Here is a 57,671-nt window from a genome sequence, read left to right as displayed (position 1 = left end):
AAATCTGTAAATAAAGGCAGCTTTCCATCAATAGGTCTAGTTGGATGGCAAGCCGCGCAATTTCCTTTGTCTTTAGCCTCAAAAAGCTGTAATCCACGTTCCTCTTGTTCTGATAATTTCACCGCACCAGCCAAGTAATAGTCATACTTAGAAGTGAAAGGGCTAAGAATGGCACTACGTTCGAAACTTGCTAACGCAGAAGCAACATAATCATAGGCTTTGTCAACATCATCTAGTACGTTCTGCCCAAAAACTAGCTTAAATTCGGCAGCATACGAAGCATTTCTAATTTTTTGAATTACGCTGGCTTTGTCTGGATTATTCATCTCATCCGGATTAAGAAAAGGTTTTTTTGCTTGTTCTTCTAAAGTAGTTTCGCGCCCATCTAAAAACTGCCCCCCAATAAACAAACTCTCTTCAGGATCAAAATGAAAAGCGGGGATAAACGCTGTGTACATTACAATCGGTGCATTAATAGTGCCTGTCTTCCCTTCTACTGCCCCTCTTGAAACAGGCAAATCTAAATCAGGATCTGAAAAAGCTGTTTTAGGATCGTGACAGCTAGAACATGCCTGTCCTGGTGGATTCGATAAATTGGTATCGAAGAATATTTTCTGCCCTAGCGATTGCATAATCGGCAAATTTCTAATTTGTTCAATACTTAGTTTAGATTGATCTGCAAACACGTGCGTCATAAATAGTACAGTCATGCAGCTCAATATAGATGTTGTAACAAGAAATCGAAAATACATTGCAATCATTCCGCATTAGTAGTAGTCATTACAAGTCCAATACGAATGGTAATGGTTATCAATTATACTTATGACATATGAAAAGATTATGTCATAAAACTGTGTTGAGCCATGTCACAAACCCCACCCTATGTTCAAGAGTGAACTTAGCAAGTAATAATTTTTTAGCCAGTAAAAATCATTGGATTACAAACGGATGAATCAAGTGCTTGATTATTAGCTTTAGTTAATAAATTAATAATTTTTATTCATATCTGAGAAATTACTGATTTATTAACACCTGCGATCATGATTGCCTGCAGAATTTGGACGAAAAAACCAGCGTATGGCAAGTTTGTGAGGACAAGATAAAGCAGTTTATTAAGGAAGATTGTGCTCCCTATAAAATTCAATCCATAAAGAAAGCAAAACGCCCAACGTTAGTTAGACCGAGGGCGTTTTGAAGGGTGGTGCTTTTATTTTAAAGAATAAATAACTTGTAACTAAAAGCTCTTGTTGGCGGGCACTTCATTCCCGCAATTCCGCCGCAGGCTTATGGCTCAGATGGTTTGCATTCACCCACATAATCAATGGAGACACCTTCTGATGCTGCGTGGCAAGCATTACCATAGGTTATTCCATCGCAACCACAGACTGGTTCATACTGTTCTGTACAAATTGTAGGTTTGTCCTTGCAGGTACCCTCTCCGTCGGCAATCTTGCAATGACCGATACCGAAATCACAGTATTGTTGAGTGCTTGCACATTGTTTCCCTTGGATTCCGCCACAACTTTGTGGTTGGCTTACATCAATAGGCTCACAAGCTTTAGTTAATTCTACGTTATAGAAAGTACCAGATGGAGGATGAATAGAGCTTAGCTTATGTATAAAATTATTGAATTTTTCTGTCGTTGCACTAAAACTCGCCTCTGCACATAAAGACAAGCCACCTTCTATAAAAATAGGCCCTCCTGCTCTAGGACTATATACATACAGAGTATCGACAGCTCCATCCGTAAACGCATGCCCGATAACCTTGCGAACTTTGTGTTCAGAGGCAGAATCAACAGCGCCTCCAGTACCCCCAATGCTAACATTAACGGCACGATGTTCCGCAAAGGCGGATACTGTATTGAGCAAGAGCGTTCCAACTATAAAAACATATGCTAGTCCCTTCAATTTTCTACTACTTATTAAAACACAGGAACTCATTAACCAAGTTATGAGCGTATTCATAGTTATTACCTCGTAGATTGAAAAAGAATCTATTTAATTGTAAATTCAATTGTAAATTTCTAAACGATGAAATATTGATGCATAACTCTATAATTCAAAATCTGGACAACTATTCCGATTAGCAATTATTGCTACATGGCGGAACGACTTGGGGGCAAATTTGCTACTGCAACAGAACCCTATATTATTCAGATACTGCCTTCTGGATTATTGCAGTCAGTGAATTTGAAAATTTGATGGGCCCAGCGAGTGCATATTGATGAGCCCGGATGGATATTTTGTTCCAAATTTTGCGAATGATGGTAAACCCGCGCAATCGCATCTCAAGATGCGTTGGGCGAAACAATGACTTTCTCGATCAGCAATTTGACAATTCGTGTCTGCTCGGCCGGAAATCTCAGCCGGTGACTACCAGGTTCTGCCATCCTCCGGGTGGCACGACGCGCTGATCGACCTCTGCCGGTCCCCAGGTCCCCGGCTCGTATTCGTACACCGGCGTGGTCGCCTTCAGGACGGGGTCAACGATGCGCCACGCCTCTTCCACATAGTCCTCGCGCGCAAATAACGTGGCATCGCCCTGCATGGCGTCGTCGAGCAGTCGTTCGTAGGCATCTACTTGCTCGACGCTGGGGTAACGACTCGCCAGCAACTCGATTTGCTGACCGACCATCTTCTCTTTCGGGTCGTTCACCGTCACGCCGAAGGCGCCGGTGATGTCGGGACTGACACGGAAACGGAAGTAGTTTCCCTCTGGATTACAGGTCGGAAAGACTGTCGGCGGTCGGCGCAAGCGCACCAGGACCTCCGTGCACGTCACGGGCAACGACTTGCCCGCGCGGATGTAGAACGGCACTCCTTGCCAGCGCCACGAATTGACCTCAAGACGCAACGCTGCGAACGTCTCGACCTGCGAGTCCTGCGCCACGCCGGCCTCCGTCCGGTACCCACGGAACTGCCCGCGAACCAGGTTCGTCGCTTCAATCGGCGGAATGGCCTTCAACACCTTCACCTTCTCGTCGCGCATCGACTCGCTGTCAGTGCGCACCGGCGGTTCCATCGCCAGATTAGTCAACACCTGGAAGAGGTGATTTTGCACCACATCGCGGATAGTGCCGACCTGGTCGTAGAATGCGCCTCGGCCCTGGACCCCGAAGCTCTCTGCCAAGGTGATCTGCACGCTCTCGACGTGGGTCCGGTTCCAGAACGCCTCTAACAGCGCGTTCGTGAATCGGAAGAACACCATGTTGTGCACTGGCCGCTTGCCCAGGTAGTGGTCGATGCGGAAGATCGTTTCTTCGGTAAATGTCTTTCGCAGAATGTGGTTGAGCTCCTGTGCGGACGGCAGGTCTCTCCCAAACGGTTTCTCCACGATGACGCGCGCCCCATTGGTGCAGCCGGCCCTGGCGAGTTGTTCGACTACTGTTCCGAAGAGCGCAGGCGGTATGGCGAGGTAGTGCACCGGTCGTAGTGCCTCCCCCAGTTCTTTGCGGATGGCCTGGTAGGTGGCCGCATCGTTGTAGTCGCCGTCTACGTAGCGCAACAACCCCGACAGCGTGTCGAAAGCTGCAGCATCGAGACCGACGTGCTTCTCGATACTCTCCCGAGCACGCGCACGCAGCTGCTCAAGCGTCCACCCGGACTTAGCCACGCCAATCACCGGCACGTTCAAGTTGCCGCGCTTCACCATAGCTTGCAATGATGGGAAAATCTTCTTGTAGGCCAAGTCGCCCGTTGCACCGAAGAAGACCAGCGCGTCGGAATGGAGGCCGTTCATGACTAGTGCCTCACTTCCCTGGTTTCTCTAGGTGACCGCCGAATTGGAGGCGCATCGCCGAGAGTAATCTGTCCTGATAATCCGCCTCGCCACGCGAACTGAAGCGTTGATAGAGTGCAGTAGAGAGCACCGGCACCGGCACAGCTTCGTCAATCGCCGCCTTGATCGTCCAGCGCCCTTCGCCGGAATCGGACACCCGCCCGGCGAACTGCTTCAGATCGGCATCTTCGACCAGCGCTGCTGCTGTCAGGTCGAGCAACCACGAAGCAATAACGCTGCCGCGCCGCCACACTTCGGCAATATCACGCAGATTAAAGTCATATTGATAATACTCGGGGTCGCGCAGTGGCGTCGTCTCGGCATCAACCACGTGCTCGTGTTTGCCGATGTTGGCGTGGCGCAGTATTCCCAGCCCTTCGGCATACGCAGCCATTAGGCCGTACTCGATACCGTTGTGCACCATCTTGACGAAGTGCCCGCCCCCGTTCGGTCCGCAGTGCAGGTATCCCTGTTCCGCCGTACCACCGATCTTCTCGCGACCGGGCGTGCGCGGGATGTCGTTTCCTCGGCCGGGCGCCAAGCAGGCAAAGATCGGATCAAGGTGCTTGACCACCTTGGACTCGCCGCCGATCATCATGCAGTACCCGCGCTCCAGGCCCCAAACCCCACCACTCGTACCCACATCCACGTAGTGGATGCGTTTGGCGGCGAGTTCTTTTGCGCGGCGGATATCATCGACGTAGTGTGAATTGCCGCCGTCGATCAGGATATCGTCCGGATCCAGCGACGGCAGCAGGTCTGCGATCGTCTTATCTACCACTGCCGCAGGGACCATCAGCCACACCGCCCGCGGTTTCGCGAGCTTCTTCACAAGATCGGCCATTGACGTGGCGCCAATGGCTTTCTCCTTCACCAGTTCCTTCACCGCTTCCGGCGATACGTCGAATACCACGCACTCGTGACCGCCATTGATCAGGCGCCGCACCATATTGGCACCCATTCGTCCAAGACCGATCATACCTAGTTGCATTATCGTCTCTCCTCTTAAGCGTTACTGCTTGTTTCAAAGCGGACGAGCCTTCTCGAAGATGCCAACAAATTCTTCATGCCGGCGCGCAGCTTACAGGAAAAAATAAACACTATTTTCCATTAGAAATGAAAGTATTAGAAATTTGGCAGCAACAAGCGTTGTTAGTTCCGGTTCCTTTGTTGCCGTTCAATCGCAGGGTACGCAAGGAAGGGGAAAGGCAAAGCCAACCAGGAAGAGCGTGATCGAGGGTGACTTTGGTCCACGTTTCCCACAAGAAAGGCGATTGTTCGGGAAATAGCAATATAACCTAAATCACAGCATCTGCTATGGAAGAAGATTCACCTTATCAGATCAGATAATCAAATAATCAATTTAAGAACCTGCAAATTTGCTACTGCAACAGAACCCTTTTTATTCAGATACTGCCTTCTGGATTATCGCAGCCAGTGAATCTGAAAATTTGATGTGTCCAGCGAGTGCATATTGATGAGCCCGAACAGACATCTTGTTCCAAATTTTGCGAATAATAGTAAGCCACTTCTGTTCGTCGTATTCAGGGTGTCTACCAGCGAAGTCAAGCAGGTAGTGTTCGAAGAAAACCAGCCCGGCAACATCTTCCAGTAGCTGGGTATCTGGATTGGTCTTAAGCAATTTCTTCCCAACGGCCTGTGTTACACGAGCGATAAATTCATTTTCATATCCAGCCTTTGCAAGCAAATCGGCAATGGTGTCGGCATGAAGTTTGTATAGCCCAGCACGCCATTGATGATAACCTTTACGATTCATCGGATAATCGCTGCGTGGCGATTTCCAGCGTTGGATATGTTGAGCACTCACCGCCAGTTTCATGGCATCATCGGCATCGGGTGCATAGCGTTCGAGCATGTCTGACATGCGATGCGAGTAAAGCAGTTCTTTCGGCCAATCTTTTCCTTCGCTGATTTCCCTGTTCGGGTCTTCACTATTTGCCACATCTATCAGCTTTTTTGCTCTGTCGAAGCATTGCTTTGTCATATAGATAACTTGCCGATCTGGTATTTGTTAAGCGATGAAAGATGAATACATATTTCCAGCAGGTTGCTAAAAAGCGATAATGTATTAGCAATTGAAGCTAAAGCGAATTTGAATAAATTATAATTGAAACAATTGATTATTCCGTACCTCAACTATCAAAATTTGTGTTTGTAGGTCACTATTATGATTTTCAGTAGTAATAAACAAACGTAACAAATAAACTCATGCTGATAAGAGCCACAAAAGTCAGTTCACCAATACCCTTGTTGATTTGGATAAGATTTCATGAAACGACGCACTTTATTACAAACGCTCGCCCTGGCAGCCGTGTTTCCGCTGATTCCCGCATGCTTTCGTGCACAAGTGGTTGGAGAAGCAATCAACCCTATTACGCCCCTCAATAAAACACATGAGGAATGGCGCGAATTACTCTCATCCAGGGCTTATCAAATACTGTTTGAAGAAGAGACCGAACGCCCAGAATCCAGTAATCTGGTTTATGAGGACCGTGAAGGCACTTTTATTTGCGCCGCCTGTTATCTACCATTGTTTGAAAGCGCAAATAAATACGAAAGCTGGACAGGCTGGCCAAGCTTTACCCAGCCTATTGCCGGGCACGTAGCGACTAAAATCGACTTCAAGATGATCTGGCCACGCACGGAATATCACTGCGTGCGCTGTGGAGGGCATCAAGGCCATGTATTCAGTGATGGCCCGCCTCCACGTGGAGAACGCTGGTGTAATAACGGTATTGCTCTAAAGTTTGTGCCAAAAGATGAGCAACTGCCAGCGCTTAGAGGCTGATCAGAATGGTTACCGCAAACTCATCTGCTTCCTTCTCAATACCAGCTTCTTCTGCATCCCACTCCACCCTATCCGCGTCACTGCACTCAAATTCGTCATGTATTTTACGGTGCAATATGTAATATCCTAACTCATGCGTCTGTGCCACATCAAAAGTACCAAAACCAAATCAGGAACCCGTAAAGTTACGCTTCAACCCCAAGCGAGAGAAACCCTACTTAGCCAGCAAACCTACACTGGCAAACTAAACGACGTCGTATTCCATGACTCACACACCAATTCATCCTGGAAAAACGATCAAGCCTTTAGAAAAGTAATCTGGACACCTGCGCTCAAACGCGCAAACATCCCTACCGCAACCCCTACCAAACCCGCCATACTTTTGCATCAACACTCCTTTCAAGAGGAAAAAACCCTCTCTGGATAGCCCAGCAAATGGGTCATAAGGATTGGGGGCAAATTCGTAAAGTATATGGTAGATGGATAAAGCCGACGGAATATGACGGAATATATCTGAAGCTCACGTTATCCTAATGAATTGTTTCTTAGAATTGCCAAAAAATGATAGCACCACTGAGTGAGATTCACTCAACGGTTACTGGATGAGTTGTTCCTCAAAATTGTCTCAAATTGAGAGACAAACTAACTTGTTCTGAATTCTTTAAGCACTACCATGGTTGTTCATCAAAATCGCCTAAAATTGAGAGACAAACTAACTTGTTCTGAATTCTTTAAGCACTACCCAATTTGTTGATCACAATTTTATATTTATTGATGTCTATTCGTTTTGTCGATAATATTATAATAATTATTCATCTCTAAACCACGGATATCAAACCATGGAGCTTAATTTAGATACCGCTGTTAACTACCATTACGACAAATTTCCGCCAAGTAATCTGGATTTAAGAAAGCTCTTACCCTCATTACTAAAAGCTACAGATGCAGTGGCTCGCTATGATCAAATGCTAAAAAACATGCACAATAGCGAAATACTATTAGCACCTTTACGGAACCAAGAGGCTGTCATTTCTTCAAGAATAGAAGGTACAGTTAGTACCATGGATGAAATTCTTAAATATGAGGCAGACCATGATGATGGTACGGGAAATGTGGCAAACGTAAGATCAGAAATCATAGAAACTGTGCTCTATCAGAGAGCGTTACGTGCTGCCCAACAAGCTATGTTGAGTGGTTACCCATTTTCACAATCACTTATTAAGACCATTCATCAACGATTACTTTCTATAGGTCGCGGGGCTTCAAAATCGCCAGGTGAATTTAAAAAGGAGCAAAACTATTTAGCAGATAAGCTGAAAAGGAATATTTTGTTTATTCCCATTAGCCCAGAAAGACTTCAAGAAGGTCTCGATAAGCTGTTTCAGTATATTGAGCAAAGTAATGATCCAATATTAATTAAAACCGCGCTGACTCATATCGAGTTTGAAGCGCTGCATCCATTTAAGGATGGTAATGGACGCATCGGGCGTATACTGATTACATTAATGCTTTGGTCCTCAGGAACAATATCTGCTCCTCATTTCTATATAAGTGGCTATTTGGAAGACAATAAAGACATGTATATAGACACAATGCGGAATGTATCCAAAAACGGAGACTGGGAAAGCTGGTGTGTTTTTTTTCTTGAGGCTGTTGAGAATCAGGCAATTAGAAACCTTGATATTGCTGAAAATATTCGATCATTGTACGAAAAAATGAAGGTAACCTTTGCCGATGTTTTATCTTCAAAATGGAGTGTAAATGCGCTAGACTTTGTTTTTACAAACCCAGTATTTAGGAATAATAAATTTACTACAAATAGCGGTATACCCGCTGCAAGCGCTGCAAGATTTACTAGAGAACTCTTGGAGAATGGTTTAATTATTACACTAGAAGAAGCTTCGGGAAGAAGGCCAGCATTATATTCATTTGAACCATTAATGGAACTTGTTAGAGTTTAGCAATCTAACTAAAAGAAATTAAGGATATTTTATTGTGTGATGAAATTGCTTTCCAAGTTTGTAAGAATATCAAAATTGCCACAAAAATAGCGCAGGAATACAATATATAATTGATTTATCAGAAATAACGGAAGGTTCAATTCCCGCCGCCTCCACCATTAACAAACACTAACCACTTATCTTTTCGGTTTCTTTATACCTACTCCCGAATATCTGCGCTGGTTCTTAAGGATTCTTGCGGACTTCAATGTTTCAAGAAATCCCACAAATTCGCTCACTTTTTCCCTCTTTGTCCCATTTTTCTTTCTAGCGTCGCTACCAAGAAACGCATGAAGTCCGCAAAGGTTGTAAAATAATATTATTACAGACCAATAGTTTACAAGCTTACTAATCAGCTAGTTTTTTCTTAGCATCGGTAGACGAAGGAAACAAGCTTACATTTGGAAAATGGAGAAAGCTTGAAATGGTTTAAGCTTGAATTAATTTTATTAACGCTTGATCAAGCTAATAAATTAATAATTTTTATCATTACGTTAGAAATTATTGATTTATTAACACCTGAGCGCAACTAGGCGCTCTAAGTATGGAAATTGCGCTACTTTTTGGTCTTATTATTCTTAACGGCATTTTTGCCATGTCGGAAATTGCGCTTGTCATGGCTCGCAAGGCTCGCCTGCAAAAGCTCATCAATGCAGGCGATGGCGCTGCCAAGGCCGCTTTGGAACTAGGCAACGACCCTAACAAATTTCTCTCTACCGTGCAAATCGGTATCACCTCGATTGGCGTCATGAATGGCATTATCGGTGAAGCAGCATTAGCCGGACCTTTGAATGCCTGGCTCACTACGCTAGGCATACCCTCGCCCCATGCCGGCTATCTGGCCACCGGACTCGTGGTCGTGACCATCACCTACTTTTCTATCGTGCTGGGCGAACTCGTTCCTAAGCGTTTAGGGCAAATTAACCCCGAACCGCTTGCGCGGTTGGTGGCTCGTCCCATGATGTTACTTGCTACCCTAGCGAAGCCCTTTGTATTTCTACTCTCGGCTTCAACGCAACTCTTATTGCGTCTATTCGGTATTAAAGATACTGGTCGACAAGCGCTGACGGCGGAAGAACTGCATCTGATGCTGGAGGAAGGCTCGGAAACTGGCATTATCGAGCGGCAAGAGCACCAAATGGTAAAAAACGTATTCCGCCTGGATGATCGCCAGATCGCATCGTTCATGGTGCCGCGCAGTGAAGTCATCTATTTCGATGTCGATGAAAGCCTGGAAGAAAATTTGCAACGCTTTGAGATGAGTCCGCATTCCCGCTTTCCGGTAGTGCGCGGTAACTGGAGCGATATCTTGGGGATAGCCAACGCGCGCCAAATGCTGGCGCAGACCTTACGTGGCGAGCAACCTAATTTGACCGAAGGCTTGCAGCCTGCCGTCTTCGTTCCCGAATCACTCACCGGTATGGAGTTGCTGGAGGAATTCAAGAATTCTGGCGTGCAGATGACTATTGTCGTGGACGAATACGGTGAAGTACAGGGTATCGTGACATTGCAAGATGTATTGGAAGCGATTACCGGTGAATTCAAGCCACACAAAATTGAAGAATCGTGGGCAATAGCCCGCGATGATGGCTCGTGGCTACTCGATGGCCTGATTCCGATTCCTGAGCTTAAAGATCGGCTCAAGATGAATGCAGTGCCGGAAGAAGAGCGTGGTCGCTACCATACATTAAGTGGCATGATCATGCTGCTTTTGGGAAAAATACCACAAACTGGGGATCGGTGTGAGTGGGAAAACTGGACCTTTGAGATCGTCGATCTCGATGGTTTGCGCATCGATAAAGTCCTGGCGATGCCTAAAGCTGCTCTTGATGAAAAAAGTGTTGCGGACAAGGCGGAGCACCTTGAATTGTAATCCAATTTTTACAACTCACGTACCCTCGCACTATAGAAAAACGATCAAGCCATTCGCAAGGTAATCTGGACAAGCGCACTCGAACGCGCCAATATCCTTTACCGCGCAATCTACCAAACTTGCCACACTTTCGCTTCCACGCTCCTTTCAAGAGGCGAAACCCTTAAGCTTCTGCCCGCAACAGAATGACAAATCACAGCGAGCATGGCGCGTAAAAAATAACTCACGTTAAAAATAGAGTGCTTTGGCTAAATTTTGTTATTCAATCATGCCTACCCACACCCTCCAGCAGCCTGCGATAGCCCGCGACGGTAGCGTCGACTGAAAATTCGGCAGCACGTGCTCGCAGGCGTGCCGTGTCTGGCGGAGCAGCCAAGGTCGCAAGTATCGCATCCGCCATCGCTTCAGGATTCCCGATCGGCACCAGCGCGCCGTATGCACCATCCTGCAGGATCTCACGCGGGCCGTTCGGGCAATCGGTACTGATCACGGGGCAACCACTTGCCAACGCTTCGAGCAGCACGAGCGCAAACCCTTCCCATGCCGACGACAAGACGAATAGCGAGGCGTGACTCATCCAGGCGAAAGGATTGTCGACGAAGCCAGGCATGAGGACGTCGCCCTGCATGCCAAGCTGATGGCATAGTGTTTCAAGCATTTTGCGCTCGCTGCCCTCGCCCACAATGACCAGCCGCAGATCGCGTTCCTTGCGCGCAATGGCAAAGGCACGGATAAGTGTGGGGAAATCCTTCTGGCGGTGCAAGCGCCCCACACCGAGAATGAACGGACGCGAGCGGTCAGTAAGCCAGGGATGCTCGACTGGCATCTGACCGGCGCGAGCGACCGCTTCGGCATCGACAGGGTTATAGACCAGTGTGATCAGTTCCTCAGGAAGGTGCGCTGTCTGCGCCAAGTCCCGCGCGACCCCGCGAGATACAGCGGCGATTGCGTCGGCTCCCGGGTAGAAGCGTCGAATGAGTCCAGGGTAGGCCCGCCGGAAGAGACCGTGGCCGTGATGTGCCACAATTGACAGCGTATTGTGCTCGCTGACCACCAGTCGAGCAGGAATACCAGCGGCAGCGCGCGCGATGATTGCCGCAAGATTGGACTGGGTTCCTGCCGCTAGAATAGCATCGGGTTTCGCGGTACGCAGATGCTCGATAAGCGCGGGCAGGCGCCAGAATATGTCTGGCTTCAGGGGGGTCAGAAGTGGCAACAGCTGAAGTGCGTCACGAGGACGAGCCTTGAGCAATGCAAGACTGCTGGTGAGTGCATTGCTGCGGAGCAGACATCGAATACTCACGCCTGGCGGTAGTTTGAATGCTGCTCCAACGCCATGGCCCGTTACGACCTCCACCTGGATGCCGCTCTTCGCAAAGGCCTCGGCCAGCAACAAAACGATGCGCTGCATTCCACCACCCTCCAGTGTGCGCACGATCAGTGCGAGCGAACGAATCGGTAGGGTCGCCATGATCGTCAACCTCCAGGGTCAACAGATGGAACTTTAGCAGCAGCGCCTCGGCGCAGAGAAGATATAGACACCCCTTCTCCCCAAGAATTGGGAGTTACCCTTGCTGCTGCCTGTCTCAGGGTGACGGTATAAGTTCTCACGTTTAAATCAAAGAGTCATTAAAAGGAGACTTCTCTAGAACAAACTATACTCCGGGTGGATCCAGATGTCGATGATACGCAGCACCATGGTTCAGCATTGAACAAAGCGGTCGATCAGCTTGTCCGAATGGGTGTTTTTTGATTAATGCGACAGAGACGGCATCTTTGCCGCGAGTCACGTGCCTCCTTTCTCGGCACGACGGAATCGGCGCCAGAGCAGGTATAGCGGTGTTCCAGCTAAGACGGTCGCGATTCCAACACCACCTTCTAACGGTCGTTCATAGAGCACGCTCCCAACGATGACAATTGACACAACCAGATAGAATACCGGAATAAACGGATAAAGAGGAGTACGATAAGGGCGGGGTAAGTCCGGTTCCCGTCGACGCAGAATCAGTACTGCTCCCACTGCGAGTGCGCTGAAGATCATCAGCGCGAAGCCGCTATAAATCACGAGCTGCTCAAAGCTCCCCGATAGAATCAGGGCTGAGGCCCAGAGGCTTTGTAGCAGAATGGCGTTGAGCGGGGCGCGTTGCCTGCCAGAGATGTTCGCAAAGACGGAGGGAATCAACTCGTCTTGTGCCATGGCATAGTAGACGCGTGATCCGACCCATACCATGGCGCTCACGGCTCCTGCGATCGAAAGGCACAGGATAGCAGTCACGAACCGGCCGGCTTCGAGGCCCAGCATGGCTCGCGCAACTTTATCCGCAACGGGCAAGAGCGGCGGCGTGGCTAGCTCCGTCACTGACAGAGCATAGAAATAGAATCCATTTAGCAAGAGATAAAGCAGAGCAACGAAGAGCGTGCCGCCGATCATCGTCCGGGGAATAGTGCGGGCAGGATCAGTGATCTCTCCCGCCAGATACGCCGCAGCATTCCAGCCAGAGTAGGCATAGAGGACAAAGATCAACGACATGGCGTAGGATCCAATGTTGGGAGCAGGCTGAGTATTTGTGGGAGCAAGATGAGCCCAGTCGCCTGTCCCGAACATCAACCCCGCTATTATGAATAAGAGAATAGCGCCCACCTTCAGCACCGTCAGGCTTCGCTGGAGAGCGCCTCCTGCCCCACCACCAGCCAGGTGGAAACCTGTGATAGACCAGAGAAGGGCTAAGGCTAAGGCCGTAGATAGCAGACCTCTCTCATCATCAAGCGGAAGGAGTTGGAGGAAGTAGACGGCAAAGCTTACTGCGCCTGCTGCAATAGCGGCGCTGAAACCGATGGTGAAGGAGGTCCACCCACTGAGAAACCCGACGAACGGCCCATAGGCTCGGCGAAGATACGTATATTCTCCGCCGGCGACCGGAAAGGCCGCACCCAGCTCACTATATGAGAGGGCTCCTGCGAGTGCGATCACCCCTCCTACCAGCCAAACTGAGAGGATCAAACCCGGATGGCCAAGGTCGCGGGCCATGAAGCCGGTAGTGGTAAAGATACCGGTGCCGACAACGCTGCTGACAAGGACGCAACTGGCCGTAAACCAGCCGATGTGACGGGGAAGTGTGGACGGATCTCGCCCGGATCTCTCCATCTGCATGGTCTACTCTTGTTGTTTCTCGCGCACCAGCGGGACAAACCGCACGAGCGTGATAATTTTGCGCTCATAACCTTTTGCAGTTCGGCGATGGAGCTCCAAGGTTTGGTAATTACGGCCAACCGGTAGAATCAATCGCCCTCCAACGGCGAGTTGATCAAGCAGCGGTTGCGGTACATGATCGGATGCAGCGGTCACGATAATGGCGTCGAAAGGAGCTTCTTCCGGCCAGCCTCGATAGCCGTCACCAACGCGCGTGTGGATGTTGCGGTAACCTAATTCTGCCAGTGTGTGCGCGGCCTTTGTCGCCAAGGGTTCGATGATTTCTATGGTAAAGACATCAGATACAATCTCAGCCAGAACCGCAGCCTGGTACCCTGAGCCGGTTCCTACTTCGAGCACCTTCTCGGGCACCTTCTTGGCTCCTTCTAATGCGAGTGCTTCGGTCATGAGCGCAACGAGAGAGGGTTGCGAGATAGTCTGGCCACGGTCAATCGGGAGAGGAATGTCATTATAGGCCATGGCAGAGTAGCGGGAGGGAACGAACTTATGGCGGGGAACACGGCGCATCGCGGCGAGGACCTTTGGATCCTTGATGCCATGGGAAATGATCTGTTCATCCACCATCTTGTCGCGTTCGGCTTGGCGCGTTGGATCTTTTAACAGCGAGCCGCCACGAGAAACCCCGCTGCACCCGGTAATAACAGCCAGGCAGAGGGTGAGTATGACGCTGGTCAGCCATAACGATGTCAACGCACGAACTGGAGAATTCATAAGAAATACAGAGTCCAGGTAATGAAATCTGACAGAATAAACAAGCCTGTGTCTAGAAAAATAAAAATCATTTTCTATTAAAGCAAAATATAAATAAAGCCAAATATGTAGGCACGCATTCTGTTAAACGATTCCAAAAAATCCTCTCTTTTCCGCTTTAAGCAGCATAAAAAAATCGGGTTATGGCTTCGAGGCAAATGAGCTCAATATCCTTTGCGGGAGATTGCGATGGTATATCATCATTCTCTTCTGATAGGATAGCTTTCTTTTTTTCTGACTGACGTAGTCAATCTGACTGGCAGTTGGCATTCGATCCCGTTCTCCATGCTCTTCATGAAAGCACTGGCCGCATGGCCGCTGATGTCGATCCTCTGCATGCGGTTTTCTAGCGACAAGCCGAAACCGCCCCGTTCCTTTTCCGTGCCGTTGTGGGTGCATTGCAGTTTGAGCAAGTATGCCAATCCTGTGCAGATGTAATGGTGATAGTGTTTAGCGCGCTTATCGCTTGAGGCGGATGCCAATGCGTAGGCGTCGTTGAGGCCTTCCAGGGCGCAGGCTATCTCCACCGATACCTGCTGGGTCGGATGGTGCTCGATGTTCTCGTAGAAGTCCTGTTGAATTATCTGGTCGTGCATGCGGCAGACGTAGTCTGTGATGTCCTGCTTGATTTCGGCGCTCTGAGTGCATTCGAACAAGAGACGGCAGGCTTGGGATTGCCAGTTGGCAAAGAAAACAAGTATATTCTCTGCAACGCGAGCATGCTGGAAGTACTGCCTATCATAATAGGAGAAGGCGCATTCCACGCTTTGCAAGTAGCGAGTATCCTTCAACTGCCGGTAGGTTTCCAGAAGGGCGAGCATGGCTTCGCCGGCGTACAGCTCTTCTCCCTCATCTGGCAGATCGTGGAAGTACACCTTATACGAGCCATCTGACCTCTGCTGCCGCAGTATCCCCTGAGCAAGAGCGGAGATCTGCTGAGTCCTGCGGGGTGGCGGGGCATGCAGCAGAGCCAGAATCATAAAGGCGCTATGGGCAATGGAAGAAGGCTCTTCTAAACGACGGGGATCAAGAATCAGGTATCCTTCGCGTTCCACGAGATAATCACCATAGTACCGTAACGAGTTCTCGATCAATGGCCGAAGCTCATATCTGCTCAGGAAATCACTGAGTACTTCCGCATCCCACACAGAAGCGATGTCCCGGATGGGGGATTTCTCATGGACGAAAGTATCGGTCTGGGGGAAGTAGAGGTACTCAAACATCCTGCTATCCGGATTGACCATACCTCTATACCACCGATACACGAGCTGCAAACGTTCCCTCAATAACTCTGCTGTTTTCATGGTTTGTCTCCTTAGTCATCTAACCCGAATATTGCATTAGAGTTGGAGGAGATCTTCTGTTCCCTTTCTTGCTCTAGATTTCTTATATAGGCCTATATGGATATGAATTTCATCATCATATGGAATGATATGACCCCAATCTTTAGCGAATTTCTCCGGATTACCAGCGCAGTCCAAGAGCTCGAATAGCTGATAGACCCAGCCCTGCTCAAAACCGAATCGATAGACATCGTCGATAGAATCGAAGATCATACGTTTGCGGATTTCGATAGAATCGGCTTCCTTAAATCCTAAATCAGTCAGCTTACTCCTCAATTCTTCTGAACTCTTAGGTATGTAGTGCTTAGCAGAACCGGGACTTAATCCCAGTGACATTCCGAGTTTTTGTCCTTTAGGCCAGGAGCTGAGAAGAGACGACGCTATTGAGATATACCCATCCGGCTTAAGCAGCTGTGAGACCAGCGGCAGAAGCTTATCTATGGATACATATGACAAGAGAAAATGAATAAAAACTAAATCAACTTTATGATGTATGAAATTCGACATACTCAGTGCGCTGGCCTGGACAGTCTGCATTGGAGGATACTTTTCTTTGGCAATTTCCAGCATCTTACGGGAAATATCGATTCCATATACTTCATCCAAGGATCCAAAAAAATTTTTTGCCAGCAGAATATTCTCACCCGTGCCAGTCCCTACATCGACAATCGAAGGAGAACTCAAAGACAACTGTGAGAATTGAATTTCAATCTCATATTTAACGCGCTTAAAAATCCTACCGTAATCATTGTCATAACCCGCCGCTATCTGGTCGTAGATTTGGCTGCTCGCCGTTTCGTCTTCCTTTCTCTGGTATATACTGCTCGTCGCAATCTTAGCGAGATTCGTGATCGTACTGGGCTTAACTCTCATTATGAATTCCCTTTCGACAATCAAGAAACGGAAAGCCGCTCCCAAGAGCAGGAGAACGCTACGAAATCAGGAGTGACAACAACTCAGCAGCGCTCCTTTTAGCCTTCAATATCTTTCCGATGGCTTCCTTGATCTTACCTTTGATTACTTTGCCTAGATTTTTTTGATCCTTTTATAGGATCTTTGTTCAGAAAATCGCCTGATTATTAATTTAGTCATGACCAGAGGGTGAAATAATGTTTTTCATCGACAAATTGAATTATCACGCTTAAACTAAATTTGGCCAGCGTTGCAACGAATGGCTATGTATTAACTCTACGCAACTACTATTTCTCTTTGATCTAAAGAAACGTCTAACCTTTAACATTGAAGTCAAAGTCTCCGTCTAAAGTTGTAGTTTTTACTTTTTGAGAGAAATAAACTGATTGAGAGACAATTTATCCGTTATTCAGAAATCCCAGATTGGCGGGACGGATATGTCATAAAAAATGAATATCCAACGAACTCCAAAGGACTAGCTTAATTCATCCGCGAATCTCTGGAACGATTCGTATGCGCATGGTATCAGAGAGAGGAAATAGCTTTTTCAGCAAACTGATAAAAAACATTTTATTTGTACTCATACCCTGAAAAAACAAAGGAGCCTATTGGCTCCTTGTATTTTTTTCTGTGAACGGGGAAATTACTTGGCCCGGCTGCGGTATTCCAGCGTACGGGTATCAATTTCGATCTTGTCGCCGATTTCGCAGAATAACGGTACCGGCAATTCAAAGCCGGTGGCGATTTTAGCAGGCTTCATTACCTTGCCGGAGGTATCGCCCTTGACGGCGGGTTCGGTATAGGTGATTTCGCGTACTACCGAGTTGGGTAGTTCGACCGAAATGGCCTTATCATTGTAGAACACCACTTCGCAAGGCATGCCATCTTCCAGGAAATTGAGCGCATCGCTCATGGTTTCCGCTTCAACTTCATACTGGTTGTATTCAGCATCCATGAATACATACATGGGCTCGGCAAAGTAGGAATAGGTAACCTCCTTCTTATCCAGCACGACTATGTCGAATTTATCATCTGCTTTGTACACTGCCTCACTGGGTGATTCGGTAAGCAGATTCTTGAATTTCATTTTTACCACGGAAGAGTTGCGGCCGGATTTGGTAAATTCTGTTTTCAGAACGACCATAGGGCTATTGCCAACCATAAACACGTTACCTACACGAAGTTCCTGGGCTGTTTTCATCTAATAATTCTAGGAGTGAAAAATTACCACATTATACTCTAAGCACTTTTAAAAATTCAATTCTCATTACTGGACGAACAATGCTCATAAAGAATTATTTCACACATATCAAATACATATCACACAAAAATTTTTCGTTCACATCTTATCCGGCTTAAAAATTTGAATTTTTAGAGGATATTTGATTCTTGCAAAAACTTACCAAGTTAGACGCGAGATCAGTGATTTTAGCAAGCTGCTCGGCCCAAGCCATAGCATGGTCTTGCAACACCGTGCGATGCTGCCAGAAATCATCCCAATCCAAGCGCCTACCGCTGTTCCAGTTATAGTAAAAAGTGCGCAATGCGGCAGCGGCCTCTTCTGCTAATCCCTGGCAATAGCGGTCAAGAAAAGCATTGAGCTTGACCTGGTGCACGTTGTCCTGTTGCGGGTAGATTTGCCAGATTAATGGTCGTGCTGCCCACTGCGCTCGGACGAAGGAATCCTCGCCGCGCACGAAATTGCAGTCGCACGCCCATAGCAAGCGATCATAATCTTCCTGCGGCATAAAAGGGATGACGTGCAAGACCAAATTGCCACGCTGCACGCTATCGCCTACTGCCAGGCTTGTTCGTCCAGCCCAGCTCGCTATCTGTTCTAATGCTTTGCCCTCTGGCAACAGGCAGCGTACCGCTGTGGTTGAAACCGCCCAAGCATCCAGCAGGTTACCTATCGGCGCACTGTCATAACAAAACAGCGAAACGATGGTTTCGGGGGAAAGAGGAAAAGGTAGGCCAAATCGATCCCACAACTCTGCCAGATTGTGTTCCGATACATTCCGTTGCGCCAACAGTCCTTTCTCTCGGAGCAACCCACCAGTAGCTGGAGTGAAGCCGGGGAAGAAGAAATATTTGGTCATCGGTAAGCGCGGATGTGGCGAAGGCAGGCCATGACAACCTTCCACCCATTGCTCCGCCGATAAGTATTCGAGATTGATCCATACCCGCTTTACTTCCTCTCCCCGTGTAGGAGAAGGTCTACCCCACACGTGGTTTGCGGACTGAAGTATGGAGGGGGCCATCGCCGCCATATAATTCTCCGGCAACTCGCAACCAAATGCCTCAATCACCACTTCAGCCGGCACCAAGTCAGGAAATGGCTCAATCCAGCGCCACACTTCTACTCCTCGACAATTTTGCACTTCCAGGGTGGCATCGACATCCGGGCAAATGCGCTTCAGGCTAGCTACATCATCTACCCACAGCCGCACTGCTATGCCATGCTCTGCTGCTAATTGCCGCGCCAATCGCCAGCACACACCGATGTCGCCATAGTTATCTATGACACGACAAAAAATATCCCAGCGTACCATCAACTTTGTGTTTGATATGGGGCCTGCAACACCTTGTATTTTTCTACTCCTTCTGTTGTTTTTAGGTTGAAACAGTACCTTTCACCTTTTTTCATCAGTACGTGCACCCGCAGTAAGATCAAGCTGATGCAGCCTTTGGATAAATCCAATTTACCTTGGTTGAAGATGCGATAAAGATGGGCATGTTTGGTATAGCGGTGAAATAAACATCTTTTTCAACAACATGAATTTATCAATAACTTTATATGCTATCAAATACACCAATGAATGGCTCAAAAAAGTAACTTTTCTAATAAGATAGCGGAATATTCGAACGATTTTGCTATGCAGCAACCTTTATTCAAACAATAAATTGCTGTGAAATACCCTTGGAGATGCTGAGCCCAAATACCTCTAAAATACAGTACCAGAGTCATTTCAACAGCGGACTTGGCATCAAGAGTTATGTGATTTTTTTATTTAAATGCAAACCCAATGAGCAAAGAAGAACATCATGAACGACACCTACGTTATAAGAAGGATGAGCAGAAAAGAGTTCGATTTCGCGATTGAATTAGCCGCATCTGAAGGCTGGAATCCTGGTTTGAATGATGGCGATTGTTTTTACGCAGCCGATAACAGCGGTTTTTTCTTAGGCTTACTTGACAATGAACCTATTGCCTGTTTGTCTGCAGTTAAATACAGCGATTCCTTTGGTTTTATTGGGCTTTATATTGTTAAAAAGTCGTATCGTGGCAAGGGTTATGGCAGCAAGATCATGAATGCTGGACTTGATTATCTTAAAGGTTGCAATATCGGGTTGGATGGTGTGCTTGCACAGCTGGATAATTATAAAAAATACGGTTTTCAGCAGGCATATCGCAATATTCGTTATCAAGGGCTAACAGGTGGTAAAGTTCCAAATAATTCAGGAATAATTAAACTTACAGATATTCCTTTTGAGCAGATTAATTTATACGATTCAGTATTTTTTCCCACTGATAGAGCTACATTTCTAAAATTGTGGCTTGCTCAACCAGATAGCGTAGCACTTGGCATTATTCAAGAAGACAAGCTGGTTGCCTGCGGAGTAATTCGCGCTTGCCGCGAGGGCTATAAAATTGGTCCACTGTTCGCAAATAGCCCAGAATTCGCTGAAACTTTATTTTTAGCACTCAATACAAATGTAAAAGCAGGGCAGCCCGTTTTTCTGGATATTATGGAAAAAAATCCCAATGCGCTTGCACTTGTTCAGCGCTATAAGATGCAACCAATTTTTGAGACGGCAAGAATGTACACCCAGCAAACTCCTGCCTTAGATTCTGAGCGATTATACGGTGTAACCAGTTTCGAACTAGGTTAGCTTGCGTTATCCTAAAAACAGCAGTTGGATGGGGTGGAGCGTCATACGATGCACCCCGTAGCGGCTTCCCATTCTGGTGAATGGTAAAATTCCGAGAATGCCTCTATATGTCATGGATTTAACTCTCCAATCAAGCGGTCAGCGGCGGTTTTTAGGGTTATATGCCATCTAAGCGAGCTAACCTTTGACGTGATATACTTTGCTAGGGTAATTCAGTCAAGTAGTTTTTTCAGTTTCGCTTATTCAATTTTCACCTGGATTCCAGTAATTCAGAGTTATGTATGTAAATAATGTTTGCTGTACCACAAAGCAAAGTAATGGAGCTCACCTTTTCTGGTCTCATTTCCTCTTTGGTTAAAAATCAGGAGTAGTGATTTATTCAGAGCTGCTTCATGACTTTTGGTTACTGTTTAGTTGTTCAAGTTTAGCAGAGAATCCGGCCAATGCAGCCCCTAGCCTTCGTTGATCTTGAAACCACTGGCACCACCGCCTCTGTCGACCGGATCACCGAAGTCGGCATCATCTTGGTTGATGGTTCGGACATTCAGGAATGGAGTTGTCTGATCAATCCGGAGACTCGAATCTCTGCATTTATCGAGAGGTTGACCGGAATTACGAACGAAATGGTAGCAGATGCCCCAACTTTTGCGGAAATTGCCCATCAAATATTCTGCATGCTGGAGGGTCGTCTTTTCGTTGCGCACAACGCCAGATTTGATTACGGATTTCTGAAACAATCATTTAAACGCGAAGGTTATGATTTCCAGGTAACGACGATCTGTACTGTTAAACTTTCCAGACGGCTATTCCCGGGCTACCCTAAGCACAATCTGGATTGTCTGATTGAACGGCATGGCTTAAAGGTAAACGGTCGTCACCGGGCACTGGCAGATGCGCAACTCATTCATCAGTTTTGGCAAAAGATTCAGCAACAACTCCCTGCCAACCAAGTTACGGCTGCGATCAAAGCCTTATCTGGGCGCCCAAGCATACCGATCTATTTGAACGAACAGATACTGGATAGCCTGCCTAAAGGTCCTGGGGTCTATCTATTCTACGGAGAGAATGAGCTACCACTCTATGTTGGCAAGTCAAAGAACCTTCGCCAACGGATTCTTTCCCATTTCACCGGCGACGTTTCGTCAGCAAAAGAAATGAGCCTTTCGCAACAGGTACGGCGAATTGACTATATCGAGACAGCGGGCGAGATCGGTGCACTGCTCAAGGAGGTCGAGCTGGTGAAAAAGCTTCAACCGATGCATAACCGCAAGCTTCGGCGCAATAACGAACTCTGTTCGATCTCGCTCAAGGAAACTGAAGCAGGATTGAATGTCAGCATAGCTTATGCGCATGATTTAGATTTTGGTCGGCAATCAAATCTTTATGGTCTATTCAAAAACCTACAAGCGGCCAACAAGGCACTGGCCGAACTGGCAGACGAACATGGACTTTGTAAGGCAATCATTGGACTGGAGAAGATTAAGGCTGGCAATCCCTGCTTCGCTCGGCAACTCAAAAAATGCCATGGTGCGTGTGTTGGAGAAGAACCGTTAGTTATGCATGCACTGCGCCTGATGGAAGCCCTGTCCAAACTACGCCTCCATGCCTGGCCATTCACCGGCCCCGCCTATCTCAAGGAAAATGATGATCTGATCGTAATAGATAACTGGGCTTATCTTGGCACTGCCAAAACAGAGGAAGAACTCTGGCAACTGCTGGACTCACCAAAACCTCAATTCGACAAAGACTCCTATCGAATATTACAGAAAGCCATAAGGTTATTGCAGCCTATTTATGATCCAGCCAAGTAAAGTTTCAGTTATAAGAGCCGTTATAAATTACTCAAGAGTCAATAGTTTCCTTACACTCCTTATAAAATTCGAAGCCCCACTGGATTGCTGTGGATCTGGTGGGGTTTTCTTATTGGAGCAACTTTCCAGAACTAAAAGAATCGCTGACCAAAATTCGCATTAACCTGTTTACCACTAGCATATGCTCACTTTTAAAGTGCTTAGAAAGAATCAGTCAGAAGAGCAGTGCCATTAGTTGCATCAACTCAGGAATACTGGCAGTAACTCGCAAGTTAACAATAACGAACAAAATGAAATTTATGCATGAGCCAGCTTTCTCAAAGATCATGTCTTGAGAAGAATTGCAGACTCATTTCCCTTAATGATTATTACCTTTACTGGTATTGGCAGTCATACTACTATCTTCTTTGCTCTGCTGGTTAACCGTATCTGGACGCTCAGGACGTGTACGACCAGACTTTATGAGAAGTTGCTGATTGATGCCTGCACTACCACTCGCATCTACAGCAGCACCAGTATCAGTACCAAGAGATTGCGATTTGACATCATGATTGGGAAAAGAAACAGAGTCGAGCAAATCGTTATTTGTTTGCTGGGGCGCTGTTAGATTGCTATTTTGAGAAAATAGGATGCCAAGCGCCATACCGGTTATGCCAAGTACAAACAAATAATTAATACCTTTCTGCAACTGCTGCTTTGATTTACGACTGTTCAGATTATTAACTGATAGCATCTTCAACAGACTAACTACTATGACCAGTACCAATCCGGTCAATATCCAAATATTATCCAGATATTTCCAGAAATTAGAAGCTTCCATCTGTTGCCCTCTTTACTTCCATCGCCTAATTTTGCCTGATTGAGGCACAATTACGATAAAGCAAAATAATTAACTATTTTTTAAAAATATTCTCATCTTAGGCTGAACGATAATTCCCGCCTTCAGAAAAATTACCCACTCCGAAGAACGGTCATTTCTTGTTATATTTGATAAAACTTAAGAGGAAAAGTTTGACAAAACTTTGTGCTTAGTGGTTTAGCTCAGCGATCAGCTGGCTATTTTATTGGTTCGGATAAATTAAGGTGCCAGTAGCAATACTGCCTCTACTGTAATCAGTAGAGGCAGCGTAACATGCGTTTAGGAGCTACAAATCTAGAATCAGACTATCAAGTTTCTTTCAGGTCAGGTATTGATTTTAAAGCCAATTTTCAATCTGCTTGCCTTCTTAGGAACGCGGGAATATCCATCGGATCGACACCTGATTGCTGCATTGCCGCTACCGTGGCACTGCTTCTCCTGCCGGTACGCATCACAGCCGGCTCCTCAATGTGCATAGTGGAGGTTCTGTCGTCTGTTCCAGTACGAGTATGGATGACGGTAAGAGGTCGGGTTTGGGTTTGAGTAACGCTTCCCAATCCAGTGGCGACGAGCGTTACACGCAAGTCATCGTTCATTCCTTCATCGATTACTGTTCCGACAATAACGGTCGCATCTTCAGCCGTCAGCTCTTTAACCGTATTCATTACTTCATGCACTTCACGCATTTTCATGCCTGAGTTGGCGGTGATATTTACCAATACCCCGCGCGCCCCTGATAGCGTTATTTCCTCCAGTAGCGGACTAGCGACTGCCTGCTCTGCTGCCATGCGTGCACGGTCGACTCCACTTGCCACAGCTGACCCCATCATGGCCATACCCATTTCCGACATGACGGTTTTAACGTCAGCAAAATCGACATTGACAAGCCCAGGGCAATTAATCACTTCAGCAATGCCCGCTACCGCACCGTACAGCACGTCATTGGCTGCCTTGAACGCGTCCAGCATACTGATATCGTTACCCAGCACCATCATCAGCTTATCATTGGGAATGACAATCAAAGAATCAACATGCTGTGCCAGGGCTTCCATGCCAGCTTGGGCTGTTTTCAGGCGTTTCCCTTCAAATGAGAAAGGTTTACTGACCACGGCAACGGTAAGGATACCCATTTCCTTGGCTATTTGTGCTACCACCGGTGCAGCCCCCGTTCCGGTACCACCACCCATGCCGGCTGTTATAAATAGCATATCGGCACCTTGAATCAATTCCGCAATGCGGTCTCGATCTTCCAAAGCAGCTTCACGCCCGACTTCCGGATTGGCGCCCGCTCCCAATCCTCTGGTAATACCTGCACCGAGCTGAAGCAAAGTTGGGGCACGACTTCCTTTGAGCGCCTGCGCATCAGTATTAATGCAAATGAATTCAACCCCTTTTGTTTCATTCTGGATCATATGATCGACTGCATTACCACCACAACCTCCCACACCGATCACTTTAATGACTGCTTCCTGACTATCGGTATTCATGATTTCAAACATGATACTTCTCCTTTAGCATGTTAAATTTTGGACAACTTCGTTTTAATGCGCTGTTGACAACGCTATGCTCAAAAATTTTTCTGAAACCAACTTTTCATTCTTGCGAAGACCTGCTTAGCTGACCCCCCTTGTAAATGATTGTGATGATGGAGCCTATGCTCCTCCATACCAGCCATAATTAAACCAATACCTGTGGAAAATCTGGGGGTTCGAACAACTTCCTCCAGGCTTCCTTTATAATGGGGTATCCCCAAGCGTACAGGCATATGAAATATTTCTTCACCCAGTTCTACCATTCCCTGCAAAGAGCTACTACCACCGGTAATGACAATTCCCGACGATAACAGCTGTTCAAAACCGCTACGGCGTAATTCAGCTTGTATCAACAAATAAAGCTCTTCTACGCGTGGCTCAATAACTTCTGCGAGTGTTTGCCTGGAAAGCTGGCGTGCTCCTCGATTACCTACGTCCGGCACTTCCACCACCTCACGCACATCAGCTAGCGTGCGTAAGGCACATCCATAACGACATTTAATATCTTCGGCATCTTTGGTCGGTGTCCGTAGCGCCATAGCAATATCATTCGTGATTTGATCGCCGGCAATTGGAATGACTGCAGTATGGCGAATAGCCCCATTGGTAAATACTGCGATATCAGTTGTCCCTCCCCCGATATCCACCAGGCACACACCTAAATCCTTTTCATCCTCAGTTAAAACGGCAATAGCCGAAGCAAGTGGTTGCAAAATCAAATCGCGTACTTCCAACCCACAACGATGAACGCATTTAATGATGTTTTGTGCAGCTGATACTGCGCCAGTTACTATATGCACCTTTACTTCAAGCCGTATCCCACTCATGCCAATAGGTTCTCGCACATCTTCCTGCCCATCGACAATAAATTCCTGATTAAGGATGTGCAGAATCTGCTGATCAGCTGGGATATTGACTGCTTTGGCAGTTTCCATCACTTTCTCCACATCCAGCGCCGATACTTCTTTATCCTTGATCGCGACCATACCGTGTGAATTGAACCCCCGAATATGACTGCCTGCAATTCCGGTATAAACCCCACTAACCTTACAGTCTGCCATCAATTCAACTTCTTCGAGTGCGCGCTGGATTGCAGTGACCGTTGTTTCAATGTTGACCACAACCCCTTTCTTCAATCCACGTGATAGATGACTCCCTAAGCCAATAATTTCAAAACCACCCTCAGGTTTTACTTCAGCAACAATGGCCACTATCTTTGAAGTGCCTATATCCAGACCAACAATCAGGTCTCTGCCTTCTTTGGCTTTATTCATTTAACATACCTCCCTGAGTTCACAACTTCTTCCCGGTACCGGTCTTACGCGGAACCTGTGGTATTGCTTCGGACAGTCGTATAGCAAATCCATTTGGATAACGCAAATCCACATAATCCAGAGGAATTGACTGATTCATGTTCACAATACTTTGGCTATAGACTGAAACATAACGCTTCAGTCGAGTTTCAATTTTTTCACGACCCAGTTTTAACAATGTTCCATTTCCCAGACGAACAAGCCAAGCATGCCGTGGTGATAACGTAATCTCTGCAACACTTTGCTTGATTGGCTCTAATAATTTGTTGAAAATCTCATATTGATCAATAATCACGAATACGCTTTCTTCGCTAGGACCGATAAAAACTGGCAATATTTGGTCAGTCGGGGCGCGAAATATTTCTCCTTGCCTATTCACTAACGCAGTATCACCCCAGTACGCAAACGCGCTATGTTCTTCAAGCATCACTTTCAGTCCTGATGGCCAGGTGCGCTGAATCTTTGCTGCCCGCACCCATGGCAAATTTTTAAACGCCTCGCGTAATGCATCCAAATTAACTGTAAAAAAATTTCCTTTCACTTCATTTTGAACAATACTTTCAATCTCTTGGCGAGTGATATACCGCAGTTTAGTACTTTCCAATTGATTGGCACTCATTCCTTCCACACTAATTTCCTTTAATGTAAACAGGGGTAATTTTATCACCCTTGAACCAAGGACATAAATTGCAGCCAATATCACGCCTGTAAACATCATGTTGGCAAATAAATTCAGCATCCGATGATTATTCCACATAGGACAATGCCAAGATTTTTACGACCAAATCTTCAAACGAAATACCTGCAACTTTCGCGGCCATCGGCACAAGGCTATGATCAGTCATGCCTGGGGAAGTATTTGCTTCAAGAAAGAAAGGTTGATCATTTTTATCCAAGATTAAATCCACCCTGCCCCATCCTGCGCATCCCAAAATTCTGTGTGCCTGCAAAGCCTGCTCCTGTAGCTGATGACTTAGCTCATCTGGTAAGCCGCTTGGGCAAAAATAACGGGTATCATTAGCAAGATACTTGGCGTGGTAATCGTACAATTCTCCAGCTACTTCTATGCGGACCAGTGGCAACGGCGTCTCACCCAGAATTGCGGCGGTTAATTCCTTACCCTCAATAAACTGCTCTGCCAATACAATCGAGTCGTGCTGTGCTGCTAACTGATAAGCATTTGAAAAATCTTTCTTTGCCTTAATCTTGCTAAGACCTATCGTTGAACCTTCGCGTGCAGGCTTAATGATTAAAGGCAAATCAAGATAAGCTGCAACTTCATCAAAATCACTTTGAGCATCGATTATGAGGTAACGGGGCGTGCTGATTCCCACAGCCTGCCAGATCAATTTAGTGCGCCATTTATCCATTGCCAGTGCGCTCGCAAGAATACCACTGCCTGTATAAGGCAACCCCATCAGTTCCAATGCTCCCTGAACCGAGCCATCCTCTCCGTAACGACCATGCAATGCGATGAATGCCCGATTGAATCCTTGTTGCTGCAGTGCCTCCATAGGCAGATGAGCCGGATCGAAAGGATGCGCATCCACTCCTTTACTCAGCAGCGCCTTAAGTACTGCCGCGCCACTTTTAAGCGAAATTTCACGCTCTGCTGAACGCCCACCTAGCAGTACTGCAATTTTTCCAAAATCAGGCACACTCATTATCTATCATTCCCGACATCACCAATAATCCTAACTTCCTGAATCAATTCAATTCCTGTTTTTTTCTTCACGGTGTCGCGTATCATGTTAATAACCGCCTCGATATCCGTAGCAGTAGCGCCCCCATCATTGATGATAAAATTGGCATGCTTGCTTGAAACCATTGCTCCACCAACACGATAACCCTTGAGACCGGATACTTCGATCAGGCGTGCTGCATAATCACCAGTCGGGTTACGAAAGACCGAACCTGCATTAGGAAAATTTAAAGGTTGACTGCTCATTCGTGCTGCTAGTAATGCTTTAATTTTTTGCCGAGAGTTGTCATGATCACCTTGTTGTAATCTGAACCAGCCACCGACAAACCATTCTTCATCGTTGACGCTATCGAATTCTTGTTGTAAAGCGATATGTCGATACCCGATAAGATAATCTTCTGGGTTCCGTTCATGTAGCTTACCTGCTCGATTGATCGTTTTGACCTTCTCAACAATTTGCCAAGTTTCTGCACCATAACATCCCGCATTCATTGCTAAGGCTCCCCCCACCGTCCCCGGAATTCCAGCTAGAAATTCCGCACCAGACAGGTGATATAAAGCTGCAAAACGTGCCAGCTTGGCGCAAGGCACTCCCGCCTCGGCATAAATTAAGTCACCTTCTTCATCTTGCTTGATCAGAAGCAAATCATTGAGCCGGGCATGCAATGCCACGACTACACCGCGAAGCCCCTCATCACGAACCAGCAAATTGCTTCCCAACCCAATCATATGAACCCGCTCGGCTCTGGGTAAATGGCGTAAAAATACGACAAGATCTTGCAGATCAGCCGGTAAGTAAAAATAATCTGCCACACCTCCAGCGCGCCAAGAAACGTGCTTTCTCATCGGTTCACGCACACGCAGCTCACCCCGTAGCAAACGGGTATCGATCACACCAATAAAATTATCCTGCTCTGAAATATTCATAGCTATCACACTCGGCCGAGATGTTGATCGACTAAATTTTGTATGGCGCGATATCAGAGTGTTCATTGATTCATTCACCGATGACAGCAAATTTTTTCATAGCTTGCTTCACGCGGACAGCCACTTTCCCTATCGAGCCAGCACCCATGATCAATACGACATCCCCATCTGACACAACCCCATGGATCATTGCAGGAAGTTCATCCACGTTCTCGGTATAAATGGGTTCCAATTTTCCCAGTACTCTAATGGCACGGGCTAGTGATTTACTATCTGCAGCAACGATAGGATCCTCTCCTGCCGCATATACCTCGGTCAGCAGCAATAGATCAGCGCTGGATAATACTCTGACGAAATCTTCAAACACATCACGCGTACGAGTATATCGGTGGGGTTGAAAAACCAACACTAAGCGGCGCCCAGGGAATGCACCGCGCGCTGCCGCCATGGTTGCAGCAATCTCTACCGGATGGTGACCATAATCATCTATCAAGGTAAAACTACTTTGCCCAGCCAATTTAATCTCACCATAACGCTGGAAACGGCGCTCGACACCACCGAACGTCGCCAGGGCGCGAACGATAGCAGCATCAGAGACACTGAGCTCATTACAAACTGCTATAGCTGCAAGCGCATTCTGGACGTTATGGATGCCTGGCAGATTGAGCGTGATATTAATCTTACGTGACGCACCATTTACACCTATACGTGCACAAAAATGCATTCTGCCGCTATCGTGACGAATATCAGACGCACTGATATGTGCACTCTCTGACAAGCCATAGGTTGTCACTGGCTTGGTAGTAGCCGACGTGATGTCGCGCACATTTTTATCATCGATACACAATACTGCCATGCCGTAAAAAGGTAAGTGCTCGATAAATTCGACAAATGTCTGTTTGAGCTTAGTGAAATCATGACCATAAGTAGCCATATGATCAGCATCGATATTAGTCACTACTGCCAGAATAGGCTTTAAATAAAGAAAAGAAGCATCAGACTCATCTGCTTCTACAACGATAAATTCCCCACTACCGAGTTTGGCATGGCTGCCCGCTGCTTCGAGCTTGCCACCAATCACGAAAGTCGGATCAAGTCCTGCTTCTGCCAGAATACTTGCAATCAGGCTGGTTGTAGTCGTTTTACCGTGGGTACCCGCTACAGCTATTCCTTGCCGTAAGCGTAATAACTCTGCCAGCATCATGGCACGGGGGACCACCGGAATACGACGTTCACGTGCGGCTGCAACTTCAGGATTGTCCGGCCTTACCGCGGTTGAAGTCACCACAACGTCAGCAGATGCCACATTCTCCTTGGCATGGCCGATATGAACTATGGCACCCAGCTTCTGCAAACGCTCAGTTGTCAGATTTTTGCTCAGATCTGAACCGCTTACCTGGTAGCCCTGATTAATCATGACTTCAGCGATCCCCCCCATCCCTGAGCCACCAATCCCAACAAAATGCATATGCCTAACCTTATGTTTCATCTAGCAGACGCTCCTATTCCCAGACAAGCTTCTGCGACCATTCTGGTTGCATCCGGTTTTGCCAGACTGCGTGCAAGTGTTGCCATTTCCAGCAATCTTTCACGAGTAAACTTCCTGATCAAATCTGCCAGAACCTCTGGATTCAATTTGTCTTGAGGCAGTAACAATGCAGCATTATGCTTGCTCAAAAATTGAGCATTAGCAGTTTGATGATCATCCACTGCAAAAGGATAGGGAATAAGAATACTGGCGACACCCACCACTGCTAGCTCAGATATGGTCAACGCACCAGCCCGACAGATGACCAGATCACATTCAGCATAACTTGCAGCCATATCTTCGATAAAAGATACCAAATTGCCCTCTACCCCACATTCAGCGTAATTCCTTTGTAATTCATCCAAATTATTTTTTCCTGCCTGATGCGTGATCCAAGGACGTTCATTTTCTGGAATTAACTTTAATGTCTTTGGTATGATTGTATTGAGTATGCGGGCTCCCAAACTGCCCCCGATCACTAATAACTTGAGTTTTCCGCTACGACCAGCAAAACGTTGTTCAGGTACCGGCAGTCGCAAAATGTCATCTCGCACTGGATTTCCAGTCACCTGTACTTTCTCGCTTTTGCCTTTTATAGAAGCAGGAAAACCCAGCAAAATTTTGTCAGCAATTTTTGCGAGAATTCTGTTCGTAAGACCAGGAATTGCATTCTGTTCATGGATCAAGAGTGGTTTATTTAACAATGAAGCCATGATACCGCCCGGAAAAGCAGGATAGCCGCCCATCCCTAATACCACATCGGGTTGAGTGCGGATAATTATTCTGGCGCTCTGCCAGAAAGCCATTAACAAGCGCCATGGTAACCATAGCCGATTCATCACTTTTTTCCCGCGCAAACCAGAAAATTCAATAAGTTCAATGTGATATCCATGCCGTGGTACCAGCGCTGCCTCCATCCCATTATGCGTGCCCAACCAGACGATATTCCAATCTAATGTTGTCATATGATCAGCCACCGCCAATCCTGGGAAAACATGACCACCTGTTCCACCAGCCATAATCATGATTGTTCGCGCCACTTTCACATCACTAGAATAGTTGCCCAAGTAATCACACGCTTAATCCTTTTATTTTTTGTCTGTTCTCCCAATCTACCCGCAGTAAAACAGCAAGTGCGATACAAGTAACGACGATACTACTTCCACCAAAACTCATAAGTGGTAGTGTCAATCCCTTAGTCGGTAACATCCCCATATTCACTCCCATATTGATAAAAGCTTGGAACCCCAGCCAGACTCCAATACCTTGTGCTACCAGGGCTGAGAAATAGTTTTCCAACATAGTTGCTGTGCGGCCGATAATAAATGCGCGCACAAGTATACAGGCAAACATCACCATCACCGTTGCCACACCCACAAACCCTAATTCTTCAGCAAGCACAGCAAACATAAAATCAGTATGTGCTTCCGGCAAATAAAACAACTTTTCTACACTTCCACCCAACCCTACTCCAAGCCATTCACCTCGCCCAAACGCAATCAATGCATGGCTTAACTGATAACCCTTACCATAAGGATCAGCCCACGGATCCAGGAAGCCATCAATACGGCTACTACGATAACTTACTGATATAATTAATAAACTCAAGCAAGCGACGAGCAGTCCTGTCACTCCGACAAACAGCTTAAGACTCATACCACCCATGAACATAATTGCAACCGCAATGCCAGTCACGACTACAAATGAGCCGTAATCGGGTTCCCGTAGTAACAAAAAACCTACTGCGGATATCAAAGCCAGGATAGGCAAAACACCTTTACGCCAGTTATCGAGGTAAGCTAATTTACGAACTACATAATCCGAAACATAGATCACCATCAAAAGCTTCATCAGCTCAGATGGCTGAAAATTGACTATTCCCAGTGAAATCCAACGCTGACTGCCATTAATTTCACGGCCAATTCCTGGAATCAATACCAGAATTAATAATATAGTCCCCACTAAAAACAGATGGGGGCAATATTCCCGCCATGCACGCATAGGAAATTGGAAAGCAAAAAATCCGATCACTAGACCCAGAAACAAATAAATGCTATGGCGTATCAAATAATAGTACGAGCCACTTTCACCATATTCCGACTCAGCGATTGCGATTGATGCAGAATAAACCATGACCAACCCAAGGCTTAACAATACCAGTGCCGACCAAATCAGATAGTAGTCAAAATCGGTTGTTATTTCCTGGCGATTAACAGCGGGCTGGTCAATCATGGATCAATGACTCTCCTGATCAGAAAAAATAAATTTCTCCTCAATTTCTTTGACAGCAGCAATAAAAACCTCCGCCCGATGGATGTAATTTCTAAACATATCCAGACTGGCACAAGCTGGGGACAGCATTACCACATCACCTGGTTGTGCCAATAAAAAACTTATCCGTACTGCCTCGTCCATCGTTGCAGCATAATGAATTGAAGGTTGGCAATCACTGATCACTTCAGCGATCTTTTTGGCATCACGACCAAGCAATACCACTGCACGAGCAGAGTTAGCCACAGGTTGCTTTAAAGGAGAAAAATCTTGCCCCTTCCCATCACCCCCCGCAATTAGCACCACGTTTTTTTGCATCCCATTCAACGCTGCAATAGCAGATCCCACATTAGTACTTTTGGAGTCATCATAAAAAGTAACATTATTGATCACAGCAATTTTTTGCATGCGATGAGGCAATCCCTTAAACTCACGCAAAGTTTTCAATAAGGGCTCATAGGGTAATGTGATAGCGCGACATAACGCCATCGCTGCCAACGCATTGGCAATGTTATGCATACCCGGAATCATCATCTCATTAGCTTTTAGTAAGTACATTCCTCCCTGAACCAGCCATAGATCTGCGCCACTTTGTAACAAGCCAAAATCCATATTTGAGATGGGTTCATCCAGACCAAAAGTCATTTGTTTTCTGCCAGGTAATGCCATGGCACACACAGTTTCATCATCCCGATTCAGAATTTGGACACTTTTCTTATCTCCGATAAACAGTCTTGCTTTGGCTGCTGCGTAGTCATGCATGCCAGCATAGCGATCGAAGTGATCTTCACTTAAATTGAGTACCGCTGCTGCATCAGCACCAAGATTTTGTGTTGTCTCCAATTGAAAACTGGAAAGCTCCAGCACCCAATACTGTGGCAATTTACCCAAATCCATGCGGCGCATCAGTGATTCCAATACTGCCGGACCAATGTTACCCGCCACTTCAACATCCCATCCTGCATTTCTGACCATCTCACCCACCATCGTCGTGACAGTAGTCTTTCCATTCGAACCGGTAATGGCCAGAATTCTGGGTCTTGGTTGCTCAAGCTCTTCTAGTGCTTGGGCAAACAATTCAATATCTCCTACCACGGGAATGTCGCGCTTCACAGCTTGTTGTACCAGCGGCTCAGCCAATGACACACCTGGGCTGATCGCAATGATCTCAATATCATCAAATACTTCTGCTCTGAATGGTCCACTGTATATTTTTTCAACAGGAATCAACTGTTCCAGTGCTGCACGATTGGGAGGGGAGGTACGATTATCAGCAGCACGCACCTCTGCGCCTTGGCGAGTCAACCATTTCACCATAGATAGACCTGTTTCACCCATTCCCAAAACCAGCACTTTTTTATTACGCAAATTCATCGTAACTTCAATGTTGATAATCCTACTAACACTAAAACGATCGTCAGAATCCAGAATCTGACGACCACCTGATTCTCTTTCCATCCTTTCAATTCAAAATGATGATGAAGGGGTGCCATACGGAAGATACGCTTACCAAATAGCTTAAATGAAGCTACCTGTAACATCACAGACAAAGCTTCCATCACAAACACCCCCCCCATGATGACCAGCACGATTTCCTGGCGAATAATCACGGTTATCACACCTAATGCTGCACCCAGTGCAAGCGCACCGACATCGCCCATAAATACTTCTGCCGGATAAGTGTTAAACCATAGAAATGCCAAGCCAGCACCCGCAAGAGCACCACAAAAAACAGCCAGTTCACCTGCGTTAGGGATATAAGGAATACCCAGATATTTTGCAAAAACAACATGACCGGCTACATAGGCAAATATCGCCAGAGCACCACTAATCATGACTGTCGGCATAATGGCAAGGCCATCCAGCCCATCTGTCAAATTTACTGCATTGCTCGTTCCCACAATGACGAGATAAGTCAGCAACACAAAGCCAAAGATACCTAATGGAATCGCTACCTCTTTAAAAAATGGCACAATCATAGTAGTCTGTTCAGGAAGTTCAGCTATCGTGACGAGATACCATGCCACACAACACGCTATGACTGATTGCCAGAAAAACTTGGCTGAAGCAGACAGGCCTTTGGAATTACGATGGACTACTTTACGATAATCATCTACCCAGCCAATGACACCAAATCCCAAAGTAGTCAATAAAACGATCCAAATATACCGATTAGTCAGGTCTGCCCATAATAGCGTTGTAATAATAATCGAGACGAGTATCAGCGCTCCCCCCATTGTTGGCGTGCCCGCCTTAACAAGATGAGTTTGCGGACCGTCATCACGTACGGATTGGCCGATTTTATACGCCGTTAACTTGCGTATCATGGTTGGACCGACGATAAATGAAATTACCAAGGCGGTAAGTGCAGCCAACATCGTGCGTAAGGTAATATAATTAAAAACATTAAATGCACGAATATCCTGGGCAATCCATTGAGTGATTACTAATAGCATTTTTATCCTTAGAACAATACTGGTTGCTGATATTGCATTAACTACTTACTGCTATTTACCTTCTTATCAAGAAACCATATAACATCAAGCCTCTAACTGTCTTATCACGCGTTCCATCTGCATGAAACGCGAGCCTTTTACCAGCATGCTAACGTTGATGTCCAATAACTTTTCCGCTTCTACCAGTAAGGCATCCATACTTGAAAAATGACGGGCACATCTACCAAATCCAACTGCAGCATGCTTGCTTAGATTACCCAAAGTAAGCAATTCATCTATTCCGACATGACTCGCTTCCACACCAATCTGGTGATGAAAATCCGCCGCATTCGGACCTAATTCTCCCATATCGCCAAGTATCAGCACTTTTTTTCCAGGTTCATTAGCGAGTACCGCAAGTGCCGCTCTCATTGACTCCGGGTTGGCATTATATGTGTCATCAATCAAAGTTGCTTTGTGCAAGCCAAGTTTCTTTTGCAGACGCCCCTGCACGCCACGAAACGCTTGTAATCCTGCTGCAATCGTCTGTTTATCAATACCGACAGCAACCGCCGTCGCTGCAGCTGCCAGGGCATTGTAAATATTATGCTGACCGGGTACTTGTAATCGTATCTCCTCACTTCCGTCAGGAAGTTTCAGCACCCACCTACTTTTGGAAGAATCAGATTGGTAAAAAGCAGTTACTTGTGCAGAGCCATTCAAACCGAAATCAATGATATGCCTGTTTTCTGCTAGTCTGCGCCATAGTGAAGCATGATCATCATCTACATTGATAATGGCCACACCCCTATCACTCAATCCCTCAAAGATTTCACCCTTGGCCCGCGCAACCGCTTCTACCGAACCAAGTCCTTCAATATGAGCTGCACCAGCATTCGTAATAACTGCTACAGTTGGTTTAGCCAACCGGGTTAAATAAGCGATCTCCCCAGCGTGATTCATACCCATTTCAATCACGGCATATGCATGTTGCTCGCGCAACCTTAACAGCATTTGTGGCACACCAATATCATTGTTGAGGTTACCGATAGTTGCCAGCACTTTATCTGAAGTCGAATTGATTTCATCGGTCTCAGCCATAATTGCCTTACGAAAAATGGAGGCAATCATTTCCTTGACAGTTGTCTTACCATTACTTCCAGTAACTGCCACGAGTGGCAATGAAAAACGCGTGCGCCAATAAGCAGATAATTGCCCCAAACTTAATCGAGTATCAGAGACTTGTATCCAACCAAATCCTGATAGAGATCTTCCAATATCAGTCTTTTTTCCTACTAAGACAGCAACTGCTCCTTGATCTATTGCGCTGGCAATAAATTGATGACCATCGAATCTTTCGCCGGATAATGCCACAAATAGGTCACCATGCTTGATAGTTCGACTATCGGTGCTCACACCTGTGAATAAAACATTTTCACCATTCCACCCTGCGGCTAGGGCGCACGCAGCTTCTTGTACTGTCAACATCTCTGCGCCTGCAATTTCAGGTCGGCCAGGTCATGTAGTACTTGTTGCGCAATTTCACGATCATCAAACGGAAATTTTTGTCCATCGATTTCCTGATATGCTTCAGATCCTTTGCCAGCAATCAGCACTACATCACCTTTGCGCGCATTATGTATAGCCTGATAAATCGCTGATGTACGATCTTCTTCAATTGAGTAATTGTGATGTGAGATACCAGCTACTATCTCGTTTATGATGGCACGGGGGTCTTCACTACGTGGATTATCGCTGGTAATGATGACTTCGTCAGCAAGCCTTGTGGTAATTTCACCTGCTAAAGGGCGTTTCCCTCGATCCCGATCACCCCCGCAACCAAATACACAGATCAGTTTCGGCTTTCTTAAATCGAATTTATTTCTAACTTGGCTGCTATAAACCGTTTCTCGCAATCCCATCAACACTTTCTCCAGAGCATCCGGAGTATGTGCATAATCAACGATTACCACGGGTTGATCGCCTCCGCCAAACCTCTCCATTCTACCCGCGATCGGTTTAATCTGTGATAATGCCGCTGCCGCCTCATGGAAACCAACTTCATTCGCAAGCATAGTAGCCAAGACAGCCAACAAATTCGAAGCATTAAATCTGCTCGTGACATGAGCTCTCAAATTTTCCCGTTGCCCTTCAAACTCAACATCAAACTCCAGTCCATCGATATTCGCCTTAAGGTTTCTTCCTCGCAATATCCTCAAATTTTGTGGGTATCTCCCCATATTGTCTGGTTGGTTAAATCCATATCCAATTACTTGCATATTTTTGTGTACAAGCTGTTGAGACAACTCCAAACCCAGTACATCATCTAGATTTAATACCGCGCATTTGAGTGTTGGCCAGAAAAATAATTTTGCTTTAGCGGCAGCATAGGCATCCATGCTGCCATGATAATCAAGATGATCACGTGATAAATTAGTAAACACTGCTACGGCAAACTCAGCACCATTAATTCGCCCCTGTACCAGACCATGGGATGAAACCTCCATCACCACACCCTCTGCACCATTTTGTAAAATCTTTGCCAATTCCGCTTGGAGCGACACTGCGTCTGGTGTCGTATTTACCGGCTGCTTTAGTGAGCCTAAGAATCCATTTCCTAACGTGCCAATAACTGCCGTTTTTTTCCCCAGGGTTGTCATTGCCTGAGCATACCAATGACTACATGAAGTTTTACCATTAGTGCCAGTAATGCCTACCAGCCCTAATTCTCGCGAGGGATATCCATAAACATGACTGGCAATCATCCCAGCCTTGGCTTGCAATCCTGATACAGCACAATTAGGTATTTTCCAAAGAGGATCCCATGTAAATTGATTCTTCTCCCAAATCACAGCATTGGCGCCTACTGCAATAGCCTGAGGAATATCTTTGCGTGCATCATATCTCTCACCGGCATAAGCAAGAAAGGTATCGCCTGGTTTCAACTTACGACTGTCTGCTGTTAAACGCTCCACTGGCACTCCAAGTTGACTGAGAAGTCTGGTTGCAAAATTTGCATCCGATTTCCTCATTGGTCCTGGTGTCATCCTTCACTCTCCAGCTTAACAGGCAAGGGAGAAGTTACAATATTGCCAAGCGCATCATGTGGAACACGCAATTGTCGCAAAGCACCCGACATCACTTGACTGAATAAGGGGGCTGCCACCGCCCCTCCGTAATATTGTCCCGCCGAAGGTTCATCAATCATGACTGCAACGACCAGACGAGGATTAGATACTGGCGCATAACCAACAAATGTAGAGATATATCGGTTTTTCGCATAACCTTTCATACCTTCCAATGGCTTATGCGCTGTTCCTGTTTTGCCAGCAACCCGATAACCATTGACTCTGGCTTGTAATCCAGTACCGCCAGGCTGTACTACTGTCTCCAGCATTCTACTCATAGCCAGCGCCGTTTCACGTGAAATTACTTGCTGACCAACAGGTGGAGTATCCTGTTTCAATAGCGATATAGGTTTTAGCTCCCCGCTAGCAGCAAAGATAGTGTATGCGCGTGCTAATTGCATTAAATTGACTGATATTCCATGGCCATAGGACATAGTAGCCTGCTCGATTGGTCGCCACTTATGATAAGGACGCAGTCTACCGTTTACTTCTCCCGGAAAGTTCGCTCCCGTTGGCATACCAAAACCAGAACGACTCAGCATTTCCCACAATGTCTTAGGAGGTAACATCAAAGCAATTTTTGCTGCACCTACATTACTTGATTCCTGGATAACTTGTGATACGGAAATTGTTCCTTTATTACGGACATCACGTATGGTAGCGTTTCCTATCTTAAGGATACCTGGAGATGTATGAAACAACGTATCAGGATTAATCTTGCCTATCTCCATCGCAACAGCGACAGCAAATGGCTTTAGTGTCGAGCCCGGTTCGAAGACATCAACTAACGCCCGATTACGGGTTGTTCCAGGCCGTATACTTGATCGCTGGTTAGGGTTATATGAGGGATAATTGGCTAAGCTCAGCACTTCCCCTGTCTGTACATCCAGCACAATAACACTTCCCGCCTTAGCTTGATTAGCTTTAACTGCTCGCTTTAATTCTCGATGAGTAAGATACTGTATTTTACTATCAATCGATAATGCCAAATTTTCGCCAGGTCTGGGCGAGCGAATTTTCTCGACACTCTCTATGATGCGCCCGATACGGTCCTTGATTACGCGACGACTACCGTGCTCACCTGTAAGGATATCCTCCCATCCCAGCTCCACACCCTCCTGCCCCTTCCCATCTATGTCAGTAAAACCAAGAATGTGGGCAGCCACTTCACCTGTTGGATAATACCGATAAAATTCCCGCTTAACATATACACCGGCTATTTTCAAATTAGCTACACCAGACGCCATTTCCGGTGATAACTGTCTCCTTAGATAAACAAATCTCTTATCCTGATCAAGAACTCGCTTATGTAAGTCTGCCACATCCATTTCGAGCAATTGAGCTAATGCCTGTAATTGCTCCGGTGTAGCGTTTACTTTTTGCGGATCGGCCCAAACAGATTTTACTGGTGCACTGATCGCTAGTATCTCACCATGCCGGTCTGTTATTTTTCCCCGTTGCGCATTCAATTCCACGATACGACTGTAGCGTGATTGCCCTTGCTGTTGAAGAAAATCCTTATTCAGTCCTTGCAAGTAAATAGCGCGCCCTGCCAGTGCGACCAAACCCAACAGCAATAGCATTATCAGCAATCGTGAACGCCATAGAGGTAAAGCCAAAGACGATGCAGGATCGTGTCTCATGATCAAGGAAGCTCCTTAGAATAGGACCGATTTGAGGCATGATCGGGCAAAATAACTCGAATGCTTTGGGGTGCTGGCACAATCATGTCAAGCTTCCCTCTGGCAATTTTTTCAACATGTCCATGCATCGCCCATGTCCTCTGCTCAAGTAGCAACTGATTCCATTCTATGGCCAATTGATCAGCCAACTCCTGCTCTTTCTCCAGCAATATAAAAAGCTTACGTGCCTCATGCTGCGAGGTGACGATGCCTAACCCACAAACAATAAGAATCACAGTCAGATAAATATTCAGTTTAATCATATAATTACCCATTAATCATGATTCTTTCTGCCACACGCATGACCGCGCTTCTCGCTCGCGGATTAACCGCTATTTCCTGTGCGCTCGGCCGCAATGCCTTACCTACTAATCGCAACCGCTGTTTACTTAACTCTTTCACTTCCTTATCACGCAAAGGAAGTTTGTGCGGCAACCTGTCTGAACTCGCTTCTGTGCGCATGAAACGTTTTACTATACGATCCTCGAGCGAATGAAAACTGATAACAACCAGCCGCCCTCCAGGATTTAATAGATCTACACATTGCGGCAAAGTTAACGACAATTCTTCAAGTTCTTGATTAAGATATATCCGTATCGCTTGAAAAGTGCGCGTCGCCGGATGCTGCTTACCCTCCCACTGATGCCCTCGCGTACGCACGACCGCTGCCACAATTTCGGCAAGTTGAATCGTGGTAGAAATGGGATGCTGTGCTCGGGCCATAACAATTGCTCTTGCAATCTGCTTAGCATACCGTTCTTCACCATAGCTTCTAATTACCTCTTCTAATTGTGATTCTGTAACAGAATTAAGCCACTCTGCTGCTGTTTCTCCACGGCTGGTATCCATCCGCATATCAAGCGGTCCTTCCGAGCGAAAACTAAATCCACGTGCGCTTTCATCCAATTGAGAAGATGACACCCCGAGATCCAGGAGCACACCATCTACCCGCTCCACTTTTAATGCGAGCAATTCATCTCGTATCTTGACGTAACTGCTGTGCCTTATACTGAATCGCTTATCATCAATCGTCTCTGCCGCTTTGATCGCAGCCAAATCTTTATCAAATGCAATCAAACGACCCTTTTTACCCAATCTGGATAAAATCAAACGACTATGTCCACCACGCCCAAATGTGCCATCTACATAAACTCCATCTGTTTTGATTGCTAACGCATCAACGGCTTCATTTAGTAGAACTGGTAAATGCACAGCAATACCACAGCGTTACAATGAGAAACCTTCCAGCTCGGGCGGCATATTGCCATCTTTGTATACAAGCGCTCCCTCAATTTCTTGATTCCATTTTTCAGCATCCCACAACTCAAATTTCTCACCCTGACCAACCAATACAATATCCCTGATCAAACCAGCAAACTGGCGTAATGGCGTCACGACAAGTATCCGTCCAACACTATCCATCTCAACATCGCAGGCGTTCCCCACGATAAGACGCTGCAAACTACGACTCTGAGGATTAAAACTAGAAAGACTATTCAGTTTTTTTTCTATAGGTTCCCAGGCAGGCTGGGGATAAATCAGTAAACATCTTGAAGGATCAGCAGTAATCACTAAATTTCCGGCACAACTGGATGACAACTCCTCACGGTACTTCGCAGGCACCGCAAATCTACCTTTGCTATCCAAGCACAGTTGTGTAACGCCACGAAACATGCCATCCCTTTATTTTTATTGAAAGCTCACGCTTTATTCCAAATATTTTCCACCATCTCCCACTTTAATACCCTTTATTCCACTTTTCGCCACTCTAATCAAAAAAATGAGGGCAGTCAAGTAGAAAAATATGCACTTTTCACTTTTGTGACAAAGACTTAAAAGGGGGCAAGCAAGGCCTGCAAGGCCTTAAAAATAAATAAGATAGACGTGATTTTGAGGATAAATTGCCAATTAATATCGATGGCATATCATGTAAAATGAATAATTAGCCAATTGCTTTTAACTACCAAACGCAAATACCGCGAAGGATGGTTTTATTGAAGGAAGAACAACGTAAGGCGCCCACATTCTGGCAGCAAGCGATGGATGATTTAGCGAAAAGGGATCCCGTCATGCAACGACTTGTTAGTCAGTATAACGACTCAACACTTCATTCACGTGGAGACGCTTTTACTACCCTGGTTCGCGCCATTATTGGTCAGCAGATTTCAGTCAAAGCTGCAGCAAGTGTATGGCAGAAACTAGCTGACACCTTGTCCAAAATTACACCTGAGAGTCTGCACAGCATCGATCCAGGTACATTACGAGCATGCGGTTTATCTGCTAGGAAAATAAGTTATCTGCAAGATTTATCCTTGCGATTCATAAATGGTGGATACGACGAAACAGTTTGGCAAAAAATGAATGATGAGGCACTCATTGCTCACCTCATCCAGATAAAGGGTATTGGTCGCTGGACTGCAGAAATGTTTCTGATCTTTTACATGCAGCGACCAGATGTACTACCCTTAGCTGACATTGGATTGCAACGAGCTGTGAGTATTCACTACAACGCAAATCAACCAGTTGAGAAGAATAGATTACAGACAATTGCGACAAACTGGCGACCCTGGCGTTCGGTAGCAACCTGGTATCTCTGGCGCAGCCTTGATCCTATACCCGTTGATTATTAGGCAGATAGCGTTCCAAGAAACATAGATACAGAATTCATCACACATATTACTCCAGCCTGATTCTTGGATCCACCAGAGTATAGGATATATCGGTTAATATCAGACCTACGATATAAAGTAATGAGCCCAGAAACACCATGGCTCGCACCACAGCAAAATCCTGCGAATTGATTGCCTCGATGGTATAACTTCCCAATCCTGGTATGCCAAAAAATGATTCAGTAATCAGACTGCCAAGAAACAATAATGGAACCACTACCACCGCACCCGTGAAAATTGGAATCAGGGCATTCTTTAGCACATGCCTGAATAACACAATGCTTTCTGGCAAACCTTTGGCGCGTGCAGTTCGAACATACTCCTTATTCATTTCTTCCAGAAAAATTGTGCGATACCAGCGCACATTCGCTCCAGCACTACTCACCACCCCAATGATAACAGGTAATAGCAAAAACCTACCCGCATCCAGACCACTACCATAACCAGAAATAGGCACCAAATGCCATAACTTACTGACAAGAAATTGGCCGCCAATAATATAAAACAAACTTGAAATCGACATGAGCGCCACACACAATACGACACTCCAGAAATCTATATAAGTCATGCGAAAAAAAACCATAATCAGCGCAAAAGTAATATAAGTTAGCAATCCCAATAAAAATACTGGCAGCGCAATGGCCAGACTAGGCAGTATCCGTGATTTGATTTCATGTGCAATATCGCGCCCATCATCAGCATGACCGAAATCAAATACAAACATTGCGATCGATTTTTCATAGAAAATGGTGCTTGTCAGTTTTGCAACACCTTCAGCTTCCGTGTTATACAGCAAAGGCTTGTCATAACCATGTTCTTGTTTCCACTTTACAATTGCCTCATCAGTCACATGCTTAATTCCTAGATGCATCCGCGCCATATCATCAGGCGTATTAACTACAAAAAACAAGGTGAAAGTGATGAGATTAACCCCCACTAAAATTGGGATTGCATAAAGAATACGTCTAATAATGTAATTAAGCATAGCGACTTGAGCATTATTCCAGTTTATGCAATTGCTCCCCTGAGCCCGACAGTTCGTTGTCTGCGACGATAGACAATGATTCCAGGAATAAGGCTTAAGGCAAGCACAGTTACCGCCGTTCCAATTGGCCATATCACCGGTTCATTCCATTCACGCCGTTCTTGCTCACGCAAAACAGGGTCAATACGTAAATATTTCATGTTGTTATAAGATAATTTATTGGTTTTTACATTTTTGTACCAGGCATGATACAAAGCATAATCTTTCGGATGATACCCCCACAGCCACGGTGCATCCTGGCGCAGGATCTCAACCATACGAGCGATGATTTGTTCCCGTTTTGGACTATCTTCCATCTTTTCCATCTGCTCGAACAATCGGTTATATTCGGCATTATCATAATTAGCAGCATTATTTCCGCTATTATTGCCAGCTTTCCCCTGAGGACCATACAGTAGAAACAGAAAGTTTTCTGGATCAGGGTAATCTGCATTCCAACCCCACTCAAAAATCTGAGCATTACCCTTGCGTATCTTGTCCTGAAACCGATTATAGTCAGTGCTCCGAACGACTAGCTGGATATTAATTTTTCTAAACTGTTTACGCATCCAGTCAAGTATTGATTTGTCATCGGCACTGCGCGCTGTCACATCGTAATACAATACAAGTGGTGTACCAGTCTTACTATCTATTCCGTTAGGATAACCAGCCTCCGCCAACAACCTCTTTGCTTCTTCAATGGTTCTGCGTTGCACCTTTCCATCTTGCCATTTATAGACAATTGAATTAACTCCCTCCTTGTCTTCTCGATAACCCGTAATTCCGGGTGGAATAGGACCCTGTGCAGGAATACCTCGACCATTGGCAAATATCGAGACATATTCTTCATAATCCACAGCTATTGAAATTGCTTGTCGTAATTTACGGGCAGATTCCTTTTCTTGCTCACTACGGCCTCCCACAACCGAATCCAGCATATTGAATCCGATATAATAAGTAGAAGGTGCTACGGCTGTCTCCAATCGTATCCCTTGCGCCATCATTGCTTCAGTAACCGTTGCCTCGCCTTGTCCTGAGAATTGTACTGCTTGATCAAAACTGTCAGAACCAATCCCCGAAGCATCATAATAACCTTGGAGAAATTTGTTCCAACGCGGAATATTTTCCTTCTCGCGACTAAATATAACCTTGTCTATGAAGGGAAGCGGTTTACCGGCATCTTCCAATAACCCCTTTTCTTCATCCTCAGGCATACCTTCAGATGGAAAAAGCTCTCCATGAAAATTTGGATTTCTTTCCAGGACCATGATTCGATTAGGATCATTCTCTGTAAGCATGTAAGGTCCAGTCCCTATGGGGTACCAATCCAGGGTTATATTTTTTTTTGCAAGCCCTGCTTGGGCGTAAAAGCGATCTGCCTCCCAGGGAATAGGTGAAAAAAATGGCATTGCCAACCAATACATGAATTGGGGATACTTACCTTTTATTTTGATACGATAAGTATAATCATCTACCTTCTCAACTCCTGTTAATGGAAAATCGCGCAAATCAAGGTGCGAATCCTTAGGAGTAGCACCAGCTTCCTTTCTCAATGTTTCGGCATATTCCCTCAGACCGACGATATAATCTGCCATTAAACTAAATATGGGCGAATGCAGTCTTGGATGTGCCAGTCGTTTGATTTGATAAATATAATCTTCTGCCAACAATTCCCGTGTACTCATTTGAGAAAAATCAGCAAGCTTGAAAACTCTTTGTAAATCCTCTCGAGTCAGATCATGATAGAGAAACTCTCCCTGATCACCCCTAGCAAATGCCGGATGAGGTTGATAAAAGATACCCTGCTTAAGAGAAAGCTCATATACGGAATACGCAATGTCAGCGCTTTCATTATCAGTTGGTAAAAGATTCCCTTGCTCGTCAAAATATTGCACGACTGGCATTTTGTTTACTGTCTGCGGGATAAGTGTAAACGGACGTTTCAAATAATGGTACTGCAAAGGAGGTTGGTATATCTGAGCAGTAAACAAAATTTCATTAGAGCTATATGATTGAACGGGATCAAGATGTTTGGGACGTTCAGCGAATGCATTGTAAAGAATATTTTTACCGGAATCACCGCTTGGATAGGGATTATTCCATATAGTCCCACTGCAGGCCGTCAGAAATAAAATCAAAACAATAAGTGGATTCATCCTGAGGAACCCTTTAAAAAAGAAACTAGAGATCTGGAATGGAAAAACATTTAATCATATCACTGTAGGGAAATGAATTTCAGCATAAGTATAGACGATGGGATACTGTATCTACATTATTCAGCTTATATTTCATGCTATTTTCGCAGAAGATGTAGAGTAGAAAATAAGATAAAGACAATCTATACCTTGCGGCAATCTGACTGTTTTCGCCACACTCCTCTTTATCATAATCCTTAGGTTATAATTCCAGATTCGACTAGGAGAAAAACATATTATGGGATTTCTAGACAATAAACGTATCCTCATCACCGGACTACTCAGCAATCGATCTATCGCTTATGGTATAGCCAAAGCCATGAAGCGCGAAGGTGCACAACTTGCCTTTACTTTTCAAGGAGAAGATGTAAGGGATCGCGTTGCAAAACTGATTGGTGATTTTGACAGCCATTTGCTGTTTCGTTGCGATGTCAGAAATGATGAAGAAATTAATCAATGCTTTACAGATTTGGCCAAAGAGTGGGATGGATTGGATGGTATTGTACACTCTATCGCATTTGCGCCACGCGAAGCATTAGCGGGTGATTATCTTGAAAGCGTTAATCGTGAAGCATTCAATATTGCTCATGAAGTCAGCTCTTATAGCTTTGCAGCATTAGCAAAAGCTGGTTTGGCATTAATGGAAGGAAGAAATGCCGCACTTCTAACGCTCAGTTATCTGGGCGCTGTCCGCGTTATGCCAAGTTACAATGTAATGGGCCCGGCTAAAGCCAGTCTGGAAGCAAATGTACGTTTTATGGCTTCCAGTCTAGGTAAAAAAGGTATACGCGTAAATGCGATCTCAGCGGGGCCGATTAAAACACTGGCGGCATCTGGCATAGCCAGTTTTGGTAAGCTGCTGGGATATGCTGAGAAAGTTGCGCCATTACGAAGAAACGTTACAACTGAGGAAGTTGGTAATGTCGCTGCTTTTCTCTGTAGTGACTTAGCCAGTGGTATTACGGGCGAAATTACTTATGTTGATGCCGGATTTAATACAATCGCTTTTGATCTTGAGGAATAATAATCTATTACATTATCAATAGCTTTCTTCTCGGATTTTAACATCGTATCGCTGCCTGAGGCCAAGCTGATACGATGATAATTCCTCCTGAACAATCATCTGTTTTAACTGATTACTAAAAACTTGGTATTGAGCCTTATCCAAAGATACTGGTTCAATAACACGATTAATACGGATCAGATTAAAACTTCCGTCTGATCCCGTTATACCTGTATAAGCTGGTAATTTACCAATTTCTGTCTGGAAAATAGTACGCAAAGTATCTATCTCCATTCCTTGGGGTCGCATATAAGATACCTCTTTAGCATCATCCCATGAAACTAAGGCATCCTCACCAGCCTGTAATTGAGCTAGTTTTGCTCTGCCTTCTTGTTCAGCCAGTTCAGCGGCAAGCTGTTTCTTAACGCGATCGATGATCTCATCTCTGACCACATCTAATGATTGAATCGCCGCTGATTTGTGCTCCAATACTCTGGCAGAAACTAAAGTATCAGACATGACTTCTATCGCTTCTGTATTGCGTTTATCGTTAATTACATCGTCTGAAAAAATTGCTTGCAGCAGTTTTTCATTAGTAACGATTGCAGGCTCCTTCGATTTTTTATCGATCCACCCACTTTGCTTTATTGGCAAGCCAAATTTTTCTGCAGCTGACTGCAAAGAATCACTTTGCTCGTATACTATATTGCTGAAATCTTCCGCAATTTTACCAAAACTGCTTGCTGCTTTCTGGCGTTTCAAAATCTGCTCAATATCATCTCTTACTTCTTCCAAGGATGCTATCTTCGCTGGTTTTATTTCAGAAAGTCTAATGATATGAAAGCCAAAAGCTGTTTCAACAGGACCCCGAATTTCATTAGGCTGCATTTGAAATAGCTCATCTTCAAATTCCTTAACCAATATACCACGTCCTAAGAAACCTAAATCTCCTCCTACTTTTGCTGAGCCTTGATCTTCCGAATTCTCGCTTGCCAGTTCAGCAAATTTCTCTGGCTCTACTTTTAATTGCGCCAGTAAATTCTCCGCTTTATCGCGTGCCGTGGCTTTTTCATCATCAGAAGCTGTTGCAGGAACAGTGATTAAAATATGACTGGCTTTTCGCTGTTCTTCTTGACCGAACTCACTTTGATGTTCATCAAAATAATTTCTAATTTCATCTGCTGTAACTTCTTCTTGCTGAGTCAATTCTTCTAAAGACAATACCAAATATTCAATGCGCACTCGCTCGGGCAGAAGAAAATCTGCTTGATGATTATCATAGTAAGACTGTATTGCCGCTTCATCCGGGGTAATCTGCGATACGAAATGTTGCGGCTCAATCTTAACTTGATTTATTTCACGCTTCACTTCACTTAAGTGAGCTACATTCCGGGTTACAATGTCTGGAATCATTGCACTTCTGGTAATCGCTTCCAATAATTGCTGCTGCATAATCTCAGCTACCACACGTAATTCAAACATTGCTGGCGTCATTTCCTGACGGCGCAACAACTCCTCATAACGCTGATAAGAAAATTTTTGATCCTCGTGGAAAGCTGAAATATTCTGAATCTCGCGTGCTAATTGTGAATCCAAAACAGTTAATCCTACATTGGCTGCTTCGCGTTTTAGCAATTTTTTCTGAATCAAACTTTCTAATACTGCCAAGCGCATCTGAGGATTATCAAACATGGTACTGTCGAATTTATCCCCTAGCATATTACGCATGGTCTCATGTTGATTCCTAAGCGCTTGTTCAAATTCTCTTCGCGGAATCTCTTCACCTTCAACAACTGCGACATAGCTCTCTTGACCATCAGTACGATACGACTGCACACCCCAAAACATAAATGGCAACACAGCTAGTAACAGAATAACCTGAACGATGATCTTTTTTTGATGAACAAAATCAAACACAGCTAAAACCCAGTGAAGTAAAAAATGAGAAGGAAGGCTACACTAATATACTATTTTAAGCTCGCCCTTAATAAGGAGTTGGCGGAGTGGACGGGACTCGAACCCGCGACCCCCGGCGTGACAGGCCGGTATTCTAACCAACTGAACTACCACTCCTAACCTATAAAAAACCTAACTCTTGCTCGCTGATTGGTGGGTGCTGACGGGATCGAACCGCCGACATTCGCCTTGTAAGGGCGACGCTCTACCAGCTGAGCTAAGCACCCAACCTTGCTCTGTAAGATAACGCTTAGTTTACCGCATCTTTGAGTGCTTTACCAGCGGTGAATTTTGGTACTTTTGCTGCTTTGATTTTTATGACTTCTCCAGTACGGGGATTGCGACCAGTACGTGCAGCTCTTTTTCCTATTTTAAAGGTTCCAAAACCAACTAAGGTGACACTTTCATTCTTTTTAAGCGCAGATTTAATCGCAGATAGCGCACCATTTAATGCATCTCCTGCAGATGCTTTAGAAATACCAGCAGACTCTGCAATGGCATCGATAAGATCAGATTTGTTCATTTAATTCCCCTTGTGCGTTATTGGGTTAGTGGTAGTTAAATCACAAACAAAAAGTTCTGCAAACGCCCTTATATCAAGCCATTTGCGCCTGGTCAAGTCATTACCTTAAAATTTCTTTTTTTTGGGTATTTTTATCCAGAAAATATAGAGACTATCTCTTAAGAACAGCACATCAGGCCCAAGGAGCTAAACTCGACAAAATCACATTTAAAAAAAGAGATGATTACCGCCAGAATTTAAAATTTACTCAACACCTATAGGCATATTATAAGCACTATCAATCAAACTCTGTTCTCGGTTCACGTTCGAGAATTTTCTTAACTACCATTTCAGCAGGCACACCATCATAAATAATACTACATACTGCTTGTGTCACGGGCATCTCGATCTTTAAGTGTCGACTCATTCGCTCCGCCTCTCGTGCAGTATGCACTCCTTCTGCTACATGACCGATTTTCTGTAAAATATCAGGTAGCAATTGGCCAGCAGCTAACAGCATCCCTACTTGGCGGTTACGCGACATGTCACCCGTGCAAGTTAAAATCAGATCACCAATGCCGGCTAATCCCATAAATGTCTCTCTGCAGCCACCCAATGCCACGCCCAGACGCGTAATTTCTGCTAAACCACGTGTTATTAATGCTGCCCGTGCATTATTGCCCAGTTTTAATCCATCAGAAATCCCAGTGGCAATTGCAATAACATTCTTTATAGCTCCACCGGTTTCTACACCAACCACATCGTTGCTCGAATAAATACGTAAGCAAGTTGTGTGAATTTTACCAATAATATATTTAGAAAACTGATCGTCATCTGATGCTAATGTTAGTGCTGTAGGTAATCCTTGCGCTACTTCTTGTGCGAAGCTTGGGCCTGATAAAATACCACAGGGCGCTGTTTCAGAATAAACTTCCTGCACTATTTGATGAGGCAGCAACGCCGATTGCGCCTCAAACCCCTTACATCCAAGAATTATTGGCAATGCTTTACTTATTACTCTAATTTTTTGCAATAACTCACGCAATCCAGCAACAGGAACAGCAATCAGAATAAATTCAGCAGTTTTGACAGCAAGCTCAAGCTCTGATGTCAATTTCAAGGAATCAGGTAAAAATAAATCAGGAAGATAGCGTCGATTGACCCGCTGCGCTAAAAGCTCAGCCAACTGGTTCTGATCTCTCGTCCACAATGTGACCTGATGATTTACTGAAAGATTGATGGCCAGGGCTGTGCCCCAGGCACCTGCTCCTAATATGGCAATATTCATAAGCCCCAGACCTGATTAGATCTGATATAACCAATCTGACCGTCACGATGACGTACTTTAACCCAGTCGGCAACATCGGAGCTTAACCATTCTATAACCACATTTTTTTGGGCCTGAAAAAGTAAGGGCGAATGAACATCTGGCGACTGATATACATCAGCTAATGGAGCAGTCACAATAACAAAGCGCTTATCACTTAGAAATTTTCTCTCTACCCACGCAACCCCACCACTACTATCGCGTACTTTCACCCATCCCTCAACTTTCGCTATTACTTCTAGCGGTAGATGAAGACTTACTACATATAATTTTTCAGCATTCAGCGAAGGAGCGTCATACATTATGACAGCATTCTCTGAGACAGAAAAAAATTCTGTTTCTGCAGCCACACTCCAACACGGGAAAATAAGCAAAAAAAACAGAAAGAAACTTTCGATCAAGCCCCTTCTTTGTAGCAAGTGAACCTCCTTTTAATGGACGCTTTCTGTTTCAGATGTTTTTTGAGTCATCTCGGTTTTTGATTCAGCCTGCTGCTTTTTCTGATGATAAATGACTTCAAAATTGACTGGATTAAGGATGACTGGAGGAAATCCTGCGCGCACCACCGTATCCGACACAGTTTCACGCAAATAAGGAAATAAAATATTTGGACATACGATCCCCAGTACAGGATCAATATCATTTCCCGGCACGTTACGTATCCGAAAGATCCCAGCCTGTTGAGCCTCAACCAGAAACATGGTTTTCTCCTTAATTCGAGAAGTAACAGTGATCGTCAACATAACTTCGTATATATCTCCCTCAATACATGTATCTTGAGTACTTAGCTGTAAGTTAATCTCAGGAACCTCCCGATCAAGAAAAATATGCGGTGCATTTGGAATTTCAAGGGAAAGATCCTTGACATAAATTTTCTCAATGGCAAATACAGGTTGTTGCTCACTCATATTAGATTCTAATTGGAATAATTGATAATAAAGATTATTAAACGATAGAGCATCACTAAAAAATCAGGTTGATAACAGTTTTATGACTCCCCCTTGCTGATCGAGTCGCGCAAGATCATCATAGCCTCCTATGTGGGTTTCCCCAATATAGATTTGAGGTACGGTGCGTCGCCCAGTTTTTTTGATCATTTCAGTACGTTGATCGGGATGTAAATCAACTCTGATTTTATCAATTTCCTCAACACCTCTGGATCGCAGCAATTTCTCCGCCATCGCGCAATAAGGACAAAAACCTGATACATACATGACTACCTTTGCCATATTCACTTTCTACCCATTTTAGCGATCTTTTACCATTGGAAGATTTTCTCGTCGCCATGTATCGATACCACCGCTAAGATTGTAAACCTTCTTGAAGCCATTTTTACGTAAAACTGCACCAGCATGACCTGCACGTAGGCCAGGTTGAAATATCACAACAATAGGTCTGTCCTTGAATTTCTCCAGTTCATGCCAGCGATCCCCTATCCTCTCAACAGAAATATGTTTAGAATTCGGAGGATGACCTTCAGCATATTCACGATCATCCCTCACATCAAGGATTACCGCATCTTCGTAATTAATAAGCCTGATTGCTCTCTGAGCATCTATTTCTTTAGCAGAATTGCGTGAAAGCATTGGCCATAACAACATACCGCCACTCATCATAGCAGCAATAATAAAAAAAACATTATCCTGTAAAAAGGTTGATTCCATATAAGTAAGCGCCCGTTCCAGTTCTCGTCATTCAGTTTTTAATAACTTATTATTTTAGCAAAGTAACATTCAAGAATCTCGATCTCTTAAAAAATCTAAAATCTGACAGCGACGATAATAGCAAAATAACTCATCATGAAAACGCTGATAATCCACAACATGCTTTACACAATTTTATCCTCAAGATTTTTATTAGAATTTGACTATATTAATAACCACTTAAGCAAAAATGGAATAATATTTTTATATGACTATAAAGTAATTTAATACAACAAAAAACAATGAAGATCACAGGGACATGCTGCGTTCTTTGTCAAAATATAATAAAATTGTGGTACATCAATCGCTTTTACAAACTACTCGCTTCTTCTTTTGAAGGTCAACATGAAAAAACTCGTTCTCCTGCGGCATGGAGAAAGCATTTGGAATAAAGAAAATCGCTTTACTGGCTGGACAGATGTAGATTTAACCCCAAGGGGACAGGAAGAAGCCAGATCTGCTGGTCGGCTCTTGCAAGAGAGTGGATTTATTTTTGATGTAGCTTATACTTCAGTGCTAAAACGTGCCATTCGCACACTTTGGATTACACTTGATCAAATGGATCAGATGTGGGTTCCAATTAATCTTAGTTGGCGATTAAATGAACGGCATTACGGCGCATTACAAGGGTTGAACAAAGCAGAAACAGCTACTCGTTATGGCGAAAAACAAGTCTTACTATGGCGGCGTGGCTACGATATTCAGCCTCCAACTCTTACAATTGATGATAAACGCTATCCCGGTTTTGATCCTCGCTATAGCAATGTATCCAAGCAGGATATTCCTCTGACTGAGAGCCTCAAAGATACAGTCACTAGATTTTTACCTTTTTGGATCCAAACTATTGCGCCGCAAATCAAAGCGGGGCAACGCGCAATTATCGTAGCGCACGGTAATTCCTTGCGAGCGCTCATTAAATATCTTGATAATATTTCAGATCAAGATATTCTTAACTATAATATACCTACTGGCGTTCCTCTGGTTTATGAGCTAGACGATAACTTAAAACCCATTCGCAACTACTATCTCGGTAACTTGGCTGAAATTGAAAAAGCCATATCAACTGTAAAAAACCAGACCAAAGCGGATGTTTAACTTAACGTATCTGGAAAATCGTGCACCCATAGACATTGTGCACGATATATCTGAAATAAATCATGTGTTCCAATGGAAGTGATACACTGCGCAAAATCATTACGTTTTTTTTAGCTCTCATATGCACGGGCCAGCTTTATGCCAACCCCCAAGCCAGCAAAGACTTAAAGCAGTTACAAAATCGCATTAAAGCTTTACAGAAAGATCTGGCAAGCAAGGAAACATCTAAAACTGAAGCAGCAGATGCTTTACGCGAATCAGAACGCACTATTAGCAAAACCAATCGAATATTGCTAATGCTTGCTCAGCAACTGATTGACGCCAATAACAGTCTTGATCAATTATTGGATCAATCTAAACAAATTCAAAGTGAAATTAAAATGCAGCAAGAGCAACTCGGTAAGATGCTTTACTATCAATACATAAACGGACAGCAAGATTACACGCAGTTGCTGCTCAAACAGCAAGATCCCAATCAAATAGCACGCAATCTTCATTACTATGGATACCTCAAGCGAGCACGCTCTGAAAATATTGATACCTTACGTACTCAGCTTGAACAATTGGACATATTAACTCACGAGAGTCACACAAAAAAAGAAGAAATTGTAAAAATTCAAACTGAGCAAACTAAACGAAAGCAACAACTAGAACAAGAAAAAATCAAACGAGAAGAAATTCTAGCAAATCTTTCCGAAGAAATTACCCAGCAACAGCAAGAAATCAGCAAGCTCAAAAGTGATGAGCAGCGGTTGTCTAATCTAGTAAAAGAAATCGATAGACTGCTTAGCCAAAAAAAGTCTACGCCCCCAGTCACGGATAAATCTTCCCAATCTTCGCTCCATAACAGCTTACTTCCTGATTCTTCTGCCAGCGGACGTTCATTTGCATCACTCAAAGGTCAACTACGATTACCAATAAGAGGGGAACTTGTTAACCGCTTTGACAGTCCACGGCAGGAGGGAGGAATTAAATGGAAAGGATTATTTATTCGCTCCCAAAATGGCAATGAGGTGAAAGCAATAGCGAGCGGACAAGTTGTATTTGCCGATTGGTTGCGTGGATTTGGTAACCTTATGATTTTGGATCATGGCAACAACTATATGAGTCTTTATGGTTACAATGAAGCTATTTACAAACGTGTTGGCGATCAAGTTCGAAGTGGCGATACGATAGCCACTGTAGGAAACAGCGGTGGTCACCGTGAATCAGGTTTATACTTTGAATTGCGACACCAGGGTAAACCATTTGATCCGTTGACTTGGGTAAAAACAGAATGAAATTTATGGTAAAAATAGTAAAGTTGATAGGCGCGGAGAATACGTGATGCATAATTTTATAAAGAAACTCAGTTTAATCCTCTTGGGAGTTGCTGCCGGAGTAATGATCAGTCTCAACTTTTCCGCAGTGGCTGATAAAGCACTCAAAACGGAATTGCCTCCTCTCCCAATCGAAGAATTACGAGCCTTTACCCAGGTATTTGGTCGCATTAAAAGCGATTATGTCGAGCCAGTCGATGATAAGAAACTTATCACTGAAGCCATCAACGGCATGCTGGTTGGCTTGGATCCGCATTCTGCCTATCTGGACAGCGAAGAATATAAAGAACTGCAAATCGGCACCCAAGGTGAATTTGGTGGACTCGGCATCCAGGTTACCATGGAAGATGGCTTGGTCAAAGTCATTTCACCCATTGAAGACACGCCAGCATTTCGGGCTGGTATCAAAACAGGTGATCTGATCATCAAACTGGATGATACTGCAGTGAAAGGTATGACCCTTAACGAGGCGATCAAACGCATGCGTGGCAAACCTGATACCTCGATTACACTTACTATCGCTCGAGAAGGTGAAAATGAGCCGCTGGTATTCACATTGGTGCGCGCCATTATCAAAATTGAAAGCGTTAAAGCAAAATTAGTTGAGCCTGGCTATGGTTATTTGCGAGTCACACAATTCCAGGAACATACGGGTGAAAATCTAGCCCAGGCAATTGAGAAGCTATTCAAGGAAAGCAAAATTCCCATGAAAGGGTTAGTGCTTGATTTAAGAAATGACCCTGGTGGATTACTCAACAGCGCTGTGGCCGTATCGGCAGCATTTCTTCCAACTAATGCGCTCGTCGTCTATACAGAGGGACGCACAAGCGATGCAAAAATGCGACTCATGGCCAGTCCTGAATATTATCTGCGTGGACCAGGTAAAGATTATTTGACAGGATTACCACCGGCAATTAAATCAGTACCCATGGTCACACTAGTAAACGGGGGTTCAGCTTCCGCCTCTGAAATTGTTGCAGGTGCGCTACAGGATCACAAACGCTCCATCGTCATGGGCACTCAGACATTTGGCAAAGGTTCAGTGCAGACTATCCTGCCCCTTGGCAACAATACCGCAATTAAACTGACAACAGCCCGGTACTACACACCTAACGGACAATCCATTCAAGCTAAGGGTATCACGCCGGATATTATCGATGAAACGGATGATGCATCCCGGCAATTGCGTGAATCAGATCTTAGTCGGCATCTGCGTAGTAACAAAGTTGATGAAGTCATGAAAATTGATGCAGATTCACAGAAAGCCAATGGATCGGAAGATAAACCCAAAGACAAAAAATCTACCACTAAGAAAAGAACTACCCCTCTTGAGTTTGGTTCTAGTGATGATCTTTTGCTTACCAGAGCCATTCAGCATCTGAAAGATGGGGAAACAAAAAGAAAATCTACAAAAACTGCAAAGAAAAGTAGTTAATTCCTTAGCAATGCAATAGCTGAAAAGTGAGGCGGGAGGATCGTGAATGACAGTCAGCTATTGCGTTATAGTCGCCATATCTTGCTGCCTCAGATTGATGTAAGGGGACAAGAAAAACTAACGCAATCATGTGTACTGATCGTTGGGGCAGGGGGACTGGGTTCTCCTGCTGCGCTTTATCTTGCTGCTAGTGGTATCGGAAAAATCGTTATCTGCGACAAAGATAATGTCGACCTAACCAATCTGCAAAGGCAAATCATCCATTACACCGACGCTATTGGTGAACCTAAAACGACTTCTGCCCGAAGGACTCTTCACCATATCAATCCAGAGGTCGAAATCATAACCTTACAAGAGCAGGTAACAGAAGAAATGCTGGTACATCTGCTTTCTTCTGCTGATGCAGTGGTAGATGCTAGTGACAATTTTGCCACTCGTCATGCCATCAACCAGGCTTGTATTATTCAAAAAAAACCTCTGATCTCAGGTGCTGTTATGCGCTTTGACGGACAAGTCTCCGTATTTGACCTGCGTTATGCCGACAATCCCTGTTACCATTGTCTTTTTCCCCTTTCTGGCGAAGATAATGATCCCAATTGTGCTGTCATGGGTGTATTTGCACCTTTAGCCGGAATCATCGGCTGCACGCAAGCAGCAGAAACAATCAAAGTTTTGCTGGGCATTGGCGAAACACTTAGCGGTCGTTTACTTTTACTCGATGGGCTGACAATGAAATGGCGAACAATCAACTTAAAAAAAGATCCTGCATGCGAAGCTTGCAGTCCCAGTGCAGCTGAAAAAAACAATGAAAGCTGGTAGATTAGCTTACAGTGCTCTACCACTCATTCATTTCAGGTCAAACTGCAGCGCTGCCAATCGTGCATAAAGTTCGCTTGGTTGCTACCAATTCCGCATGCGTGCCTAGCGCTTCTAAACGTCCATGATTAAGAACTGCGATCCTGTCTGCTGATTTCACAGTGCTCAAGCGATGTGCAATTGCTATCGTGGTATGATGCGCCATCAACTGTGATAGCGCTTGCTGTACCCAATATTCACTTTCTGCATCCAACGCACTGGTCGCTTCATCCAACAACAAAATCGGCGCATTGGCCAAAATGGCACGAGCAATCGCAATTCGCTGTTTCTGCCCACCTGACAATCCTAAACCTGCATCACCCAAATGTGTTTGATAACCTTGCGGCAGGTCAACGATAAACTCATGCGCGTAGGCTGCCTTGGCTGCAATCTCCACTTCTGCGTCCGTTGCATCCGATGTGCTGGCGTTCGACACGGCTTCAAGAACCCTCTACGTTGCGGGGGAGGCTGGCATTGTTTCAATGTTCAGCGTGAAAAACGCGGAGGTTACAAAAATCGGTGAAGGCAGGCTCGGACCGAATGCACATGTCGTAGCAGTCGATCCGATCACGCACCGCTCCTATTTCCCCTTGAAAAACGTGAGCGGGCAGCCGGTGTTGCGTGTGATGGAGGCACGGTGAGCGGAGACGCCCCGCATAGTGCGCTCAACGAACGCAGCAGACACTAAGGGAGAACTTTGCACGGTCAGAAACAAATTTAGCTGATGAGATGGGATAATTACTCATCAAATCATGTTGTTGGGGTAATTTATATGAGTTTTTCAGATTTTGATGTTACGCGCCGCACCCGCAAAGGCAATTTTCTAA

The 57,671-nt window shown here is 45.1% G+C and carries 52 protein-coding genes, 2 tRNA genes and 1 pseudogene (1 of these 55 running past the window's edge); 12 read left to right on the top strand and 43 right to left on the bottom strand.

All coding sequences use genetic code 11. The features are described from left to right. From R2Q26_RS10735 to R2Q26_RS10715, 5 genes are all read right to left on the bottom strand, one after another. A protein-coding gene (locus R2Q26_RS10735) for a cytochrome-c peroxidase (RefSeq protein ID WP_317536267.1) crosses the window boundary here: on the bottom strand, positions 1–710 show its 5' portion. 169 nt of this gene lie to the left of the window's left edge; only the first 710 of its 879 coding nucleotides appear in the window; it begins with the start codon at positions 708–710; the stop codon falls past the left edge of the window. A 574-nt stretch (positions 711–1,284) separates the two neighbouring features. Beyond that, positions 1,285–1,911: a Kazal-type serine protease inhibitor family protein gene (locus tag R2Q26_RS10730; RefSeq protein WP_317536266.1), complete on the bottom strand. Its 627-nt coding sequence runs from the start codon at positions 1,909–1,911 to the stop codon at positions 1,285–1,287. A 454-nt stretch (positions 1,912–2,365) separates the two neighbouring features. After that, a complete protein-coding gene (gene zwf / locus R2Q26_RS10725) occupies positions 2,366–3,742 on the bottom strand; it encodes a glucose-6-phosphate dehydrogenase (RefSeq protein WP_317536265.1) in 1,377 nt (458 codons plus the stop codon). Between the two features lie 10 nt (positions 3,743–3,752). Further along, positions 3,753–4,772 carry a phosphogluconate dehydrogenase (NAD(+)-dependent, decarboxylating) gene (gene gnd / locus R2Q26_RS10720; RefSeq protein ID WP_317536264.1) on the bottom strand — a complete coding sequence of 340 codons (1,020 nt, stop codon included), beginning with the start codon at positions 4,770–4,772 and terminating at the stop codon, positions 3,753–3,755. 411 nt (positions 4,773–5,183) lie between these two features. Next, positions 5,184–5,786, bottom strand: coding sequence for a DUF4202 domain-containing protein (locus R2Q26_RS10715; RefSeq protein ID WP_317536263.1), 603 nt, complete (start codon positions 5,784–5,786; stop codon positions 5,184–5,186). A gap of 285 nt (positions 5,787–6,071) precedes the next feature. On the opposite strand from R2Q26_RS10715, the gene msrB reads away from it, so the two are divergent. Beyond that, on the top strand, positions 6,072–6,590 hold the full coding sequence (msrB, locus tag R2Q26_RS10710) for a peptide-methionine (R)-S-oxide reductase MsrB (protein WP_317536262.1): 519 nt from the start codon (positions 6,072–6,074) through the stop codon (positions 6,588–6,590). Here the strand turns inward: msrB and R2Q26_RS10705 are convergent. Further along, the gene (locus R2Q26_RS10705) at positions 6,580–6,705 is read right to left on the bottom strand and encodes a hypothetical protein (RefSeq protein ID WP_317536261.1); all 126 of its coding nucleotides are present in this window, start codon (positions 6,703–6,705) and stop codon (positions 6,580–6,582) included. The genes msrB and R2Q26_RS10705 overlap by 11 nt on opposite strands. Before the next feature lie 18 nt (positions 6,706–6,723). Here R2Q26_RS10705 and R2Q26_RS10700 point away from each other — a divergent pair, with 18 nt between their 5' ends. The 3 genes from R2Q26_RS10700 (at position 6,724) to R2Q26_RS10690 (ending at position 10,463) form a co-directional block, all read left to right on the top strand. Continuing rightward, positions 6,724–7,017 carry a hypothetical protein gene (locus R2Q26_RS10700; RefSeq protein WP_317536260.1) on the top strand — a complete coding sequence of 98 codons (294 nt, stop codon included), beginning with the start codon at positions 6,724–6,726 and terminating at the stop codon, positions 7,015–7,017. A gap of 412 nt (positions 7,018–7,429) precedes the next feature. Continuing rightward, the gene (locus R2Q26_RS10695; RefSeq protein ID WP_317536259.1) at positions 7,430–8,551 is read left to right on the top strand and encodes a Fic family protein; all 1,122 of its coding nucleotides are present in this window, start codon (positions 7,430–7,432) and stop codon (positions 8,549–8,551) included. 583 nt (positions 8,552–9,134) lie between these two features. Next, positions 9,135–10,463 carry a hemolysin family protein gene (locus R2Q26_RS10690; RefSeq protein WP_317536258.1) on the top strand — a complete coding sequence of 443 codons (1,329 nt, stop codon included), beginning with the start codon at positions 9,135–9,137 and terminating at the stop codon, positions 10,461–10,463. 262 nt (positions 10,464–10,725) lie between these two features. Here the strand turns inward: R2Q26_RS10690 and R2Q26_RS10685 are convergent, their stop codons facing one another. From R2Q26_RS10685 to earP, 8 genes are all read right to left on the bottom strand, one after another. After that, positions 10,726–11,934: a glycosyltransferase gene (locus R2Q26_RS10685; protein ID WP_317536257.1), complete on the bottom strand. Its 1,209-nt coding sequence runs from the start codon at positions 11,932–11,934 to the stop codon at positions 10,726–10,728. A 184-nt stretch (positions 11,935–12,118) separates the two neighbouring features. Further along, positions 12,119–12,253 carry a hypothetical protein gene (locus tag R2Q26_RS10680; RefSeq protein ID WP_317536256.1) on the bottom strand — a complete coding sequence of 45 codons (135 nt, stop codon included), beginning with the start codon at positions 12,251–12,253 and terminating at the stop codon, positions 12,119–12,121. Next, positions 12,250–13,614 (bottom strand): APC family permease, encoded by a 1,365-nt coding sequence (locus R2Q26_RS10675; protein ID WP_317536255.1) that lies wholly within the window; start codon positions 13,612–13,614, stop codon positions 12,250–12,252. Before R2Q26_RS10675 ends, R2Q26_RS10680 begins: the two co-directional genes overlap by 4 nt. 3 nt (positions 13,615–13,617) lie before the next feature. After that, positions 13,618–14,277: a protein-L-isoaspartate(D-aspartate) O-methyltransferase gene (locus R2Q26_RS10670; protein WP_317536269.1), complete on the bottom strand. Its 660-nt coding sequence runs from the start codon at positions 14,275–14,277 to the stop codon at positions 13,618–13,620. Positions 14,278–14,624: 347 nt separating this feature from the next. Then, on the bottom strand, positions 14,625–15,728 hold the full coding sequence (locus R2Q26_RS10665; protein WP_317536254.1) for a hypothetical protein: 1,104 nt from the start codon (positions 15,726–15,728) through the stop codon (positions 14,625–14,627). 36 nt (positions 15,729–15,764) lie between these two features. Beyond that, positions 15,765–16,640: a class I SAM-dependent methyltransferase gene (locus R2Q26_RS10660; protein WP_317536253.1), complete on the bottom strand. Its 876-nt coding sequence runs from the start codon at positions 16,638–16,640 to the stop codon at positions 15,765–15,767. 682 nt (positions 16,641–17,322) lie between these two features. Continuing rightward, positions 17,323–17,880 (bottom strand): elongation factor P, encoded by a 558-nt coding sequence (efp, locus tag R2Q26_RS10655; RefSeq protein ID WP_046849733.1) that lies wholly within the window; start codon positions 17,878–17,880, stop codon positions 17,323–17,325. 154 nt (positions 17,881–18,034) lie between these two features. Continuing rightward, positions 18,035–19,231, bottom strand: coding sequence for an elongation factor P maturation arginine rhamnosyltransferase EarP (gene earP / locus R2Q26_RS10650; protein WP_317536252.1), 1,197 nt, complete (start codon positions 19,229–19,231; stop codon positions 18,035–18,037). 493 nt (positions 19,232–19,724) lie between these two features. On the opposite strand from earP, the gene R2Q26_RS10645 reads away from it, so the two are divergent. Together R2Q26_RS10645 and R2Q26_RS10640 are read left to right on the top strand one after the other, a co-directional pair. Then, entirely contained in the window at positions 19,725–20,573 is an 849-nt protein-coding gene (locus R2Q26_RS10645) for a GNAT family N-acetyltransferase (protein ID WP_317536251.1), read from the top strand. A 443-nt stretch (positions 20,574–21,016) separates the two neighbouring features. Next, the gene (locus tag R2Q26_RS10640) at positions 21,017–22,384 is read left to right on the top strand and encodes an exonuclease domain-containing protein (RefSeq protein WP_317536250.1); all 1,368 of its coding nucleotides are present in this window, start codon (positions 21,017–21,019) and stop codon (positions 22,382–22,384) included. Positions 22,385–22,742: 358 nt separating this feature from the next. Here the strand turns inward: R2Q26_RS10640 and R2Q26_RS10635 are convergent, their stop codons facing one another. The 17 genes from R2Q26_RS10635 to mraZ form a co-directional block, all read right to left on the bottom strand. Beyond that, positions 22,743–23,204 carry a hypothetical protein gene (locus R2Q26_RS10635; RefSeq protein WP_317536249.1) on the bottom strand — a complete coding sequence of 154 codons (462 nt, stop codon included), beginning with the start codon at positions 23,202–23,204 and terminating at the stop codon, positions 22,743–22,745. Between the two features lie 389 nt (positions 23,205–23,593). After that, positions 23,594–24,742 carry a cell division protein FtsZ gene (gene ftsZ, locus R2Q26_RS10630; RefSeq protein ID WP_317536248.1) on the bottom strand — a complete coding sequence of 383 codons (1,149 nt, stop codon included), beginning with the start codon at positions 24,740–24,742 and terminating at the stop codon, positions 23,594–23,596. 68 nt (positions 24,743–24,810) lie between these two features. Beyond that, positions 24,811–26,049: a cell division protein FtsA gene (gene ftsA / locus R2Q26_RS10625; protein ID WP_317536247.1), complete on the bottom strand. Its 1,239-nt coding sequence runs from the start codon at positions 26,047–26,049 to the stop codon at positions 24,811–24,813. A 19-nt stretch (positions 26,050–26,068) separates the two neighbouring features. Continuing rightward, positions 26,069–26,845: a cell division protein FtsQ/DivIB gene (locus R2Q26_RS10620; RefSeq protein WP_317536246.1), complete on the bottom strand. Its 777-nt coding sequence runs from the start codon at positions 26,843–26,845 to the stop codon at positions 26,069–26,071. Continuing rightward, on the bottom strand, positions 26,835–27,752 hold the full coding sequence (locus R2Q26_RS10615; RefSeq protein ID WP_317536245.1) for a D-alanine--D-alanine ligase: 918 nt from the start codon (positions 27,750–27,752) through the stop codon (positions 26,835–26,837). Before R2Q26_RS10615 ends, R2Q26_RS10620 begins: the two co-directional genes overlap by 11 nt. Further along, positions 27,752–28,717 carry a UDP-N-acetylmuramate dehydrogenase gene (gene murB / locus R2Q26_RS10610; RefSeq protein ID WP_317536244.1) on the bottom strand — a complete coding sequence of 322 codons (966 nt, stop codon included), beginning with the start codon at positions 28,715–28,717 and terminating at the stop codon, positions 27,752–27,754. The genes R2Q26_RS10615 and murB overlap by 1 nt, the downstream gene beginning before the upstream one ends. Before the next feature lie 70 nt (positions 28,718–28,787). Then, on the bottom strand, positions 28,788–30,206 hold the full coding sequence (murC, locus tag R2Q26_RS10605; RefSeq protein ID WP_317536243.1) for a UDP-N-acetylmuramate--L-alanine ligase: 1,419 nt from the start codon (positions 30,204–30,206) through the stop codon (positions 28,788–28,790). After that, positions 30,203–31,270, bottom strand: a complete 1,068-nt coding sequence (murG, locus tag R2Q26_RS10600; RefSeq protein WP_317536268.1) for an undecaprenyldiphospho-muramoylpentapeptide beta-N-acetylglucosaminyltransferase — start codon at positions 31,268–31,270, stop codon at positions 30,203–30,205. The genes murC and murG overlap by 4 nt, the downstream gene beginning before the upstream one ends. Positions 31,271–31,316: 46 nt before the next feature. Beyond that, positions 31,317–32,477, bottom strand: coding sequence for a putative lipid II flippase FtsW (gene ftsW, locus R2Q26_RS10595; protein ID WP_317536242.1), 1,161 nt, complete (start codon positions 32,475–32,477; stop codon positions 31,317–31,319). A gap of 3 nt (positions 32,478–32,480) precedes the next feature. Next, positions 32,481–33,890: a UDP-N-acetylmuramoyl-L-alanine--D-glutamate ligase gene (murD, locus tag R2Q26_RS10590; protein ID WP_317536241.1), complete on the bottom strand. Its 1,410-nt coding sequence runs from the start codon at positions 33,888–33,890 to the stop codon at positions 32,481–32,483. After that, entirely contained in the window at positions 33,887–34,972 is a 1,086-nt protein-coding gene (mraY, locus tag R2Q26_RS10585; protein ID WP_317536240.1) for a phospho-N-acetylmuramoyl-pentapeptide-transferase, read from the bottom strand. The genes murD and mraY overlap by 4 nt, the downstream gene beginning before the upstream one ends. A gap of 84 nt (positions 34,973–35,056) precedes the next feature. Next, a complete protein-coding gene (locus tag R2Q26_RS10580; RefSeq protein WP_317536239.1) occupies positions 35,057–36,439 on the bottom strand; it encodes a UDP-N-acetylmuramoyl-tripeptide--D-alanyl-D-alanine ligase in 1,383 nt (460 codons plus the stop codon). Then, positions 36,433–37,998, bottom strand: a complete 1,566-nt coding sequence (locus R2Q26_RS10575; RefSeq protein WP_317536238.1) for a UDP-N-acetylmuramoyl-L-alanyl-D-glutamate--2,6-diaminopimelate ligase — start codon at positions 37,996–37,998, stop codon at positions 36,433–36,435. Before R2Q26_RS10575 ends, R2Q26_RS10580 begins: the two co-directional genes overlap by 7 nt. Continuing rightward, positions 37,995–39,722 carry a penicillin-binding protein 2 gene (locus tag R2Q26_RS10570; protein ID WP_317536237.1) on the bottom strand — a complete coding sequence of 576 codons (1,728 nt, stop codon included), beginning with the start codon at positions 39,720–39,722 and terminating at the stop codon, positions 37,995–37,997. The genes R2Q26_RS10575 and R2Q26_RS10570 overlap by 4 nt, the downstream gene beginning before the upstream one ends. Before the next feature lie 2 nt (positions 39,723–39,724). Then, positions 39,725–40,024: a cell division protein FtsL gene (gene ftsL / locus R2Q26_RS10565; protein ID WP_317536236.1), complete on the bottom strand. Its 300-nt coding sequence runs from the start codon at positions 40,022–40,024 to the stop codon at positions 39,725–39,727. 4 nt (positions 40,025–40,028) lie between these two features. Further along, on the bottom strand, positions 40,029–40,973 hold the full coding sequence (gene rsmH, locus R2Q26_RS10560; protein WP_317536235.1) for a 16S rRNA (cytosine(1402)-N(4))-methyltransferase RsmH: 945 nt from the start codon (positions 40,971–40,973) through the stop codon (positions 40,029–40,031). A 15-nt stretch (positions 40,974–40,988) separates the two neighbouring features. Then, on the bottom strand, positions 40,989–41,435 hold the full coding sequence (gene mraZ, locus R2Q26_RS10555) for a division/cell wall cluster transcriptional repressor MraZ (RefSeq protein WP_317536234.1): 447 nt from the start codon (positions 41,433–41,435) through the stop codon (positions 40,989–40,991). 320 nt (positions 41,436–41,755) lie between these two features. Between mraZ and R2Q26_RS10550 the strand changes: the two genes are divergently transcribed. Beyond that, on the top strand, positions 41,756–42,391 hold the full coding sequence (locus tag R2Q26_RS10550) for a DNA-3-methyladenine glycosylase (RefSeq protein ID WP_317536233.1): 636 nt from the start codon (positions 41,756–41,758) through the stop codon (positions 42,389–42,391). Positions 42,392–42,437: 46 nt separating this feature from the next. Here R2Q26_RS10550 and R2Q26_RS10545 read toward each other — a convergent pair whose 3' ends face one another. Then, on the bottom strand, positions 42,438–43,415 hold the full coding sequence (locus tag R2Q26_RS10545; protein ID WP_317536232.1) for an ABC transporter permease: 978 nt from the start codon (positions 43,413–43,415) through the stop codon (positions 42,438–42,440). A gap of 23 nt (positions 43,416–43,438) precedes the next feature. After that, positions 43,439–45,610 (bottom strand): ABC transporter substrate-binding protein, encoded by a 2,172-nt coding sequence (locus R2Q26_RS10540; RefSeq protein ID WP_317536231.1) that lies wholly within the window; start codon positions 45,608–45,610, stop codon positions 43,439–43,441. 277 nt (positions 45,611–45,887) lie between these two features. On the opposite strand from R2Q26_RS10540, the gene R2Q26_RS10535 reads away from it, so the two are divergent. Beyond that, the gene (locus R2Q26_RS10535; RefSeq protein ID WP_317536230.1) at positions 45,888–46,673 is read left to right on the top strand and encodes an SDR family oxidoreductase; all 786 of its coding nucleotides are present in this window, start codon (positions 45,888–45,890) and stop codon (positions 46,671–46,673) included. Positions 46,674–46,688: 15 nt separating this feature from the next. Here R2Q26_RS10535 and R2Q26_RS10530 read toward each other — a convergent pair whose 3' ends face one another. The 9 genes from R2Q26_RS10530 to R2Q26_RS10490 all read right to left on the bottom strand — a co-directional run bounded on the left by R2Q26_RS10530 (position 46,689) and on the right by R2Q26_RS10490 (position 52,101). Then, entirely contained in the window at positions 46,689–48,569 is a 1,881-nt protein-coding gene (locus R2Q26_RS10530; protein ID WP_317536229.1) for a SurA N-terminal domain-containing protein, read from the bottom strand. A 79-nt stretch (positions 48,570–48,648) separates the two neighbouring features. After that, positions 48,649–48,725, bottom strand: a tRNA-Asp gene (locus R2Q26_RS10525). 34 nt (positions 48,726–48,759) lie between these two features. After that, a tRNA-Val gene (locus R2Q26_RS10520) sits at positions 48,760–48,835 on the bottom strand. Between the two features lie 23 nt (positions 48,836–48,858). Next, positions 48,859–49,131 (bottom strand): HU family DNA-binding protein, encoded by a 273-nt coding sequence (locus R2Q26_RS10515; RefSeq protein WP_090568142.1) that lies wholly within the window; start codon positions 49,129–49,131, stop codon positions 48,859–48,861. A gap of 277 nt (positions 49,132–49,408) precedes the next feature. Then, complete coding sequence (locus tag R2Q26_RS10510) at positions 49,409–50,398, bottom strand: NAD(P)H-dependent glycerol-3-phosphate dehydrogenase (protein ID WP_317536228.1); 990 nt, start codon at positions 50,396–50,398, stop codon at positions 49,409–49,411. Then, on the bottom strand, positions 50,395–50,856 hold the full coding sequence (locus tag R2Q26_RS10505; RefSeq protein ID WP_317536227.1) for an SH3 domain-containing protein: 462 nt from the start codon (positions 50,854–50,856) through the stop codon (positions 50,395–50,397). The genes R2Q26_RS10510 and R2Q26_RS10505 overlap by 4 nt, the downstream gene beginning before the upstream one ends. Positions 50,857–50,868: 12 nt before the next feature. Beyond that, entirely contained in the window at positions 50,869–51,345 is a 477-nt protein-coding gene (gene secB, locus R2Q26_RS10500) for a protein-export chaperone SecB (RefSeq protein WP_090568147.1), read from the bottom strand. A gap of 63 nt (positions 51,346–51,408) precedes the next feature. Further along, positions 51,409–51,666, bottom strand: coding sequence for a glutaredoxin 3 (grxC, locus tag R2Q26_RS10495; protein ID WP_090568150.1), 258 nt, complete (start codon positions 51,664–51,666; stop codon positions 51,409–51,411). Positions 51,667–51,684: 18 nt separating this feature from the next. Then, complete coding sequence (locus R2Q26_RS10490) at positions 51,685–52,101, bottom strand: rhodanese-like domain-containing protein (protein WP_317536226.1); 417 nt, start codon at positions 52,099–52,101, stop codon at positions 51,685–51,687. Positions 52,102–52,485: 384 nt separating this feature from the next. Between R2Q26_RS10490 and gpmA the strand changes: the two genes are divergently transcribed. The 4 genes from gpmA to R2Q26_RS10470 all read left to right on the top strand — a co-directional run bounded on the left by gpmA (position 52,486) and on the right by R2Q26_RS10470 (position 56,808). Beyond that, positions 52,486–53,235, top strand: a complete 750-nt coding sequence (gene gpmA, locus R2Q26_RS10485) for a 2,3-diphosphoglycerate-dependent phosphoglycerate mutase (RefSeq protein ID WP_317536225.1) — start codon at positions 52,486–52,488, stop codon at positions 53,233–53,235. 62 nt (positions 53,236–53,297) lie between these two features. Then, positions 53,298–54,515, top strand: coding sequence for a murein hydrolase activator EnvC family protein (locus tag R2Q26_RS10480; protein WP_317536224.1), 1,218 nt, complete (start codon positions 53,298–53,300; stop codon positions 54,513–54,515). Between the two features lie 46 nt (positions 54,516–54,561). Then, the gene (locus R2Q26_RS10475; RefSeq protein WP_317536223.1) at positions 54,562–55,989 is read left to right on the top strand and encodes a S41 family peptidase; all 1,428 of its coding nucleotides are present in this window, start codon (positions 54,562–54,564) and stop codon (positions 55,987–55,989) included. Positions 55,990–56,031: 42 nt separating this feature from the next. Further along, positions 56,032–56,808 (top strand): HesA/MoeB/ThiF family protein, encoded by a 777-nt coding sequence (locus R2Q26_RS10470; RefSeq protein WP_317536222.1) that lies wholly within the window; start codon positions 56,032–56,034, stop codon positions 56,806–56,808. 27 nt (positions 56,809–56,835) lie between these two features. Here the strand turns inward: R2Q26_RS10470 and R2Q26_RS10465 are convergent. Then, positions 56,836–57,259: pseudogene (locus R2Q26_RS10465) on the bottom strand (ATP-binding cassette domain-containing protein); the annotation flags it as partial. Between the last annotated feature and the right edge of the window lie 412 nt (positions 57,260–57,671).

Source organism: Nitrosomonas sp. Is37 (genome assembly GCF_033063275.1).
GTDB lineage: Bacteria > Pseudomonadota > Gammaproteobacteria > Burkholderiales > Nitrosomonadaceae > Nitrosomonas.
The sequence above is the reverse complement of the archived record's forward strand: the minus strand, read 5'-3'. Positions and strand labels throughout refer to the sequence as shown.

What these genes read in the sequence shown, in the direction of transcription:
- zwf (WP_317536265.1), bottom strand. Translation starts at nt 3,742, where the DNA reads ATGAACGGCCTCCATTCCGACGCGCTGGTCTTCTTCGGTGCAACGGGC.
- gnd (WP_317536264.1), bottom strand. Translation starts at nt 4,772, where the DNA reads ATGCAACTAGGTATGATCGGTCTTGGACGAATGGGTGCCAATATGGTG.
- R2Q26_RS10715 (WP_317536263.1), bottom strand. Translation starts at nt 5,786, where the DNA reads ATGACAAAGCAATGCTTCGACAGAGCAAAAAAGCTGATAGATGTGGCA.
- msrB (WP_317536262.1), top strand. Translation starts at nt 6,072, where the DNA reads ATGAAACGACGCACTTTATTACAAACGCTCGCCCTGGCAGCCGTGTTT.
- R2Q26_RS10700 (WP_317536260.1), top strand. Translation starts at nt 6,724, where the DNA reads ATGCGTCTGTGCCACATCAAAAGTACCAAAACCAAATCAGGAACCCGT.
- R2Q26_RS10695 (WP_317536259.1), top strand. Translation starts at nt 7,430, where the DNA reads ATGGAGCTTAATTTAGATACCGCTGTTAACTACCATTACGACAAATTT.
- R2Q26_RS10690 (WP_317536258.1), top strand. Translation starts at nt 9,135, where the DNA reads ATGGAAATTGCGCTACTTTTTGGTCTTATTATTCTTAACGGCATTTTT.
- R2Q26_RS10685 (WP_317536257.1), bottom strand. Translation starts at nt 11,934, where the DNA reads ATGGCGACCCTACCGATTCGTTCGCTCGCACTGATCGTGCGCACACTG.
- R2Q26_RS10675 (WP_317536255.1), bottom strand. Translation starts at nt 13,614, where the DNA reads ATGCAGATGGAGAGATCCGGGCGAGATCCGTCCACACTTCCCCGTCAC.
- R2Q26_RS10665 (WP_317536254.1), bottom strand. Translation starts at nt 15,728, where the DNA reads ATGAAAACAGCAGAGTTATTGAGGGAACGTTTGCAGCTCGTGTATCGG.
- R2Q26_RS10660 (WP_317536253.1), bottom strand. Translation starts at nt 16,640, where the DNA reads ATGAGAGTTAAGCCCAGTACGATCACGAATCTCGCTAAGATTGCGACG.
- efp (WP_046849733.1), bottom strand. Translation starts at nt 17,880, where the DNA reads ATGAAAACAGCCCAGGAACTTCGTGTAGGTAACGTGTTTATGGTTGGC.
- earP (WP_317536252.1), bottom strand. Translation starts at nt 19,231, where the DNA reads ATGGTACGCTGGGATATTTTTTGTCGTGTCATAGATAACTATGGCGAC.
- R2Q26_RS10645 (WP_317536251.1), top strand. Translation starts at nt 19,725, where the DNA reads ATGAACGACACCTACGTTATAAGAAGGATGAGCAGAAAAGAGTTCGAT.
- R2Q26_RS10640 (WP_317536250.1), top strand. Translation starts at nt 21,017, where the DNA reads ATGCAGCCCCTAGCCTTCGTTGATCTTGAAACCACTGGCACCACCGCC.
- R2Q26_RS10635 (WP_317536249.1), bottom strand. Translation starts at nt 23,204, where the DNA reads ATGGAAGCTTCTAATTTCTGGAAATATCTGGATAATATTTGGATATTG.
- ftsZ (WP_317536248.1), bottom strand. Translation starts at nt 24,742, where the DNA reads ATGTTTGAAATCATGAATACCGATAGTCAGGAAGCAGTCATTAAAGTG.
- ftsA (WP_317536247.1), bottom strand. Translation starts at nt 26,049, where the DNA reads ATGAATAAAGCCAAAGAAGGCAGAGACCTGATTGTTGGTCTGGATATA.
- R2Q26_RS10620 (WP_317536246.1), bottom strand. Translation starts at nt 26,845, where the DNA reads ATGTGGAATAATCATCGGATGCTGAATTTATTTGCCAACATGATGTTT.
- R2Q26_RS10615 (WP_317536245.1), bottom strand. Translation starts at nt 27,752, where the DNA reads ATGAGTGTGCCTGATTTTGGAAAAATTGCAGTACTGCTAGGTGGGCGT.
- murB (WP_317536244.1), bottom strand. Translation starts at nt 28,717, where the DNA reads ATGAATATTTCAGAGCAGGATAATTTTATTGGTGTGATCGATACCCGT.
- murC (WP_317536243.1), bottom strand. Translation starts at nt 30,206, where the DNA reads ATGAAACATAAGGTTAGGCATATGCATTTTGTTGGGATTGGTGGCTCA.
- murG (WP_317536268.1), bottom strand. Translation starts at nt 31,270, where the DNA reads ATGATTATGGCTGGTGGAACAGGTGGTCATGTTTTCCCAGGATTGGCG.
- ftsW (WP_317536242.1), bottom strand. Translation starts at nt 32,477, where the DNA reads ATGATTGACCAGCCCGCTGTTAATCGCCAGGAAATAACAACCGATTTT.
- murD (WP_317536241.1), bottom strand. Translation starts at nt 33,890, where the DNA reads ATGAATTTGCGTAATAAAAAAGTGCTGGTTTTGGGAATGGGTGAAACA.
- mraY (WP_317536240.1), bottom strand. Translation starts at nt 34,972, where the DNA reads ATGCTATTAGTAATCACTCAATGGATTGCCCAGGATATTCGTGCATTT.
- R2Q26_RS10580 (WP_317536239.1), bottom strand. Translation starts at nt 36,439, where the DNA reads ATGTTGACAGTACAAGAAGCTGCGTGCGCCCTAGCCGCAGGGTGGAAT.
- R2Q26_RS10575 (WP_317536238.1), bottom strand. Translation starts at nt 37,998, where the DNA reads ATGACACCAGGACCAATGAGGAAATCGGATGCAAATTTTGCAACCAGA.
- R2Q26_RS10570 (WP_317536237.1), bottom strand. Translation starts at nt 39,722, where the DNA reads ATGAGACACGATCCTGCATCGTCTTTGGCTTTACCTCTATGGCGTTCA.
- ftsL (WP_317536236.1), bottom strand. Translation starts at nt 40,024, where the DNA reads ATGATTAAACTGAATATTTATCTGACTGTGATTCTTATTGTTTGTGGG.
- mraZ (WP_317536234.1), bottom strand. Translation starts at nt 41,435, where the DNA reads ATGTTTCGTGGCGTTACACAACTGTGCTTGGATAGCAAAGGTAGATTT.
- R2Q26_RS10545 (WP_317536232.1), bottom strand. Translation starts at nt 43,415, where the DNA reads ATGCTTAATTACATTATTAGACGTATTCTTTATGCAATCCCAATTTTA.
- R2Q26_RS10540 (WP_317536231.1), bottom strand. Translation starts at nt 45,610, where the DNA reads ATGAATCCACTTATTGTTTTGATTTTATTTCTGACGGCCTGCAGTGGG.
- R2Q26_RS10535 (WP_317536230.1), top strand. Translation starts at nt 45,888, where the DNA reads ATGGGATTTCTAGACAATAAACGTATCCTCATCACCGGACTACTCAGC.
- R2Q26_RS10515 (WP_090568142.1), bottom strand. Translation starts at nt 49,131, where the DNA reads ATGAACAAATCTGATCTTATCGATGCCATTGCAGAGTCTGCTGGTATT.
- R2Q26_RS10510 (WP_317536228.1), bottom strand. Translation starts at nt 50,398, where the DNA reads ATGAATATTGCCATATTAGGAGCAGGTGCCTGGGGCACAGCCCTGGCC.
- secB (WP_090568147.1), bottom strand. Translation starts at nt 51,345, where the DNA reads ATGAGTGAGCAACAACCTGTATTTGCCATTGAGAAAATTTATGTCAAG.
- grxC (WP_090568150.1), bottom strand. Translation starts at nt 51,666, where the DNA reads ATGGCAAAGGTAGTCATGTATGTATCAGGTTTTTGTCCTTATTGCGCG.
- R2Q26_RS10490 (WP_317536226.1), bottom strand. Translation starts at nt 52,101, where the DNA reads ATGGAATCAACCTTTTTACAGGATAATGTTTTTTTTATTATTGCTGCT.
- gpmA (WP_317536225.1), top strand. Translation starts at nt 52,486, where the DNA reads ATGAAAAAACTCGTTCTCCTGCGGCATGGAGAAAGCATTTGGAATAAA.
- R2Q26_RS10480 (WP_317536224.1), top strand. Translation starts at nt 53,298, where the DNA reads ATGTGTTCCAATGGAAGTGATACACTGCGCAAAATCATTACGTTTTTT.
- R2Q26_RS10475 (WP_317536223.1), top strand. Translation starts at nt 54,562, where the DNA reads ATGCATAATTTTATAAAGAAACTCAGTTTAATCCTCTTGGGAGTTGCT.